The organism is Robinsoniella sp. RHS, assembly GCF_001029355.1.
Taxonomy (GTDB): domain Bacteria; phylum Bacillota; class Clostridia; order Lachnospirales; family Lachnospiraceae; genus Robinsoniella; species Robinsoniella peoriensis.
Map to the genome: position 1 here is coordinate 1 of NZ_JNGB01000033.1, position 52,235 is coordinate 52,235.

The window sequence follows — 52,235 nt, forward strand, 5'->3', positions numbered from 1 at the left end:
TGCGAATTCACAAACCCGCAGCATCTCCTCCACTGCACCTTTTGTTATCATCTGTGTCTTTCCATTTTTATCGGCTACTACTACACTCATCCTGCGTCTTTCGAAATCAAATGGTATTTCATCTACTTTTTCGTAGTTGGACTGTATACCCTGAAGCTGTACCTCCTGCTCCTGCAGTTCGTTCGTCCTGTCTATAATCGCAATATCCATTAGGTTTTTAAGCCCTGTCTGATAGTAGCTGTTTAAAAATCCATGACGCAATACTCTTGGATCTTCATTTCCTTCAATATCCAGATGATATTCCAATACTACCTTATCTCTTGTCAGGGTACCTGTCTTGTCGGTACACAGGATGTCAATTGATCCCAGATTCTGGATCGCATTCAGATTCTTAATAATTACTTTCTGCCTGGACATGGATACTGCACCTTTTGCCAGGCAGGTGGTTACGATCATTGGCAGCATTTCCGGCGTCAGACCTACCGCAACGGAAATGGCAAATAATGCTGCGTCCATCCAGTCATTTTTCGTATAGCCATTGATAAAAAATACAACTGGAACCATAATCAGCATAAAACGGATCAATACCCAGGATACCGAATTCACCCCTTTTTCAAAGGAAGTCTGATCCGGTTTTTCAGAAAGAGACTTCGCCATTTCACCAAGCATCGTATTGTTACCAACTGCAATTACAACTCCTGCCGCACTGCCGCTGATTACGTTACTGCCCATAAATGCCAGATTGGAATAATCGGTTACCGCATCTTTGCTGTCAATTAAAGCGCTGCACTTCTCAACCGGTTCACTTTCTCCGGTAAGTGCTGACTGGCTGATGAATAGATCCTTTGCCGAAATAATCCGGATATCAGCAGGTATCATGTCTCCTGCCGAAAGCAGCACAACATCCCCAACTGCCACATCTTCCAGTAGAATTTCCCTTGTTCCTTCTTCCATTCTCTTAACACAGGTAGTGGTCCGGATCATTGCTGACAATCTGGCAGCCGCATTACCACTTCTCGTTTCCTGTATGAACCGCAGCATACCGGATATCATTACCATAGTTGTGATAATAATAACCGTAACGGGATTTTGCTCGCCTGGATCCGCAAAAATAATATCTGTAAATACGGAAACTGCTGCCAAAACAAACAAAATTGCTGTAAATGGATTAATAAAAGCACCGCAGATTCTCTTGACAAGGGATTCCTTCTGTCCGTGAGTCACAATATTCTTTCCATATTCTTCTTCAGAAACTTCTAACTGTGCATTTGTCATTCCCTCTGATGATGTCTGAAATTCCTCATAAAATTTATTCCATTCAACAGTTGCTGCATATTTTAATTTTTCGTTCACCGTTTCACGGCGTACCATATTTCTCATTCTGTTTTTTTTCATTGTCTTATACCTCCTTTATTCATGTTCACAGTAACATTTCTTAAAAAAGGGCATAAAAATCCACCGCTATTGTTTTCATTTACATAGCAGGCATAAATGCCGGGAACACTTTATTCTCAGCAGATATATCAAATGTGTATAAAAACAGCAGCGATGGCATCCGATGAAATATTCCAGTACATCTGTCACAAAGCAATTTTAAAACATGCTCTAGAACCTGGAAATGGCATTATTATCGAAAAAGACCGATCACAAAAACCACCCCGGGAAGTCCAAGAATGGATAAATGATCCACTCCCGGCAAATCCGGAACTTCATCTATACCCTCTACGCTGATGTCATATCGCTCATGACTGCCTCCACTATCCATTCTTACCACCTCCTTTTCTTTTCACAAAAAAAATCCCGCACCAAAGGACAAACTATGGTATGGGAATTAAACATTCTACATTCAGCCATATTATAAAATAATATGGAACTGCCACCGTTTGAGCTTTAGTATCACAGGGCGATGAAATTGTATTATGCTGCACCTTGTTTTTCGATGCGGCCTGTTCAAACCAACTGATGATGTCTCCATCATTTCGCGGCAACAATCCGTATCCCTGTGGTAACCTTACCTACCGGAACTATTTAGTTTTCTTAAGTGTACACTCCCGCGAGTGGTTTGTCAAGGCTAACTTTAAATTAATCATGATAAACTTATCGGTAACTCCCAGCTTTATTCCATCTCCATGACATAAAAATGCAGATGAATACGAAATAACTTTTCGCATTCTCTGCATTTCCCATACGTTTTGTATATTTATTAGAAAGTCTCTTTCAGGCTTTCTCCATTCGTTTCAATTACTTTCTTATACCAATAAAACGATTTTTTCTTATAGCGTTCTAATGTTCCGGTTCCATCATCGTTACGGTCTACATAGATAAATCCGTAGCGCTTTTTTAATTCTGCCGTCGATGCACTGACCAGATCAATACATCCCCAGGTTGTGTAACCCATCACCTCAACGCCATCTTCTACTGCTTCCGCTACCTGCAGTAAATGGTCTCTCAGATACTCAATGCGGTAATCATCTTCTACTGTGGGGTTTCCATCGTTCCCAGTCACCAGTTTATCAACTGCACCAAGCCCATTTTCCACAATAAACAACGGCTTCTGATACCGGTCATAAATGGTATTCAGTACGTAACGCAGCCCCTTAGGATCTATCTGCCATCCCCATTCACTTTCCTTTAATAACGGATTTCTGACTCCTCCCAGAAGATTTCCTTTTCCCTGCACACCCAGGCTTTTATCTGCAGTCTCGCAAATGCTCATGTAATAGCTAAAAGAAACAAAATCTACGGTATTTTTCAGAATCTCACGCTCTTCCTCTGTGATCATCAGCTCAATGTCATGCTCTTTAAAATATCTTTTCACATAACCGGGATAAGTTCCACGTACATGCACATCTGCAAAGAACATATTCATATGGTCTTTTTCCATAACAGCAATCACATCATCGGGATTGGGCGTTAGTGGATAAACAGGCATGCTCAGTACCATACAGCCGATTTTAAAATCCGGATTTATGGCATGCCCGATCTTTACCGCTGATGCACTTGCTACAAATTCATGATGTACCGCCTGAAATAATTGTGTCTGAGACAATTTATCTTTGGGTGTATTAATTCCTCCGCTTAAGAACGGCTCATGCAGAATGGAATTAATTTCGTTAAATGTAAGCCAATACTTTACTTTATCTTTATAGCGCCGGAAAACACAAGTAACATAATTTTTATAAAATCCGATCATTTTGGGGTTGATCCAGCCATCATACTCCTCTGCCAGATGGAGAGGTGTCTCATAATGTGACAGGGTAACCAGCGGCTCTATGCCATATTTATGGCATTCGTCAAAAAGGTCATCATAGAATTTCAGTCCTGCTTCGTTTGGCATCTCTTCATCACCATTTGGAAAGATACGGCTCCAGGCGATAGAGGTACGAAATACTTTAAATCCCATTTCCGCAAAAAGTTTTATATCTTCTTTATATCTGTGATAAAAATCAATACCCACCAGCTTCATGTTATCTTCAGTTGGCTCCTTTGTTCTTGGACCTACGATACCATGTGGTGTTACATCCTGTATGCAAAGACCTTTTCCGGCTTCCTGATAAGCACCTTCACACTGGTTTGCCGCAACGGCACCGCCCCATAAAAAATTTTCTGGAAATCCCATTTATAATGCCCCTCCTTCTTTTTGTAAGAAATGATATAATGCTCCGATTAAATTCGCATCATTATAGAATTCACAATTTGTAACAACCGGCTTTGGTATATAAGGACTTAAAAACCTCATCGGATGATTCTCTAAATATTCATCAATACTTTTTTGCAGAAATTCATGCAGCAGCGGCTGCCGGCTGATACCACCGCCTACGGCTACCACATCCAGATCCAGCAGCATATTCAGATTACATACCTGCAAAGCAAGTGTGTCCGTAAAATCTTTCAGTCCTTTTAATACCATATCATCGCCTGCTGCAGCGCGTTCAAATAATTTCAGCCCGTCATAGCTTTCCCAGTCTTCCCTGGTGTAAAATGCCGTTCTTTTAGCTAGTCCCTGGAAGCCGCTCTTCATTCCCCAGTAACCGTCCAATTCATATTTCTGGTTTTCATCAACCATTACATAACTGAATTCTCCTGCTGTCTGCCGTCCGCCTTTATACAGCTTTTTATCAATAATAAGTCCGCCGCCTACTCCGGAACCGAGAATTAAAACCGCACCATTGGTACAGCCTTTCAGACTTCCTTTCCAGAATTCTGCCAGAGCAGCACATTTTCCGTCATTTTCTATTGTGACAGGAATTTTATGTTTCTCCGATAAAATTTGTGCCAGTGGGGTACCGCACAAATATGCCAGATATCCGGCAGTTACACAGTAACCGGCATCACTGTCCAGCATGCCCGGCATGCTGAAAGCAATCCCCTCACTTCTGTCCTTATAACGCTCAATCACCTCGCTGATCATGCTAATAAACTCTTCTTTTGTTCCTGATGTATAATCCGGTGTATTAAATTTCCCACGCTCCAGAATATCTGTTTTTTCATTCATCAATGCAAACTTCGTAAATGTTCCGCCTGCATCAAATACCAGATATGCCATGTATCACTCCTCCATTCCCTTATCTGACGATAAAACGTGTTTTAAAATGCCTGTGCATGGCTGATTGCTCTACTTAGTTGACTCAGACAGTCCGGCTGCCAAAATTAATTGCCAGTTTTGCATAGAAATCCTCCATTGTCATTCTTGCATCTAATGTATGGTAGACACGGATATCACGGTTATTTTGCTCATGAATATATGTCATGTCATCCGCAATTGCCGGAGCTGGTTTTAAATCATAATTCATTTTCTCCAATTCATCTAAAAGCAGAGTAACCGTAGCCTGATCTCCCAGTCCCCATGTCTCCCCATGAGGCCATGGCGCAAAATCTGCAAGCTTGTTGTTGAATTCCACCATTTGATCGAACAGGTATCTCCCAATTTCACCGCATGGTTTTACTCTGTATTGTAATTCAGCCAGTGAAACCGCTATTTGCTTATACACATCCATGGGAACCTGCCATAATGGAACCTTAGAGCAAAATACCAGGTTTGCTGCTTTGACATCCATCATCAGATTGAATTCAAATCCACCTTTTGGCCATACGCCGCCGCCAATCCAGATGACCGTCATACGCTCTGCAATTTCCGGTTTCAAAAACAAAGCACTTGCCAGATCTGTAATTGCGCCCTGACAAACTACGAACAGAGGGCGCGGGTCTTCCTTTAATGCTTCATCGATGATGAATCTGGCTCCCTCTGATTCTATGGGAGTCTCCCCATCTTCTAAGGAATGGGGTGCACCAAGCAAAACAGGATATTCATCTTCCACTCCCATTAGCCCAAGTACTTTTTTTACCTCATCAAAGCTGGCTTTTGCCGTATTTTCCTCCCCATATTCCTGAGGATTTTTGCAGAAATGACCTGCAATAATCCCCATTACATCGAATTTAGGCGTCATAAGATGGTGCGCAACGGCAAATTGGTCATCGGCTTCATTTTTACAGTCTGTGTGAACAATGACCCGATACTTTTTCTGATCCGGAACTTTAAAATCATACTTCCACATACGCATTCTCCTCATTCTCGTTTAATGCTCTTCTCTCATCCATTTCCCTCTTGATCTTTGGATATACTTTATCTAAATCATAGAAAAACAAGATAATAATACATGCTACATTACAAACAATCGGTATACCGATAAAAGCAATGGTAATCGCCGTATTGGCGCTGGCGCTCTGTACGGCAGCTGCCCCGTCATATGCTCCCCATGCAAGAAGTCCTGCCGCTATTGCACTGGCGGAAGCGCTTGCTACTTTATTAATAAATCCGGAAACAGCTGTCTGGGTACCTGCCAGATTTTTACCGTTTTTCCATTCTCCGTAATCCACTGTATCTGCAAGCATAGAGAAGAACATTGTCTGGCGGAATCCCATTCCAAAACCAATGACTCCAATACTGAGATAGATGATTGAGATGGATTCTTTTGCTATAAACAGCAATGCGAATCCTAAAATCTGAATTGCAGTACCAAGAATGGAAATATTTTTCTTGGATACTTTCTGGTTCATTACACCTGACAAAAGCATGGAGACAATCGGCACAATCGTTAACAGTGATACTGCAACAGAGGTAAGCATTTCATCTCCCACAATATATTTAAAATAATAAGCGATCGTTGCGAACATCCCCAGATAACCTACAAATAAGAAGAAAGTCTGAGCCAGCATTAACATATAAGGCTTGTTCTTAACAAGACTTCCAAGGTCATTAACGATGCTTGTTTTCTTTACAACCTTCGGTGCGGGGTTTATTTCTTTAATATTAAAAACACAAATAAATAAAATTATAACTACAATGATTCCAAAAATAATATTCGTATTACGATAACCGGTAGCTACATCTCCTCCGCCCAGTCTGGAAATTAAAAACAGTGCCATTGATGCAGATGTTAAGGAACCAAGATTGGAAAAAATCGTTCTTGAAGTAACAATTTTTGTACGTTCCGTTGGATCTGAACTTAAGGTTGGAAGAATGGATCCCATCGGAATATTTACCAGTGTATAACCAAATGAAAAGATAATGTAAGTTGCATAAGCCCAGATCATTTTACCTGACTGTGAAAAATCAGGACTGGTGAACACAAGCACCATACCAATTGCCAGAACAGGAGCACCTGCCAGCATCCATGGGCGGTTTCTTCCCATCTTGGTATTTGTTTTATCAATTAAAGTACCTACTACATAATCTGTAAATGCATCAAAAAATTTCGTTACTAAAAACATAAATCCCACGGCTGCTGCATTCAGGCCTGCTACATCCGTGTAATAAATCAAAAGATACGTATTTACCATCAGATACGCCAAATTACAAGCATAATCAGAGATTCCAAATCCAATTCTCTGCCGCCATAAAAATTTCTTGCTGTAGGTCTTCTTCATTCCAGTTTTCTGTTCCATTTTCAATTTCTCCTTTTGTAAAATCAAATTCTCTTGATCTGTTATTATGCTTATCATAACTTGTATTGTACAATTCTTATATCAAAATATTTTGATATTTATCATAATATTCAGGAAAAGATTATTAAATAAAGAATGTCTAAATATAAAGAGGTAGGTGTTCGATTTATAAATGCAATAGAATATGAAGATATGATTCGTGAAGAAGGGGAAGACCGATTTGGAAAACTGACATTAAAACTTTTAGAATCAGGCAGAATAAATGAGATTGAAAAATCGCTTAAGAACAAGAAACTTAGAGATCAAATACAGAGAGTCTGCATTTTAATAAGATCCACTAAACCTAAAAGGAACCTATACATTATCTGATTAAGACAGTGCATCGGTTCCTTTTTTATCATTGACTGCATGATATTTTATTAAAATATGATTTAGCTTTGCCAGTCTGCCGGATAAACGAAATATGCAAATCTTGCTTTATCCGGACTTTGGAAATGAATATGGCTGTTTTTTGGAATAAAAATGATATCACCGGCATGTCCGGTTACGACACGTCCATCAATTTCTATTTCCAGAGTTCCTTCTATTATGTAATCAAATTCATCATATGTCAGGGTCCACTCAAAACTGGTATGATCTACTTCCATGATTCCTGCTCCCATTCTCGGGCTTTCTTCCAGTGAAACGATATCCTTTAATGATACACCCTGGGCGCCTTTGAATGGTTCTGTCTGAACGGTATCGCAGGAGACAGACAGTATCCCCCTTGGATCTTTTACTTTTTTAAAGTCTGCTTTTTCCCTGGTAATCAAAGACTGCTTTACCACTTTTTCTACGATCTCACGGATGGTTGCTTCGCTGATACTCATTATATAACCTTCTTTCTGAAACTAATCTTTATTCGCTGCCTTTAACAGCATTTGGTCTGGCTGCTGTCTTTCCCGGCTATTTATCTGATATATTAATCTGTTTTTTCTTCTATTTCCTCTTTGCCTCCGCTTGCCTTAATTTTTGCCAGCAATTTTGGTGCCAGCGCATTTGCGAGGATTAAAGCTGTAATTCCGGCTATCAGTTTACCCACTACAACCGGGAAGATCATATCCGGATTTGCACCTGCGGTGAATCCGAGGTGATCTCCAAATACAAATGCTGCTGAAACGGCAAATGCTACATTTAACAGCTTCCCCTTAGCATTCATATTTTCCATAATATTGAACATTGCGATATTATTTGCAAGAGAAGCTACTAAACCGGCGGAGCCGTCTGCATTCATTTTCAGCTTTTCTCCTACTTTCATCAATGGTTTCTTAAATGTCTTGGTGATCCATTTTACCATTGGGAAAGCACCGATTAATACGCATGCAATCGTTCCTACAACCTTAATACCTTCTTCCAGAGGAATGGTACCGCCGTTTTTGTTCGGATCAACCATAATATCAAATAATGGAAGACGAATGCCGGTCTCATACTGGAAAACAGCTATTGCAGTAAAAATAGTAATTAATATGGTAACTCCATTTCCAAAATGATTAAATCCTTTCATCATCTGGGTTGGTTTAAACCAAAGTCCAATCGCGATCAATCCTGCTACAATAATAACCGGAATTAAATTCTGTAAAATTGTAATCATATCAATCTTATTTGGTGTCATATTCATTACCAGACCACCTGCGATACAACCGATTGGAATGGTAATTAAACCAGCCAGTACTCCTGCTGCAAGAAACGGTCTGTCTTTTGGTTTAATAATAGACAGCGCAACCGGAATGGTAAATACAATGGTTGGTCCCATCATGGAACCCAGGATTAATCCTGCAAAATTACCAATGGCAGTATTGTCTCCTGCCAGCTGCATTGCCAGGGGATATCCTCCCATGTCATTTGCCAGAAGTGTGGTTGCGAACATCGCCGGAGATGCTCCGAATAATTCATAGACCGGTGCAATAATGGGCTGCAGAATTACCCGGAGTACCGGAGCTGCTGCAACCACGCCCATCATGGCAATTGCCAGGGGGCCCATTGCATTAAAACCGGCTTCAAATTCTTCTCCGTACCCCAGTTTATTTCCCCGGATACGGTCAATAGCTCCAATGACCATGAAGATCATCATAATTGTAATAATTACGGAATTGATTGACAATCCGCTGATGTACTGTTTAATACTCTCTGTAAATACATCTAAGTTTGTTATGTTTTCAATTAATTCACTGAACATGTACTCTTTCCCTCCTCTTTCCTCTATAGCCTGTTTCAAAATCATGCTAAGTATTTTTTAACACGCTCCGGACCACAATTGGATTATTGTGACCGCACTAATTGTATTCTCCCGCAAGATATTTGCACATCATTATATGCAGCGCGCTGGAAAGCCTGTTGAATTCTTCCAGTATATCCTGGTGTGTGTAATCATTTCCTACCTGATATGCATTGACCGCACTGATCTCGCATTCCCGGATCGCTGTACGGATTTGATTCAGTATAGCATATTCCTCCCCCATGGTGTAGTGGGGCAGGATCATTTGCCGGATATTGTAAAATTTCATTGGATTGTGCGAGTGTTCCCGCAGCTCTGCGTGAGTCAGTCCGATAATGCGCTCTATGGTAAATGGCTCATCCAGCACATCACACCGCATAATATTCTGTAAGATCTTCATGATATCTTCCAGATCCTCCAGCAGCTTTGAGCGCCTGGGATTCTTTGCAATGGCAGTCTGGTTACGTATAATCAGTGACTGAAGTGAATCCAGTTTACCACGAAATATAATACGCAGATGATTCTTTGGAACCAGCTTATTACCGGTTAGCTGCGTCATATGCTCCGGTTTGGATGTAAAAAATGCTCCGGTGGCATAATCCACATATGCAGCTTTCATATCATCAGGACTTTCTGCCGCTGGTTTCTCTGCATTTTCTTTTTCTAAAGTGCCCGATTCCTGCTTTTCTATCTTTATTTTATATTGATTCAAATAATCACGGGCAGAAGGGGATAATAAACTTCCCTCCGGCACATAAAAGACCTCCGGGCGATTCTCTTTCATGATATCCCGTAAATACGCTTCTGTTATAACATTCAAATGATTGCCCCCTTAAGCCTGTCCCTGTATTGTTCCAAAGTATATGATTTTGGGACTCTCTCTATAAATGTGGCAGTATGGTTTCTACATCTCCGTGAGGTCTTGGTATTACATGCATGGAAATCAGCTCTCCAACCCGTTCTGCTGCTGCCGCACCAGCATCTGTAGCTGCTTTTACTGCACCTACGTCACCTCTGACTAAAACAGTAACCAGCCCGCTTCCGATACGTTCTTTTCCAATTAATTTCACATCTGCCGCTTTTGTCATTGCATCTGCTGCTTCGATTGCACCAATTAAACCTTTTGTCTCTATCATTCCTAATGCCTGCATAACCGCCATTTTATTGTCCTCCTGATTCTAATCTTATCTCAATTTCATCTTATCTAATTTAAACTTTAAGTTTAAATTCAAACTTTATGAACTACCTGTTTTTTTACTTACTCTGCTGTTTCAGCAATTACCGGAAGAATGCTCTCCACATCCTTATGCGGTCTTGGTATTACATGTACGGAAACCACTTCACCCACAGCTGCTCCTGCTGCTGCTCCTGATTCTGTTGCAGCCTTTACCGCTCCAACATCGCCTCTTACCATAATGGTAACAAGTCCGCTTCCAATATATTCTTTTCCTATTAAAGATACGTCAGCAGATTTCACCATTGCATCTGCTGCTTCGATTGCTGCGATCAACCCTCTTGTTTCGATCAATCCCAATGCCTGTAAATTAGCCATTGTAATTCCTCCTGCCTGTTATTTTATTTTTACCAGAGCTATAATTTTCAGATACGCTCTAATTCCTTCAAAATCTTCTCAACAATATAATCTACATTTATATGGCAGGGCTCAGCTGCCGGTATTGCCAGATCTGCCTCTTTCCGGATTTCATCCAGTTCCTTTGTACCATAAGCTGCCTTGCGAATATTCAGCAGGTTCATAGGACCAATATTATCTGAGGTTGCACTTCCGCCTACCGCTCCGCATCCCAATGTAAATGCAGGCATTAAAGAGGTTGCGGCACCTACACCACCCAGGGCTCCCGGTGCATTCACCAGAAAACGGGAAACCGGTATTCTCTTCGCAAAATAATTGATGATTTCCTGATTTTCAGAATGAATGATAAAGGTATGACCTGCTCCTTCATAATGAAGAATCTGCTGACATCTTTCACAAATCTTCTGATAATTATCTTCCACATAAAATCCCAGAATCGGCGCCAGTTTTTCATTAGAATAGGGATGCCCGTTTCCAACACCGTCTTCTTTTGCTACCAGAACCCTGGCATCTGCCGGAACCTTAAGACCAGCCAGATCTGCAATATGCTGAACATTTTTTCCTACAATCATCGGATTCATAGTTCCATTGGCGCGAAGAATGAATTTTCCCAGCTTTTCCGATTCTTCGTTACTTAAGAAATATGCTCCCTGTGCCTGCATTTCGGCTTTAACGGCTTCTTCCCGGTCACTCTCTGTAATGACGGACTGCTCAGATGCACAGATCGTGCCATTGTCAAATGTCTTACTGTCCATTATGCGTTTTACGGCTTTTTTAAGATCTGCAGACCGCTCAATATAAGCCGGTCCGTTTCCGGGTCCCACACCAATTGCAGGTGTTCCGGAAGAGTAAGCCGCACGTACCATGGCACTTCCTCCTGTTGCAAGGATCAGAGATATATCCGGATGGCGCATCAGAGTATCCGTAGACTGAATCGTCGGGATGGTGATTACCGATACCAGATCCTCCGGTCCTTCCGCTTCTGCAATTGCCTGTCGGATTACTTTGACTGTTTCCAGAATCGCTTCTTTTGCATTTGGATGCGGGGAAAAGATAATGGAATTTCCGGCCTTTATTGCAATTTCCGATTTATATAAGACTGTTGATGTAGGGTTCGTGGAAGGAATCAGCCCGGCAATTACACCTACCGGAACGGCAATATCTTTTGTTCCTGCTTTTTCATCTTCCGAAATTACTCCAATCGTCTTCATATCTTTGATGTATTCAAATACGCTCTTGCTGGCAAAGATATTTTTAATCACCTTATCTTCCATGATTCCGAATCCCGTCTCATCATGAGCCATCTGTGCAAGCCTTTTTGCATTTCTCACACCTGCATTAGCGATACTCTCCACAATTCTGTCAACCTGGCACTGGGACATCTCCAGTAATTTTTCCTGCGCTGCCTTTGAGCGCTCTACCAATTCTCTTACTTCCTGTACTGATAACAGGTCTTTATCATAAAGCTGCATAATTACCTCCCGTTTTGCATTTTCTGCGTATCATTATAATGCCAGCGGATTATCCGCTACAAACTCAACTGCAGCGGCAAATGCTTCACACGCTGCTTTGCATGCTGACTGGCTCCCGGTGAGCAGGGCCCCGCCAAAGTTTGTCTCAGAGGGCGGTGCATACAGTTCACACATGGTTACGTCTGCTGCTTTTAATGCAGCATCCAACGCATAAAGTGCTTCCAGAGGCGGTGCAATCAGATATGCCAGCGCCTGTCCTTCTTTAATTCCTGCTGATTTTGATAAATAGCTTCCTGTCCTTGCTATACAATGGGCATAGTAAGGTATGGAATCATCTTCGTTGGCGCTTACAAACCATGCACCATTTTCAATCGTACCGATGACAGCGTCCAGACCGCTTTTCACTTCTGCCGGATTGGTTCCTGCGATAATACCGATAACTTCACCAGCTAGCTTTGTACTTGCATTGCCTGCTCCGCCGTAAAAACTCTTCGCATAAACCACCTGCACATCAGCCGCTTTTGTCGCTTCATCCAGTGCCGTATAAGTTACATCATCGCAGTCCGCCGTTACCATTCCGATGGATTTTTGTCTCGGCGATAATCCCAGGCTTTTTGCCAGATCCGGCGATACATTGGGAATCATTTTTGTACTGAGTACCTTTGCTTTTAATGGATCTCTTTTCATGTTTCATTACACCTCTCTCTCAATTAGAGTTTCAAATCCGTTCCGCTTGCTTTTTTCTCTAACATAATCTTAATGATTTCTGCAATATGGGCACCTGCTTCTACCGGCACTGTTCCAGCTTTATGTATATTGGATAATACGGTTCTTCTGGCTTCCGGCATGTCCATCGTTGCTTTATAAGCGATATATGCACTCATAGATTCTGCTGTAATAAGTCCCGGGCGCTCTCCGATCAATACACAGGTTACATCTGCCCCGGTAATTTCTGATACCTGGTCCATAACTCCCACTCTGCCGTATTTTACGAAAAACGGCGTTCCCACATCGATCTGATAGCTTTCCAGCCCCTGCAGAATAGCCGGCAGCAAATCCCCCACATTTGCAGCAACTGCAGCGGAACTCAGCCCATCCGATACATAAACCTGAACAGTAGGATGCTTTTTGCATTTTTCCTGAACTGCTTTGACCCCTTCTTCATTCAGTCTTCTTCCAAGATCCGGACGGGTCAGATAAATGTCTTTATTGTCGCACTTGGTCTGAATGCTGAATAAGTTCATCTTTTCTACAAAAGCTTCATCCACATTAGAGAATACTGCATCCTGCGCTGCAGAATGGTCTGCCCGGAAACGCAGCCAGGTAGAAGTCATGTATCTTGCTCCGGCTTTCCAGATACCCAGGCGGCAGGGTGCATACTGCTTTAATTCATAATATGCCTCCCCGTTTACCGGATTTGGTACCAGATACTGCTTTTTAATATCTATCTCTGTAATATCTTCCAGACATCCGTCTTCAATTACCGGCGGTTCTTTAACATTTTCAGAGTATTCTGCCTGCTGAAATGTATTTACGGTCTTTGCCTCTGCCTTTGGTACTGTCTGGGCATCAGCTGCAGATATTGCCGGTGAAGTGCCCTGGCTTTCTAACGCTGCACCATTTGTACCTGATGTACTTTTTGTCACCTGCATTTCTACTAATACCTGCTCTATTATTCGTTTTAAATCCTTCTGGTCAATCATATATATCTCCTTTCTCTCTTAGAGCGTGTCTGAAAATTCATTTCATCAGGCTGTATGCCGATAGAAATATTTTTAGACAGGCTCTGGCAGCTTCCTGCATTCTTCACTTCTTATTTCATAAATACGGATGCATCACCTGCAAGAGAGGTCAGTTTTCCGTCTTTTGAAAATCCCATTTTTTCCAGCCACATATCAAACTCTTTAATCGGACGCAGTCCCAGAATTTCACGGAATGCCGCTGCATCATGATATCCGGTACACTGGTACATCAGCATACAGTCATCCCCGTGAGGAACTCCCATGATGTAATTACATCCCGCCGCTGATAAGAGCATACCCAGATTCTCAACGTCATTCTGATCCGTTTTCATATGGTTGGTGTAACAACAGTCACATCCCATCGGAATTCCCGTAAGTTTTCCCATGAAATGGTCTTCTAACCCGGCACGGATAACCTGTTTGCTGTCATAGAGATATTCCGGTCCGATAAATCCTACCACGGTATTGACAAGGAATGGATTATATTTCTTAGCAAGTCCGTAGCAGCGTGCTTCCATTACCACCTGATCACATCCATAATGTGCATCTGACGACAACTCGGAACCCTGACCAGTCTCGAAATACATGTAATTCGGTCCGGTGGAAGTTCCATGCTGAACCATCATCTGATGGCCTTCATCTAACATTGCCCCATTTAATCCAAAAGCTTCATTTCCCTTCTGAGAACCTGCGATGGACTGGAACATCAGATCAATCGGTGCATTGTGTTTGGTAATGGCCTCCATCTGGGTGCTGACATGGGCAAGTACGCAGATCTGTGTAGGGATATCCCATTTATTTTTAAACTCATCAAAACTTTTTAAGATTCTGGCAACACTTTCAGCCGTATCATCTACCGGATTTAATCCCAATACTGCATCACCGCAGCCTAAACTGAATCCTTCCATTGCCGATGCGATGATTCCCTTGGGGTTATCGGTGGTATGGTTTGGCTGTAATCTGGATGAAAATGTGCCCGGAAGTCCGATTGTAGTATTACAATGTGCCGTAACTACAATTTTTTTTGCTGCATAAATCAAATCCAGATTTCCCATTAATTTCGTAACTGCCGCAACAATTTCACTTGTGATTCCACGGCTGGCACGACGGATCATATCTCCTGTTGTGCTGGTATCCAAAAGCCATTCACGAAATTGGGCAACTGTCATATTCTTAAATTCATTGTAAATAGGTTCATTTACCGCATCCTGGATGATTCTAGTAACTTCATCGATTTCATAAGGAACTGCCGGTGAATTTCTTAATTCCCCCAGGGTTATCTGTGATAATACTACCTTTGCCGCAACTCGCTCTTCCGCTGATTCTGCCGCAATTCCGGCTAATTTATCACCGGACTTTTCTTCATTCGCCTTTGCCATAACCTCCTTCAATGATTTAAACTCATAAGTATGGCCGAATAATTTTGTTTTTAATATCATGACTTTCACCTCGTATCTTTTCTTTAAGAATTAAAAATTAGTGTCTTGATGACGACAGGAACTACCCGCCCTTCACCGATTGGTTCTCCGATATCAATGTAATCACCGCTTTGTGTCCTGATACCGTCGATGCAGATGACCTCCTTACTGTGCTTTAATTTTACATTCAGAGCATGTCCCAGTGCTTTTGCGATATCGTGTTCTGCCACGATCAGTAACGGATATCTGATTGATATCAGTTCCTTCGCCCCATTGATAATAGCCTGGGCCAGTTCCTGGATACCGGCAAAACCCGAATATCCTGTTCCCGCAAATGAAATAGCGATTTGTTCGGCTTCCCCCTCGGAAATATACAAAGGTATCTGCCGCCTGATGGATTCTTCGATTCCCTGACAGGTTTTTTCTTCCTCTTCGCTGATTTTCAAGATTGGTATATTTTTCATCGGAAGCTGATTTTTTTCATAGGAAATCGTACTTCCGCTGATTTCTGTGGTATGAGTCCCGGCACCGACTACGGTAGCCCGGATCGTCTCTACTGCCTGATACAGTTCTAAATTCTGTAAAAACCGGTTTCTTCTGATTTCCTGTCCCAGTATGATTCCTACATCTCCATACTGAAACAGATCGTTACCGGCTTCCTGATATATGTAATCAGCAACGCCTCCGGAAAAGGTAACGGCTTTTGGTATTACTTCCTCCTTCAGCCCATTGCCACCATTCGTAAATATTTCATTATAATAGTCTGACTTTGGCAGTGTATGAAGAGACTGACCAATCAGATCCGCCATTAAGGTACAGATACTTCTTATTTTAGCTGCATCTGCAATCTCTCCTACGGAGATTGGGATCCCCAGACGTTCTGCCAGCTTTTGTATTTTGGAATAAATGTAAGTAATACGCTTTGTTCCCCGGTCTACTTTAATCAGCCTTCCGCCAATATCCAGACAGGTAGTTCCAATTAGATTTCCGTGGTCAAAGACCGCTATATTACTGGTCCCACCGCCTACGTCAACATTTGCAACCACAGTTCTTTTTTCTTTTGAAAAATTATCTGCACCTGCACCTCTGCCGGATAGTACGGATTCCAGGTCCGGACCGGCCGTCGCAACTACAAAGTCTCCCGCCAGACCACTTAATCTATCCAGCACTACATTTGCATTTTCTTTTCTGGCTGTTTCTCCCGTTATAATAACTGCACCGGTTTTTATCTCCTCCGGTTTGATTCCCGCCTTATGGTACTGGCTCTCTAAGATCTGTTTTACCGCTTCCCCATCAATCTCCGTCTGGGACAATAAAGGAGTAAAAAAGATTTCACTGCGGAAAATAACTTTCTTATCTACAATGCTGATTCTGGGAACCGTATAGCTGGTTGCCTGGTTTTCAATGGTCAATTCACTGAATACCAGCTGTGTGGTGGAGGTTCCAATATCAATTCCCACACTTAAAATGACTTCATGCATGTTCTGCCTCCCTTATATTTGATAACCCGATAGGATGAATCGTGTCTGAAAAATGCTCTGGAGCACCCTCCAAACAAGAAAAAAAGCCCAGGTGCAGAATTTTCTGCTCCTAAGCTTCACCGCTTTTTTCAGACACCCCTGCATCGGACTGTCTTATTCAATTGTACATTTTAAAATCAAAACTTGCTCTGGTACCTTCCGGCCCTGATTTTATCTTAAACTTGCCGTGCAGTTTTTCTCTTACCACACTATCTACGATATATAATCCCAGGCTCTTTCTTTTTACTGCATCAACTGCAAACCCTTTTCCGTTATCTGTTATACTCACCTGGGAATACATCTTCCCATGGGTAATCTCGATAATAATATGCCCGGACGTTACATCCGTAAACGCATACTTAAATGAGTTTTGCAGTAATTCATTAATTACAAGGGTAACTGATGATGCCACTTCTGCATTCAGCTTAAATTCATCTCCAATGACATCAATTTTAACTTCCAGATCCGGATAGATATATGATCTTAACAGATCCCGTTTTATACTTTCCACAACTTCATAGATATTAACATTATCATCCTCACCCTGCAGGATCAATTCATGGGTTATGGAAATCGATAGAAGGCGGTTAATCGTATCCTCCAGCACTTCTTTTACCTCGTCGTTTTCACTTCTTCTGCTCTGCATACGCAGAATACTGGCAATCATCTGAAAATTATTTTTGATCCGATGATGCATTTCTTTTAAAGCAACTGATTTATTCACCAATTCCTTTTCTTTTTCTCTAAGGTGCGTAATATCACTTAAAACAATTGCGAACTGAATTCCGTTTTTCCCAAGGGGAATCTGCTTTACCCTCAGAAAATATTTTCCAACAGTGACTTCAACTCCGGTTTTTTCAAGTTCCCCGGGCTGATACTCACGCTCGGGCTGATATAAAAGAATATTATCATAAGGCATGTCCAGAATATCACCGCCATATCCAAGCTTGGCATACAGTTCCTTTGCCATCATATTGCGGAAACATACTTTTCCTTTATCATCCACCATCATTAATGCTTCATCTATATACTGCATCAGCCAGTCATATTCGTGTATTAAATTATCAAATACATTTACTTGTCTTGGCTTTTCATCTTCTATGGCCTCAATTTCTTCTACCGCACGTTTTTCCGTTATTAACACACCGATAATGCGGTTATCATTAAAAATAGGTTCTACATTCTGCATTACTTCTGTTCTCTCCTGGGTTACTGCCTTTACATATTTCGTCCCGATTCCCAGTCGGATCGTACGCTCTACTGCCGGTTCATCTTCTTTTCTGGCAAGCATTCCCACTACGCTTTTGGCATAAGCAGAGGGTACATTTTCCGGATTCGCCTCACAGATTACAATCGCGGTGGATTTATCTTCTGTAATGCAGTCAATAAACACATCACATCCTACCATGTTCGCAATGAGCTGAAGACTAGGCTGCATAGCTTCAATCACTTGAATATCCGAATCGGTAAGCGGAGTGCATTCTTTGCATAAATCATATACTTTAGAACTCACACATGCCCACCTGCTTTCAATAATATCATTTCTGCCACACGTTTCATAGACAGCTTTTTTGCCTGACTTAAGCTTCTGATATAATCATAAGCCTCCTGCTCAGAGATTTTTTTCTCCTGCATGATAAAGCCTTTTGCTTTTTCAATAATTTTCCTGCTTTCCAGCTGTTTCTTTGCCTGTGTTCCTTCCTGCTTTAACTGCTTCATCTGAGCACTCTGCGCAAGCGCCACCTCAATAGCCGGAATCATCGTCCTTACCGCTACCGGTTTGACTATATAACCGGAAACGCCGATCTCTTTTGCCTTTCGGATACAGTCTTTATCACTATAAGCTGTCAGCATCATAACCGTATCCACAATATCCTCTTCTTTTAATACCTTTGCCGCACAAAACCCATCTAAAAGCGGCATTTCAATGTCCATTAATACAAGATCCGGTCTTACCGCCTTACAAACTTCAATTGCATCGAAACCATCGGATGCTTCTCCGACAACTTCGTAATTCTGATCCTCCAGCAATTCTTTCAGGTCCATTCTGGTAATCGGCTCATCATCCGCAATTACCACCCTTACTTTTGATTCTTCCATTTGTACCTCCGCATTATACCTCACATTACTTCTGTCGATTATGCTTTATATCCGGATCACTTATGATCTGCTAGTGATCCTCCAGGTATTGAATAACGTCTTCCATACCTTTTCCCGCAACTGCACTTGTTAAAAAAATCTTTTTTGCTCCTGCATTTTCCAGATACTTTACTGCCAGAGCGGTCTGCTCCCGGGAAGCAGCATCGCATTTTGTTACAATTCCAATGACCGGCTTCGTAAACATCGATGTGAACATTGGCGCAAACATACTGCCGTCTGCAGTAGCATCCTGCACAAAGATGATCACATCCGCCTCAGCTGAAGTTACCTGCAGTGCACGGTATAACCCCCGTCTCTCCAGATATTCTCCCGGTGTATCGATCAGCTCTTTCCCCAGGATTTCAATCGCCTGGGTCTTCTTATATTTTATTGATTCACCCATAAGATACTGGCATAGCGTAGTCTTTCCTGCGTATGTCCTGCCTACAAACATTACTTTCTTCATGGTATGTCCACTCCCTTATAGTCAGGTTCTAGTGATTTTAGAAGGAGTGAAATCTAACATGTCGCCTAACACATTCATAATTTCATGCAAAGAAGCATCCACAGCAGCAATATCACCGGTAATAACCAACGACCCGCTGAAACGATCAACAAAACCAATCTTCACATCTGCCGCTTTCGTTGCTACATCTGCGCCTATAATGGCACCTTCACTGGGTGTTATAGTTAAAATACCAATTGCTCCGCGCCCATCAACCAGGCCCAGCTTAGTATACAGGTCTTCATCCGGGTTGGCAATCAAATGTGCCAAAGTAACCTGCTTCCCCGGAACAAATTCCTGAATAATTCTTTTTTTCTCATCTAATTCTATCATATTTTCACTCCTTATGCAGTAAAATATCCTGTAAAAGCGCAAAAAACCCCCAGAAATATAATTTCCGGAAGTTCCATCACTTCGTAAAAACACTGCAGGTCATTACGTCACAACCCGCTTATTCAGTTGAAAAGATCTCTCTTTTGTTATACTTTAATGCATACTTCATAGTTGGTAATATGTATACGTACTTTCACACTTATCGTAATCCCGCTTACGATACTGTCTGATACGCAGTGCGACTGCGAACTGCATTCACATTTTCACACTTACTTCTATAGCGACTATACACTATTTTATACAGTTTTGTCAACACTTTTCGTCAATTATATGTTATTTTTTACCATTGTTATCCCCGTTTTTCACCATTTGTTCCTACATCTTTAAATATTTACTTTTCCCATAATAAGCTTCCCGGAAAACAGTTTCGATTTCTTCCGGAAGACACTTTCTCGGATTTGTAGCCGTACACCTGTCCTCACAGGCAATTCGTGACATCTCTGATACCGATGCTTCAAATGCACTCTGATCCTCCCAGGCATCTTTGATTTGCAGCGGCATTTTAAACTCCCTGCACAGTTTTTCCATTCCGTGAATCAGGTTTACCACACCGGAACGGACACTGTAGGATTCATAACCTGCCAGTTTCGCCAGTCTTGCATATTTTTTTGCTGCCCCTGATTCTTTTTCACCGCCAACATCCTGAATTCCGGCATTGTAAGCAATTACGTAGGGAAGCAGCACTGCATTTGCACGTCCGTGGGGCAAAGAAGCACGAATACCCAGAATATGCGCCATTCCATGATTTACCCCAAGGGATACACTGTCAAATGCCATTCCTGCCAGACAGGACGCATGATGCATATTTTCTCTCGCTTCCAAATCATCACCCTGATGATATGCCCTTCGCAGACTGTCAAACGCCATTTTAAATGCCTTTTCCGCCAGTGCATCTGAAAAATCAGTTGCATTTGCAGAAACATAAGCTTCCATGGCATGGGTTAATACATCCATTCCGGTATCAGCCGTAATAGCCGGTGGTACGCTTACCGTAAGGTGTGCGTCTAACACTGCTATGTCCGGAAGCAGGCTGTCATCCACAAGCGGATATTTTATATTTTTCTCATGGTCTGATATTATGGAAAATCTCGTAACTTCAGATCCTGTACCGCTGGTAGTTGGAATCGCTATAGATAGACACCGGGGCAGTCCTGCCGTTCTGACTGCAAAGTACATAATTCCTTTCGCTGTATCAATTGCGGAACCGCCTCCAAAAGAAATCACCGTATCCGGTTTAAACTCATCAATGATAGAAATTCCTTTCATAACCAACTCAATATCGGGATTGGGCACCACATCGGAAAATACATAATATGGAATTCCTGCTGCCTCCAGTTTCTCTGTCACATAAGTAATCCTGCCGCTTTCCACCAAAAATTTGTCTGTTACAATAAACACACTCTTCGTGTCAGGACAAACACTGGAAATGTCCAGTTCACCCATAAAAATTTCTGTACCCAGTTGAAATGTTTTCATCTTCAATTCCTTATCCTCCATATTCTTCATACCCGCATATTGAATGCTCTCTTTGCTGCACCGCCAATCAAGAAACAATTCAAACCCGGCAATCAAACAAAACGCCTAAACAACATAAAAAGTGCCTCGGATAAAATTCATCCAAGACACTTCAACGTACCTTTAAGCTCCATGTACTGCGCCGCACATAGAATATTCTGAAATTAATTATACGCACCTGCTCTGGAAAAGTCAAGAAATATATAGTCATCCCCTATTTTTTCAAAAACTCTCTGGATCTGTACCGATCCCGGTACTGCTGGGGAGTTACCCCATTACATTTCTTAAACACGCTGCCAAAATGGCTCTGGGAATTAAAGCAGACATAACTGCTGATTTCCGTCAGGGTTGCATCGGAATATTTCAGCAGGTTCTCCGCCCTTTTTACACGAACGCGGTTAATGTATTCATTCATGGATATTCCTTCTTCTTTTTTAAATAGATGGGACAGGTAATTTTTATTGATCCCAATTGCATCTGCCGCTTCCTCCAGCCGGATTTTATATTGATAATGATTTATAATATAGTCCTTACACTGTTCAATATAATTAGACCGGACTTTTTCTTTTCTGGCTTCCATCACCTGTCTTGTAAATTCCATAGTGCTGAGCCTTCGCAATTCAATCAGCTGCCCCACATCACTGCATTTATCAATCTTATCAATATAAACATCGCTTAATATATAAGCCTCCGCCGGAGTAACTCCGCTCTCAATTGCGGCTCTGGTTGCTAGCGTAACCGCACAGATCGCCAGATTTCTCTGGTGGTTCATTTCCTTTCTTGACAGTTTACCTGCATTTTCAGCCAAAGAATCGCTCATTTCTTTTGCTTTTACTTCATCGCCATTCTTTATGCAGTTAATCCATTGGAGTTCTTCCATGTAGGTATGGTGATAAGCTTCTTCCTCAACCTTGCCAATGCGAAAGGTTGCTTTATCCCGTTCCAGCTCTTCCGGATCTACATAGGCCAGATTATTTTCCTTAAGCAGCATTTCTTCGTTACATATTTCACCGGTTATGGTGGTATATATCATACTGATCAGAGAGATCATCTGCAAAAACCCCAGTCTGGCAGGTGCTTTTTGCTCCATCTTCTCCATGTTATGCAGCTTATAAAAACGGTGTACTTCCACATTTGAAAGAAATTCCGAACACATCGGTCCCGCCAGGACATATTGATTTTCATCAGCCTTTATTGCACTGAAATAAATTGCTTTGTTTTCCACTATCACTGCCGGACAAGCAATGCCGTTGCACCTCTCAATCAGCTTGTTGGTAAAGTGGGAATCAGCCCCAAGGGGGTTTTCCTCTTTCTCAAAATTACCATAGCATTCCGTGATCCCGGCTCCTGATTCATATAAAAACAGGGCAATATTTGATAGCAGGCACAGCTTTTGCATACTGTACTTTTTCTTCTTATCTATGACAAACACCCCTTTTTATCTTTTATAACCGGTAACTGCAATTCGGTCAGCCACTCCCCGGGATCTTCTGCATTCCAGATGCCATCTATATAACTCTCCCTTGGATTCCCGGCTGCAATATATCCATTTTCCTCCACCCACTTAAATAAATAGGCATAAGCATTTGGAAGCTTTTCATAAGATCCTTTATGCATGACAGAGGCAACCACCACAGGTTCCATTTTCTTAAAAACAACTCCTTCAACTTCATTGCCAAAACGGGTGACCGCTTCGCAGAACTCTATATTTATATCTTTCTCCCGGTATTCACCATCCAGATATACACAAAAGCAGTATTCCGGTATGGCACATTTCAAATCGGGATTCGCTTCCTGCACCGCAGCACCGATCCCCGGAATGATTTGAAAATAAGAACTGTAACCCGGAATAGTAAGCCGTTTGGAATAAACTATGCATTCCGGTATTTCTTTAATTATACCCTGGTACTGTCTCATGCTTTCCGCTTCGCTGCCGGACAGCATAAAATTAATCCTGGAGATCTGATCCCTGCCCTCTCTTAATTCTTCCTCAAGCTCTCTTTTTCGATTATGAAGTATCTCCTCCATATTATGTCCATCCTGAATTAATTTGATTTCCATAATAGACAGTCCAATTTGACGCAACGCCTGAATGTGGTGCAGTTCCAGAATCTGCCGGGTTGAATAAAATCGGTAGTTTGTTTCATCATCAATATACTCCGGTTTCAGAAGTCCCACCTCATTATAATAGCGCAGTGTTTTAATGGTTGTCTTGCAAAGCTTGGAAAATTCTCCAATCCGGAACATATCTTTTCCTCCTCGTATTTGTCAGATGTATTTGCATTTATTATACATCCTCCCTTAAGGGGAGAGTCAAGTATTTTTCCAAAAAGAATGATCCGCTGCTTTATTCCTTTTTTTCATCGCAATCTCTCCTCTACTCTGCGCCTTTTAACGCACTTACCATGTCAATATCTTTTACTTTCCTGGAAAATAATATATTCACTCCCACGGAAACAATCATCGTTATGGCAACACTGATTCCTATACTGAGCATACTGATCTTCGTCATCATATCAAAATTGTCTCCCAGCATCCCGCACATCAAATCAATAATCCATTTTCCCAATAAATATCCCGGGACTAATCCCAATGCACTAAGCCATATATTCTGACGCAGCATTAGTAGACGTATTTTCTCAGATTTAAATCCAAGTACCCGCAAGGTCGCAAATTCCCTCAGCTTCTCCGTAAATGAAAGTACTCCCAGATTGTAAAGTACTACAACCGCCATTAAAACTGCCGCCGCAACCATAATGTCGATAATCGAATACATGGTATCCATCATTTCTGTAACAGAGGACTTCAGCCTTTCAATATTCCAGACCGTGTAAGAAACAGCATCCGGATCTATATTAGCTTTTGTTAAAAATGAAGTGGGCTGGTAATTGCCGCCCTGTTCTTCGAAGTAATCCCGGTATAACGTAATTCCCTGCGCCACCGGATCCCGGTATATTGCTTTGATTTTCGATTCCACCCATTTGCTTTCCCCATAGAGATGCCATGAGACCTCATCTCCCACATCCACATTTAAGATATCCGCCATATGGAAGCTGATAGAAACTCCATTAACCGGAAGCTTTTGTTCATTCCTTCTGCTGTCCGTAAAAACAGTAAGACTGGATTCCGGTTCTAAAACCGTAATTCCCGTTGTTTTTTTAATTCCATTAGCGCGCAGTTCAATACTGCCCTCCTGGATGGTCTCTCCCGGATAGGGCATATCCGAAGCCGTCAAATCTTCTGTCAGTAAAACCTTGTTCCGGTACTGGGTGAGCTGCCCATACTTCCAATCATTAATATTGTTCAGCGAATCAATCATTCCTAGTGCACAGGTAAGCAGGCTCATACATCCTGTAATACCCACAATTGCCATAATACTTCTCACCTTACTTCTCAGCGTATCCCGTAAATTCCACTGGAAGTCAAATCCGGTCCGCTTCCACCACGCGGTTTGTTCAAACCACATATGCTTCGAAATCTTCGGTGGATTCGTCCGCAGTGCATCCGCCGGCTTTTCCTTTAAGATTTTATTACAGGCAAGCCAGGTTACGAGGGAACACGCAGCCACTGCTGCTGCCGCCATAAGAACTGCCTGGGGCAGTAAGATAACCGTAAGCGGAGGAAGGGAATACATGCCAGACTGCATTTGAAAAAACAAAGGTGTCAGGGTAACCGGTCCCAGAATTAAGCCAAGCAAAGCCCCCGCCAGTGAAGGAATTGTCCCGTAACAGATAAAGTGCCTCATGATTTTCCTGTCTTTAAATCCCAGCGCTTTTAAAGTTCCAATCTGTGTTCTCTGATTATTAATCATTCTGCTCATAGTGGTAAGTATCGTAAGCAATGCCACTGCAATAAATACAAATGGAAACAAATCCCCCATTGCCTTATTCTGCAATATTTCTTCCCGGAACTGCTGATAGCTTCCCTGTCCATCTCTGGATAAAAATACATTGTATGTACCATCCAGCTGCTTCTCAATCTGTTCTTCTGCTTTCTGATAGTCCGTTGTGCTAAGAAGCGCCGCAATCTGATTGTAAACTTTGGGAAATCCCTGAGGCAGTAAATCCATTCCGCCATACACAACCCCTATATTCTCCGGATTTGCCATGCTGTCAAAAGACGCAGAAGCATAGACATATTCCGGGCTTATCATAATTCCCAGGATTTTTTTACTGATCACAATACCTTCCACCTGCATATCCAGGGTATCGCCTGCCGCAAGTCCTCTTGTCTCTGCAAATTTATCACTCAGCCATATCCCGTCGGCGGCAGGATCAAAGCTTTCCCCGCGAATCACTTTACAGGAAGAAATCTTATCCTCATCCATAAGCAAAATCTCCAGCTCCGGTTCTCCGCTTAAATCAGCTGTACCTTTCAGATAAAGACGCTTTGAGGCATCTGTTACAACATCCGTTTTCCGCAAGTTGGAGATATCACTTTCCGTAAATGACTTTCCGTAAAGCCAGATATCCGCCAGATGCGTTTCCGAATAGTAACTGTCTATTCCCTTTTGGAAAGTGTACCATTCGCTTCCAATTCCCGCATAAACAAAAATTGCCAAAAATGTCATTAACCCAATGGAAATAAACTGCATTTTATTATTTTTCATATCCCGCAGCATTTTTCGAAACAGCATTACAACTCCACCTCACTTACGGACTTTGGATTCTCATTGACCGTGACACTGCGGATCTTCCCATTTTTAATCCGAATCACTTTATCAGCCGCCTCAGCCAGGGCACTGTTATGGGTTACAATAATAACTGTTCTGTTATGTTCCCGGCTCATATTCTGGAGAAGGGACAAAATCAAAATGCCTGTTTCAGAATCCAACGCTCCGGTAGGTTCATCACAGAGCAGCATCTTTGGATTTTTACACACTGCCCTGGCAATGGAAACCCTCTGCTGCTCTCCTCCTGACAGCTGTGCGGGAAACTTATCCTGATGTTCCAAAAGCCCCACCGACTGCAGCATCTCACCGGGATCCAGGCTTTCCTTTGCAATTTCTTTTACAAGGGCAACATTTTCATAAACAGTCAATGCAGGAATTAAATTATAAAACTGAAATACAAATCCAACATCTTCTGCACGGTACTCCGATAATTCCTCTGCTTTCAGTTCTGATATTTCCCGCTCACCTACTACGATCTTTCCGCTGGTCACATGATCCATACCTCCCAGAAGGTTTAACAGGGTAGATTTTCCCGCCCCGCTGGGTCCCAGAATAATAACGAATTCACCTTCGTCAATGGTAAAATTCAAATGATTGGCAGCAAACAGCACTTTCTCTCCAATGGGATAACTTTTCACTACCTCTTCAAATGCAATTAACCGGCTCATAAATTCCTCCTCTCCATGGATTTTCCATATCCATATTCAAAACCTGAAATATATTTCATGTTTTGAATTCTATCACTCCGGCAACCGTTTGTCAATAAAACCTGAAACTTTTTTCACCTTATTTGACAACCTGTTCTTAAGCGGTTATACTATACAGAAGTACCATATTATCTTGTAAAGAGAGGCTTTGTTAAATGAGTGATGTAATTAAAACCCCTGTCCAGCAACGTTCTATTGATAAAAAAAATCGTTTAATGAAAGCCGGGCTGGATCTGATGCGTGAACGTGGATACTATCATGTAAATGCTGTTGACATAGCCAAAGAGGCTGGCGTATCCACCGGCATCTTTTACCGTTATTTTGAAAATAAAATGGATCTTGTGTTGGAAATAATGAACCAGATTGTAGATCAAAGCTTTAAACCGCTGGTTCGGGAATTTGTAGAAAAAAATATAGATCAGACAAACTTCATTTCTTTTCTCGATAAATTACTAGATGAACTCAGTGAAATTCATGAAGGTCTCGGTATTCTTCATAATGACCTGAATACGCTGCTTAGTTCTGATGAGGAAAAAGCCAGCCTTTGGATGTCATTAGAGGATCAGATCATGCAGCTCTTTGTTGCCGCAGCGAAAAAAAGTAACCTGAATCTGAAAGATCCGGATGAAAAGATCCATATTGCCTATAACCTGGTAGAAGCATACTGCCATGAAAAAGCATTTCATAAGCATTCCTATATCGACTACGATGTATTGAAGCAGGAAATCATAAAAACACTGGTTTTTGTTATAATAACTTAAATACTCTAAAAAACATTTATTGAGAACTAAAATATGAAAAACAGTATATCCTATACTAAAGATGTTAGAAAATTCATTCTACAATGGAAAGAGGAGGGATGACTGCTATGAAAAAAGAACTGCTCTATTTTAATATTGGAGACTCTTTTGGCGGTAACCAGGACTGGTTCCACAATTTTCTCATGCACATGGGCGGATGTGCTGCTGCTACAGCCTGTGACAGCTGCATTTATTTCGCACTGCACCGGGATGTCAGGGATCTCTATCCCTTTGATGTGAGCCATATAACCAAAGAAGATTATGAAACTTTTGCCATGAAGATGAAACCTTATCTTCGTCCAAGAGCCGGAGGTATAAAAAAACTGACAATTTATATGGACGGTCTTTGTAAATACCTGCAAAATCTGGGAAAAGGAGATTTTATCTCCATGGAAGGATTTTCCGGAGATCATTCTTATGACGAAGCAGCTTCTTTTATTATTGCCCTTATAGATCAGGGATACCCTATTCCCTATCTTATGCTGAAGCATACAGACTGTAAATTTAAAGATTTTTCCTGGCACTGGTTTTTGCTTGTTGGATATGAACAGTCGGAATCCGATGTACTGGTAACAGCTGCTTCCTATGGTAAAGCAACTGTTTTTTCCCTCCGTGAGTTATGGCATACCGGCTATGAAGAAAAGGGCGGAATGATCCGGTACCAACTGAATAATCCGGTATAACTACTTTCCCTGATATCAAAATCGCAGCATCGTCACAGTTTGTGGGATATTTATCCCGGATGAAGGCGCGTAGAGGTCTACGTAACCTGAATCCGGGGCAAATATGCCGTAAAGTGGTTCGTGCAGATGGCGGGAATGAACTTTCAGACACGCTGTAGTGCTAGCATCCAGACTCCGTCTGTAACAAATGTCCTTTCACCACAGGCTGAATGGTCCGTCCGATCAGATAATAAAACAATTCCGGATTTACCATCCCTCTCAGATTATTAATTATCAGATTATCTGCAGGCATTGCTGCAAATGAATCCAGGCCTTTTAAAATGACATCTTTACCCGGCGCTTCATCCCAGCGAATTTCCACTTCTTCGTCCTGAAAGTAAAATTTCACTTCCCGCCTTACTGCTTCTTCTAAAAAGGTAATCCAGATCCGCAATACCCTGCGGTTTTCTTCATCTGTTGTAAATCTGCCTTCTGCCCCAACCAGATACTCTTCTTCATGGAACTTTACCGCCGTGGTTCTGGCCCCATGAAACCCGATTTCAATCTTATGGCTGTCAGAACCCTCTTGTATTTCCAAATAAAATTTCCCATTATCCTGGGAAAATCCCATCTGCGTAATGCCCTCAGAATAGTTATTATGCATCACCTGAATGATTAACGGCGCCAGTCCCACATGTTTTTGTTCCATCCCGTAAACTCTGCCGGCTGCCCATTGTCTGTCATCCGGTACAAGCTTCTGCCTTGGCAGTCTTCTCTGCTTCTGTATACGGCGGTGTTTCCATCCACCTTTTTCAATCAGCGGAAGATCCGTTCCTGCTCCTCCCAGTGACTTGCGGATACTTAAAAGTCTGGAATAATTGGCATTTTCTTCTGCAGTGACGCTCACCTTATTCTCAGCCGGGGTAAAATCATTTTCAAAATACCTGCCAATCACATCCATTAGGGTAGATTTCTGGAAGAGTTCCCTGCTTCCCGCATGGACTACAATCACCATTTGAAGATCCGGATAAACTATCACATTCTGTCCCAGCATCCCATTAAAGAGAAAACTTCCCGGTCTCCCTCCCATCCATATCTGATAACCATATCCATAACCACCTTTTTCCGGCGGCGTATCTACCTGTTTCGTTGTAGATTCCTCCACCCAGGCAGCCGGAATTATCTGGCGGTCATTCCATTTGCCCTCCTGAAGGTACAACTGTCCAAGCTTGGCAGCATCCTCCGGCATGAGGAAAAGTCCCCAGCCCCCCTTCGTTATCCCTTTCGGACAGGTTTCCCAGAAAAACTTTGTAATTCCCAGTGGTTCAAAAAGTCGCGGCGTCAGATATTCCGTCAGTGTCTCCCCCGTTATTTCCGTCACAATGGCGGACAGCATATAAGTATTCATACTGTTATAGTCAAACACTGTACCCGGTGTTCCTTTTACGGAAGACTCCAGAAAACTTTTCGCCCATTCATTTCCAGCCAGTGCCCCAGCCTCATTGTAGACAACACCGCTGGACATAGTGAGCAGATTGCGAACCGTAATATTTTTCTGACGGAATAATCCCAGTATATTTTTCTTCTCGAAAATATCGTGAACCCGGTCATCCAATTCCAGCCTGCCTTCTGCAATCAGCATTCCCACTGCCATTCCGGTAATGCTCTTGCACATGGAGTGAGTGATATGCCACATCCCCTGAATGTAGGGTGCAAAACTGGCCTCTCCTATGACATAACCATTTCGCAGTATCATAATATGATGCATATTGATCCCGTCATTTCCTGCCAGTTCCTCCAGCAGATCCCCAATCATTGCAGATGAAATTCCCTGTGTTTCCGGAATTGCCCTCTGAAATGCCTGTTCATAGGGTGCTTCCCCTGAAAAAGGTATCTTCTGCGGAGCAAATTCAACTTTACTACGATCAGTTTTTCCATTTATTAAATTCCAGATTAGTTCAAATACAGCCATCTGTTCTTTCGTCATTATGTATCCCTCCGTTTCAGAGTGTGTCTGAAAATCCCGGTTATAAAATTCCGTTTCAATTCGGGCAATTTTTCAAACAGACTCTATCTCTTAAATGCTGCTAAGTAAGCATTGCACAACAATTCACTAAGTTACCTACTCTATGATTATAGTATGGATAAACCTTATATACCACCTTCAAAAATAATATTTTCCAAAAGAAACTATAAAATTTTTATATGCATATTCTAAAAAATATTTTCCAAACACCATAACTGATGTTATAATCTTCCTTATGACATTTATAGAAGCTGGAGGATTACTTTCATGTTTGGTACCGGTACACTAATCAACACCATCGCCGTCATTGCCGGAAGCGGAATCGGCATTTTCCTGCACAAGGGTATAAAAAAAGAACTGCAGGCTTCTCTCATGTGTGCCTGCGGAGTTGCTACCATATTCATAGGTATCAGCGGCACATTACAGGGAATGCTGCAGTTTCAAAACGGCATGATCGAAACCAAAGGCAGCATGTTGCTGATCTTTTCCCTGGTTCTTGGCAGCCTGTTCGGGGAAATCATTAATTTGTTCTGCACTTGCCATTTTGGTATATGAAGGATGCATCACACTGGTGGCGCACTTCGCGGGATATTTTGTAGCAGAAGAACTGATTGCCAATCTTTCGTATATTGGATCCGCACTGATATTCTGCGTAGGAATTAATATTGCATTTGGCAAGAAATTCCGGGTGGGCAATATGCTGCCCGCCTTAATTATCCCAGTCCTTTATGCAGTCATTTCCTAATTCCAAACCCGAGAAAAACTTATGCCATGATACCTAAAAGCGCAGCGGCATTCCGGTAAAAAACTTTATCCGCAGCATCTTCTTTACCGGAAAACGCTTCCTTGCAAAGTGCAATCGAGGATTCTGCTTCACCAAACGGATAATCCGTCCCAAACAGAATCTTGTCCTCTCCCATCAATTCAACTAATTCTTTTATAACCTCAGTTCCCTTAAACGAGGTGTCGGTATATACATGCTTCCATTTATGTTTTCTAACTGCATCCGCCAGTTCCAGATACTCTTTTCCACATTCTCCACCCGCATGAGCCGGAATTAAAATATACTGGGGATACCGTTCAATCAGCGCAAGCATATAATGAAGGGCTCCATACTCCTTTGGTGCAATATTCTGATAGGGACTGCCCGGTTTATAATAATCATTTACCCCGCAATGTGCAGTTACCGGAAGCTTTAAATCTCCAAAAACCTCAACCGCAGCATAAGTCCGCTTATCCGTTAATTTTACGTTTTGCAGAATCGGATGAAGTTTTAATCCCCTTGCTCCCATCCTGATATCCTCTCTTAGTTTTTCCTGCATTTCATTCACTGGAAGAGAGAAATCCGGGCTGGTAAATGGAAGAATTTTGGGCTCTAGTTTTGATGCTGCAAGCGTTTCTTCAAAACTGGTATTGGGAAGAACCGGCAGAGATACCATATAATCCATTCGATTACGTTCTATCTCCTCCCGGACAGACTGTAAACTCCCTTTTTCCCAGATACGGAATTGTCCTGCATCAATTAAAGTATTTAAGGCATCCGGATCATCTGCGATAAGCGGTGCCCGGTAACCTCCTTCTCCCAGTTCTTTGAAAGGGTCCTTATATTTTGGTAAATGCTGTGGTGCTTTAAAGCTTATATTCTTATTCTCATGAAAAATGTCACCTAAATGTGTATGGAAATCTATAATTCTTGTTCTCATCAATCCTAAGGATACCGGCAGATAAATTTATCAGACAGTATCATCCTTTCATAATACATAATATACTTACTGTATATCTTGTACTGCCACCATCCGATTTATACATTTATGCTCTTCCCACTAACTTTTTTACATACATATTTTTCCTTCCATCAACTTTTTCATATATTTTTCTTTCCATCAACTTTTTCGCTTAACAATCTTGCAAAAACAGAGACAGAAAAAACTGCTGCTTATCCTTATAATAACGCCCATAACGAACAGTGAGGCAGCTTCTGCCACCTCACTGTTCATTATATTTGACCTTGTATTTTACTGATTCAATCTGCCGAATCTTTTCAGAAACATTGTTTTTTCTATAGCTTTATAAGCTTTTGCCCAATTTTCACTGACTGCAAATTCTTTTGGGTATTTTTCATAGTTTTCAAACCAGGACCAGGATATTGGCCATACATCATTCTGCGGCAGTGTATCTACCAGAAAATCCAGTTCTGTTTCCACAATATCCTTATTATCTAAATAAAATATACTATCTTTGGATTTTATATAATCTGATGGTCGATAACCATAAGAGGGCCACTGCGCAGGATCTCTCTGAATAGATTTATTCACTACTTCTTTCAGCCTGTTTTCTAATCTGTCATAATCATATCCATCTAATTGCACATTTTTCATTGCACTTACTAAGGATATATATCCATTGGGGCCCATGTCTCCCAGATTTTCATCAGTCAATCCATCGATCAATCTTTTTGCCATTTCCAAAACCTGTGCATAAATGGACGATTCCGGATAGTGTTCAATGATAAATGCACAAAACCTTAAAACAATCCCTCTGCTTTCTATTTTGTTATATGCATCATCATAATTATAGAAACTGGCATGTGGATATTCCTCGTTGGAAGGAACTGTAAAAATCCATCCATCCGGAAAATTACTGTGGCATTCCAGATACTTTATAATACCTGCATAAATTGGATGCTGGATATCATCAAACTCGATTTCCTTCAGTATCTCCAAAACATAATATGTCCCATAAGGTAAGGAGTTGGTATTCCAGTTGTCCGGGTCAATCCCATTCCCAAAACCGCCATCCTCATTTTGAAAATACATAATTGCATTTACTATCTCTTCCTTACTTCCGTTTGCAAAATAATAATTCCATCTTGTCATTTCCAGTTCCCTTGCATTTCTATGCATCCATACTTCTATGTGATTCTTATCTGCTTTCTTCATATTTATACCTCCTGCATATCACAGGCCTGCCTGCGGTGATGCCTGTCCCAATTCAACCAGGGCTGTACATCTGTTATATAGTTACAAAGTTACATCTGGTTCTCAGACATTTGCTGATGTGCCTCTTACCTCTATATATTATATTTTATTCCATTCTCATTTTCTTGTAAAAAAGCGACATCCTTTAATGCGAGATTTTTGGCCTCCTGAATTGACATAGAGTGAAAACGTTTAAAATCATGCAGTAAATGAGACTGATCCGTATAATGATATTTAGAAAGGGCATGTAATACATCAAATTTTCTGTATTTCACTATATCATTCCACAAATATTGATACCGGATTATAGAAGATAATTGTTTTGGGGATATTCCGATATTCTCTTTGAATAACCGTTCTAACTGTCTGCTGCTGATATGAACTTCTCTGGCAAGCTGCAAGGTCTTTATATTTCCTTTATTCAGGAAAATTTCAAATAATGCATCTGTGACGATATGATTTATGCGTTCCGGATGATAATTTTCCAGCAGATAATTTTCTGCAATCGCTTTGCGCTGCGTCAGGCTGTCTGTGTCAAACAATCTGTTTTCCAGTAATTTCTTTAATTTAGAAAAGTAGTATCCTACATCACAAAACATATTTTTAGCATCAACCATAGACTCTTCGGAAAATAAAATTACTGCCCAGGCATAAAAACGAATTGCAAATTTAGATATTCGTTTTTCAGTACCAGGCTGTGAACATATTTGAAAAGAACTGTTATTTATCCCGGAAAAGTTATTTTTAAGTTTATTATCTGTATAATCTATGTCAAACATAATATCCATACATGTATCGGGTGTCACGATGCTGCTGACAGCCCTATCGCTTTTTGGCTGTATAATCGGTCTCTCTGTCCCCCAAAAGCACCTGATATAGGGTTTTAAAGCATCACAAGGCTCTATTTCAATATATGTTTCATCCTTTTTGAAAGGGGTGGCTGTTAATGGTTTATATATTTGATAAAATTCCATTTTTCTCCTTGTCTCATACGCAAATATATTGGAACATGTTATGTCCAGAATCTTATGACGATAATGAACATACCTGGTATATATATTACCACATTAGCCACACCTGATAAACTAAAAAGTGTTTTACTTGAAGGTAAATAAAAGAGCTGATTACTGCTTATGAAAATAACTCTGCATTGCTTTAACAATAAAATCGGATGCACCTGCTCCATATTTATCATCTGTAATTTTTCTTATGGCATCCTGTGAATAACTTTCTATCACCATATCCCAATATCCTTCGCCCATATCTACCTCAAAACCAGTCACCTTGAACATATCCATGATTTCACAAAGTATGTCCTGTATTTCATTACAAGCCGGATCTTTGGTTAAGTCTGCGGTCAATTTTTCATATAAATCATTATTTGTTTTCAGAATGTCATCTTTCTTTTCCTCAAGTACTTTCATTTGCTCCATTATTTCTGAAAAATGCTCCAGGTTGTATTTCATCGCTTCCGTATATTTTTCAACACTTCCAAATTGTTTAATTGCTATTGGGGCTAAGGTTGTCTGGTCGTCTTTCACTTTTTGAATGAACTCATTAAACTTTTCCAAACTGCCCCAATATTTAATAACCTCCTCTGTCTTTTCTTTTTTAAACTGCTCCAAGGCATCTATATATTCACTCAAATCAAATTCTTTAAAACTCATACACTGTTCCCCTTTCTCCAGTTTACCCAGAAGTTCTATCAGTTTGTCCAGCCGATTACGTTTTAAACTTAGTAATTTCTTTTGTTTTTTATACGCTTCGATTTTGTCAAACCCGGGATCTTCTACAAATTCTTTGATTTCCCTTAACTTAAAATCCATTTCTTTAAAAAATAAAATTTGTTGCAATCGCTCTAAAGCATCATTATTATATAACCGATAACCGGATGATGTTACTTCGCTTGGCTTTAAAAGTCCAATTTCATCATAGTACTGCAATGTGCGTATACTTACTCCTGTCAATTTAGCAATCTGGCTTATCGTTCTCATAGTTATATCAACTCCTGGAAATAATTAAGAAATAGTATAGAAATAATTTGCCGGCGAATATTTCTCTCTATTCTTATCTTAATATTACACTATCACGTTGCGTGAAAGTCAATACTATTTTTGAATTAATCAGGATAACCGGACGCTTATCTTCCTCCTTCAGTAAAAGCAGAACTTTCCGCCTGACCCAAATGGACAATGGTACTTGCATGCAGTGAGATGCCATGCTCCTCAATCAGCTTCTTAACTGTTTCCAGTATGAAATCCACTTCCAGTGAATCACTGAGCACAAAATCAAAAAGATGCCTTAGAAACGTCACAAAATACGCAGCGCCTCAAAGACATCTCTGTTCAGTTCTTTGGTGTGCGGGGACCTCCCTTATAGGTAATGGTCACTGCAACATTTGCTATTTTAATATATCCGTTTTCATTGGGACTTCCTGAAGTTTCAAATTCCAGATTGCTGGGTGTGCCTACCAGTCTCAGATAACCGCTCACGGCAGGTGCCGGTTCCGACTCCGCCGGTACTCTGGATAGCAGCAGCGCCGTGGCCGGTGTACTTTGAACTGCATTTTCCCGGTTGAGCAGTATATCAACCCCAGGTAACTCATAGGGCAGCGTCACTATATCAACCATAACATCCGCATTGGAATGATTGTAGACCGTAACTCTGTTATTACTGCCATCAAATCCGTGGGGCAGCCAGTCATACACAATGCTGGAATAGCGGTGTTCATCCGGATCCCACATCTTCCCGATCGAGTATTCAAATTCCATGCCGCCCCAGGTAATATCAACTTTATAAACGGCACCGTCACCGCCTTCCAGTACTCTGGTCTGTACATCCAACTCGGCGGTTCCTCCCGATGTCAGCTGTGTGGTCTGATCCGGTAATATCTTACTGTTCCCCACAACGGCATAAGTAGACAGACGTCTCGTATGTATGGTAAGAATGGTTTCCCCGCTTTGACTGTCTTTTGCATACTCAAAGTATTCGGTCTGGTCGGTAGGATCAGCCACCGGCCCGTCTGGAATCAACTCGGCTGCACCGTTGTGATAGCGGTATACTCTGTATCCGCTCCTTTGGCCAATCTCCGGAGAAAGCGTAATCTGTACTTGCACGGTATTTGGTATCTGATTCAGCCCGGTTACGATTGCCTTACTGTCCGACTGTTTTTTTACCGATTTCGTCACACTGAAATCATAAAACTTAATCACTTCTCCCTGAGCCAGTTGAATAATATCAGAAGCCCCCTCATCCAATTCTCCGGCATCACGGGCTGACATGGTCAGAATTATTTCATCACTATCCATATCGTCTGCCGTAACACCGTTTCTGGCATCCTCCACCTGCTGCTCATAGACCCTTCGCAAATCATTGCTGTCCATTACAACCGTTTCTGTGGCATTATCCACAACCGTAACCTGTTTCGACCGGTTCCACGTAGCTGACAAAACGAGAGCTGTATCGTATGATACAGCACCTATAACCAGACCTTTTGATGCAGTCAGACTGTTGTTGATTCTCCATCCAAAGAACTCGTAACCTTCTCTGGCAGGATCTGATACTGCAGTGGTCTTTCCATAAGTATGCGTTACAGGATTGTCTGTTCCAGAGGATGCCTGTTCCATATTTTCATATATTATCTTATAGGTTCTGACCTGCCACGCTGCATAGACAGCAGACGTCTCTAAAAAAATCACAGGAATTTAGAGCCTTACCCGACTCATCATAATATCTTTTCCCCTGACCATTCGCCTTTTCATAATATCCCTGGAACGAATATCCTCGTCTGACCGGGATTTCTATTTGGGGCATGTTCTCTCCATATGGTACATAGATTTCTGATGTACCGGCTCCACCGCCCATAGGTCTTAGATAAATGTGCACACGATTGTCACCTGCTGCCAATACAGTAACAGAGGTAAAAAAACACCCTGCTAAAATCAAAGCCAACGACAGCCGCCTGAAGTAGACTTTCATAGGATTCCCCTTTCTTGCTGTTTACCATGGCTGCAGTGTATTACCCAGAGAAATCACTCCCTTACTATAATAAGTTTCTGGTTCATAAGCATATACTTTTACATCCACTTCAATCGCTTCATTTTTTATTTTCTTTATAGGATCCAGCCGTTCCAGATAATAGCCCGGCTGAATCAGTCCGCTTTTATAAAGCACCTCACCATTTTTATCTACAATTTCACACAGCAGATTGACCCCGCTGTCTTCCGGATTGGTCAGATACTGCAGCACCGTTCCGTCTTCCTGCTGAAACAGGGTTCCCGCTATATAAAATTTGAATGCCTGTGGAGCTTCGATTCCTCCGTAACTCATGTTTTCCGGAGGTGCCGGCACCCCTGCCTGAGCCGCCGGATCAAAATCCGGCGGAACAAAAACGGGCTTGTAGTTTCGGTTATAAACAACCACTCCTATGCATAAAAGAACCAGCACAATAAGGCTGATTTTAATTATTTTGTTTTGAATATGTCTTGTTTTTGGTCGTAAAGCCTGTTCACGCATTTTCATCCCGTCCCCCCTCTCTTATGCTGCTTTGCTCTATTCGCTTTTATAAAAGCACTGCTGCCACCGACAATGCTCTTATAAAAACGGGCCCCGACTCTTGCCGGAGCCATGCCCTTATTGCAGCTAATATCCCTATACTTTGTCACGCCTTCCCTGTCACAGGCAGCGTATGCCGCTTTCGTTCTCACGCCGTCCAATACGCAAGAGGGAAAGCAGTGCTAAAGCACGTTTAAAATATGATCATATTAAAGGCAAACGTTCTTTTATCCATACTATATCGTTTGTTTACGGAACCTGTGCTGGTGTGGGAGCGATGGTAACCGTGATCACGCCAACCTTTTTGAAATTATCAAGTTCTGCACCTTTGCCCTCATCCGGTGTTCCGCTGAATGCAAAATATGCTTCGGCCTTTGTCTCTGTACCTGCTGCACTGGATCCACTGTTGTCAGCAGTTGGAAGCTGAACCTTATCAATGCTGTTTGTTACTGCAGACACTGCTCCTGCACTATAGGTGCCAGTCAATTTTTGGGAAGCGGTAACTGCATTTGCATTTGTAGCAAAGAAATTACCTACAACTGCATTATCACTTGTAGAGCTAGCATTAAATGGTGTTCCTGCAAGTGAAAAAGCAAGTCCTGCATCAATACCTCCATTAGAGTGATTGGTTATATCCAGTTTATTGTTCGTACCATCAAGATATCCTGTCTCAGTCCACTCAGCCTGACCTGCTCCGCCGTTATATGTATGAGTGTCTGGATTCCAAACTCCGTTTCCGCTGGTGTACTCAAACTTCATAGCTCCCCAAGCCAAATCAACTTTGTAAACAATGGTTCCTTTATCCGTTACTTTAGCCCATACATTAATGTCGGTATTGTCAGCTGCTTCACCGTCAAAACCGTCATCCGTCGTAAAGTCAGCAGCACCTGATGTTTTAGAAATTGTGCCTGCACCTGTACTTGCCCCTGCCTCACCAGAACCTGCCGGAGCGGTGGCCTCGCCTCCTGTAGCTGCAAATGCAGTAATGCTCATTGAAGCTGTTAAACATGTAATAATTGCAATTTTTGCTAATTTTTTTAACATAATGATTCCTCCTAAATAAATTTAATTTTAGTGGACGGATATGACAACTGGAAGCTGCGATTCCAGCATTGCCCGTTCGTTGGTTTCGATGTCATAAAACATCAGATACACTATCGCGTTATATTCTCCTGGCGGGATAGCTGCGCCGTTTGGTTGTTCTACAAGCCTGAGGTTTTCAAGCTGATACCCGATCTGGATGGCACCCGATTCCGCAATAATCATGCGGTTAACTGCCGGGTCATAGTCAGGATTATCATCTAATTTCTTTTGGTCTTCCTCAGACCTGCCGGTACTGCCCATAATACGAATCGCCTGCTCATCGGTAAACTGCAGTTGGATCACAATATTGTGATTGGAGTTACCCGGATTCTTGAATCCAAATTTACATAGCCCCGTAGCAAGGTCTACATCTATATGTTCTTCAAACTGGAAAGACGCAAAATTTCCATCTGCATTAGGCTCAATGGTTTCTCCCGGTATGGGATCCTGGTCTGGATCATATGGTACCGGAGCAAAACTTGGTAAAATAATTGGATTCTTAATGAAGAATAATAGGAAAAGCAGAAGCAGTAAAACTGGCAATCCGAAAATCCATGGAATCACAAGAAAGGTAATCTTTCCCGCTGCATAGCTGTGGAAAATTCTGCCGCTGTTTCTTCCTGCGAGACCACCGTAGCTTCCCTTTTTGCCGCTGAGCTCTATGATTGCGGCACAACAGCCGATAACAGCATCAGCCTCACATATTGCGGCGATACCGCCTGCCACATTCCCACCCTTGATATGGCAGTCCACTGTGAGGTTATACACCTCTCCATTTAGAAATCCAAAAAATCCTTTATTTTCTGTCTCTTTGCTTTTTATTACAAAGTTTTTGACGGTATATCCGGCACCGTCAAACACCCCATGGAATGGTAAAGTTCGTTCTCTGCCTATGGGTGTCCATTCCCTGCCACCCAGATCAATATCGTTGACCAGTTGGATATAGGCCGAAGCCAGCGCTCTATCTCCCTCATTGATTTTTTTTGTCCAAATCAAAAAGTTCTTCCGGTGTGGATATTTTTACAATATCTTCAGCCGTCGTTGTTGACTGGGCTACCTCATAGAACCAATGCTCTGCCTGGAAGCGAAGGAGCGGTTCCGCTCCTGTATACTCCCATACAACTTCGGTATCAAATCCAAGCTCCTGTGCTTCTTTTTCACTTTGTACGGTTTTCAGCCGCTGACCGTGGTGAGGATCACATAACTTTTGCAGCTTTTTGCTGCCCTCTTTTTCACTGTGAAAAAAATAGCAGGAATCCTCAGCATTGTTGTTGCCTGAAAAACCACCTGTCATGGTTTTATTGATTTTACACATAGCCAGGCTTTTTCGAATTATACCTGCATTTTCCCCTGCAAAACCTGCACTCATCTGCTTTTTTGCATTGAGTTTTATATAACTGTAAGAATTTTCAATCGTCCCGTTGTTAAACGCAGCAAACCCACCAACGTAACCGGTGTTTTTTTGCATTTTTTCACCTCTCCCTCATATTATAGTAAATCCCTTTAGCTCTTGGGAGTCAAACCGCCGCTTTCATCCGGTGTAACTGTCATAGTGATTACACCCACTTTAGTAATCGTTGTTTCCTGCCCGGTTGCCGGTGTTCCTCCCGGAAGATTTTGTGGCGTACCTGACAACCAAAGATATGTATCAACACTGGATGGCGTTGCATTTTCTGCCGCAACTTTGGGAATATAATACGGGTTTACTGCATCACTGGTGTCAGCATTAACAGCTTTAAACTTTACATCCACTCCCTCTAGCTGCCCTGTCTCCTTCACTATGGTAAAGTTTGCAAAAACATCTGCGTTAGAGTGATTTGTGGTTGTGATTTTGTTGTTTCCATTCAGAAAACTCTCATCCGACCATTTGTAGGAAGCTCCGGTATACATATGGTTATAAGGATCCCACTCTTTTGCTATGGTAAAATCAAACACCATACTTCCCCATGAAATATCCATTTTGTAGACTGCCTCCAGACCTTTTTGTGAAATACGTCCCTGGACATCAATGTCAGAAGTGGCATCAGCCATATTACCGTTGTAGGAAGGAGACAGAGTCATAACCTTTTCTCCTGCAGCGATGGCAAATGTGGAAAACATCCGGGTATAAACAATCAGATTTCCATTTTCTATGGTATAGTACTCACTGTCTCTTGGATCACTGCTGATTTGATGAATCTCCTCAACCGGATTGTTTTTATCCATGAAAGTGTGATAACGGAAAACCGAATAACTGGCCTTATCTGCCAACTCTCCGGTAAGCGGAATGGAAACTGCAATCCGCACCGGTATTTCTTTCAGGGTCGTTGTTGTCGGTGTCCCACTCAGAGATGTAATGGTTTTTTCCACTTTTGCATCGAAAAACTTCACGATCTCTCCCTGGGCTGCCTCTTTGATTTGTGTCTCTCCCGCAGGACTGCCAACGGTATTTGTTACCTTGAGGGTCAGTTTCACAGATGCATTGTTTGACATTTCATCTGAAGTCACTCCCGCAGCAGCATCGGTAACAGGATTTTCAAAGACTTTGTTTAGATCTGCTTTATTTTCCTGGGTATTGGCCTGCAAATCCACTGTATCCTCAATTGATACATCCGTTTGTTTTTTCCAGTTTGCTGTCAGTGTAATATTATTTGTGTAGGAAGTTGCACCCAACACCAGATTTCGGTTCAGCGTATTTTGTCCGTTAACGGACCAGCCCATAAAGGTGTGCTCAGTTTTAGTTGGATCTGAAACAGTGGTTGCCTGCCCATAAGTATGCGTGCCAGGCTTACTGGAACCATAAGCCGCTCCACTCATTCCCTCATAAGTAATGTTGAACTGTTTTGGTATCCAGCGGGCATACAAGGTAAGATTTCCTGACATGGCCGTGGCTGTGTTTCGTGCACCTGTGCTGGTATAATACTGGTTTCCCCCTGAGGACGCAGTGTAATATCCAGTAAAGTCATAACCGTCTCTTTTAGACGGGGTAACTGAACCCGGAAGAGAAGCTCCGCTGGTTACCGTAGCCGTGGTATTTGCAACTCCCTGATTGTTAAAGGTAAGTGTATACACATTTTGCTGCCACTGGGCATACAAGGTTCCATTGTAATTGCCGCTTCGGATGTAGCCGTTGCTGTCAATCATCCGGGTTCCGCCAGATGTTTGATTATAAAATCCGGTAAAAGTGTAACCGGACCTGGTGGGCGGGGTAATATAATTGGTGGAAGATGAGGAATTTGTATACAGCCAGTATGCAACATTGTTGTAATAGTAGTTCGATCCTCCTGATCCTCCATTTTTATTTAATGTTACCGTATTATAACTAGGGCCATCAATAAGAAAATTGTATGTAGTTTGAGCGGAACTGTATTTTGTTGCAAAGCAATAGTAAGTCTGTCCTGCATAACATAAATATGACAGAGTAAAATCCCTTCCACCGCCACCATCATCATTATATGCGAGGCTGTTCTCCCTGGCGGTATCATTCCTATACCCGGTACTCGCAAGAGCATTGTACACTGCATTGTAACCGCTGGAATTCGTCAGATAAAAATATGGATCACCTTCCGTATTGCTGTAGGAGAAAAAACGATAATATCCTGTTACACTGGGGGTAAAGGTAAACACATCCCCCGCCCAGTGAGAAGGAAAATTACAGTTCTTTACACTTCCGGCACTGATTGAATAAGAAGATAATCCCGCAGCGAATGCTGTTAACGGGAAAATAGCCACCATCATAATAACTGCCGTCAGAAATGCAATGCTCCTTTTTCTATTTTTTTTAATCATTTCACCATCTCCTTTTTTTTATTTGCAAAATCACCATTCGAATAGCAGATATATCAGATATATATCTTTTTCCAATCTGATTGCATCTCATTTTTTATATCCTCCAATTGCGCGATTTTAAAATGCCTTTGCTAAATCTATTATATAACTGCTTCCGCAAGCAAACCGCAAGCAAAACCCCCGAATTATGATCCATTCGGGGGTTTTACTTTAAATAAACTAATATGCAATTTTACAAAGATTTACATTATCTTTTATATCCGGTTCTCCAGATATCCAACGGTTGTTTCTGCCCATGAATACTGGGTCATATATTGTCCCATATACAGCTTAAATGCTGCTTCTTTATGGTTGAGCAAATGGTAAAAATCACAATCAATTTTCTCAGTATCCACAGCAAAACTATTTCTGGTCTTTATAACGATATCACCGGCATTGATATTCCCCAGCGTCTTCATAAGATCTGAAATCAGATTGCGGAACTGGCTGCGCATAGCAGGGGTATCTTCTTTATCTTCCCACAATATCGCACACAGTTCTCCTGTATTTGCACTGGCACCTTTGCGATCCACCAGATATGCAAAAAGTTCTTTTGTTTTTGTATAGCGGAATTTCAGCGGTTTTTCCCCGGCAAAAACTTCAAAACTGCCAAATGTCTGTACCCGTATCAGGGGCGCTGTTTTATTTGAGACGGGATGCCGCAGATTATTCAGTTCTACCCGCAGTTCTTCTGCCCGGACAGGTTTCATCAAATAACCGCTGGCATGAAGTCTAAGAGCCTCCATCGTGTATTTGGAATAGCCGGTTACAAAAATAATGTTAACCTGCGGGCAGAGGGCTTTACATTTTTCAGCCAGCGCCAATCCACTGTAACCATCCAATTCAATATCCAAAAAGGCAATATCTACTTTGTTGTCTGCAAGAAACGCAAAGGCCGCATCCGCTTCTGTAAACGGCGTAACATCTGCGTCCGGCTCTGTCTCCCGCAGCACCTTGATAAAGCTATTTAATGCCCGGCGTTCATCATCAACGGCAATTATTTTCATATGCCTCTGTCTCCTTCTGTGGTAAAATAATTTTCGCTTTGGTACCGGCTCCACGCTCACTTTCAATCAAGAGTAAGCCTTCACACTGCATGGCCAGGCGATCCCGTACATTATCGATGCCGACATGGGTTCGTCCGTCTGTCTTTGTTTCATACACATCAAATCCCACACCGTCATCCGTAATATCAATAACCACATCATTTCCAATTTTGCGGCTTTGTATCACCAAGGTGCCTCCTCCTTTCTTTTTGGTAATGCCATAACGCACGGCATTCTCAACAATCGGCTGCAAAGTCAGGGGCGGCAGTCGGAAATCCATATATTCCAATGCCCATTCTACATTTAGTTTTTCTTCAAAACGTATTTTTTCCAAATATAAATAATCTTTCACATGCTCGATTTCTTTTCTGAAAGGAATTAGTCTGGTGTCTGCCAGCGAGTCCAGATTCCCCCGTAAAAAATAAGCAAAATGTTCCAGTGCTTTAGATGCCATCTCCGGTTCCGTATCACACAAATCTTTGATTCCGGTCAATGAATTATACAAAAAATGTGGCTGTATCTGGGAAAGCATAATGGAAATGCGGCTCTTTTGCAATTCCAGTTCTTTCTCCATAATAGCGGTGTGAATTCTTTCGATCTCCAATTCCTTTTCACTAAGCTGATTGGCCTGCTCTGCCTGAATCAAGATATAAATACTGACTGCAACCAGAGTGTTAACCACGTGCAGAGATACTGCACCGTAAATAAAAATATGGCTGCCAGCAGCTGCCAGAGGCAAAACATAATATGCAGAAAAAGCGATTTTTTCCTTAATGTTCAGAATATGCCTAAACTTTATCACCATCCAAATGCCGGGAAGCATAGCCGCCATGCCTATGGCATTGGAAAGCCAGTAGAAATTTCCCCGATGATAAACATTAATCCCATCGATGAAGTAATACAGCGGCACAAACTGGGATATGAGCAATAAAACAATTCCTACGCCAATAATTAACCAGCATGTCTGGGCTTCTCTGGTTGCTGCTCCGCCCCGTTCACCGATATATGCCGTAAAATAATTGATAAACGTACCAATCAGCAGGAAAGAAAACAAGAACATAAACAGATTGGAAGAACGGACCAGCAATTCTCCCCCTATCCCCTGCCATCCGTCAAACAGCCAGGAAGATATATTTGCAATCTGCAGGAAAATGTTACACAGCAGCATCTCTATATACAATTTGTCCAGTCGGCTTTGCTTTTCACGATAAACAACCAGACATAGTATTATGATTAAAGAAATCAGCCCTCCAAAAGTCTGCAGCGCGGTATTCACAACTACTTGTATGTTCATAGAAATACTCCTTTACTATAAACTCTCCTAATATGATATTAATTTTCTCAATAAATCAATGAAGTTATTTTAGCATCTGTTAAAAAAAATGTAAAGAAATTGATATGTATGATCTTTGCAAAAATTGATATGTATGATCTTTAATCAGAATGACCGGATGGTATTCTGATTCAGAAAGTTCTGTAAAAATAAATAGTGTCTCCGGCACTTCAACTCCCCTGGGCTCAGTCATGAGGAGTTAGGGGGGTGGACCATTATGAAGAGATATAATATCTATTACATCCGCGTCACGACCTTGATGACGATGAATTCAACGCAAGTCAAACTTTCTTATTACATGAAAATAAAGGGTACATTGCTTTCACAACATACCCTTTCCTTCATTCACGTTTTCCCTACTATTTTAAACAACAAGTAATCTTTGCATTAAGAGGTTGGGTAAATCTCTCTACCCAATCGCCCACCTGATTTTTACCCAAAATACTATGATATTTTGTGATATCCTGCAATCGTTTATATCACTTGCAAAATCAGGAAAAAATGTGAAAATACGCTATTTTTATAGTCTTATATCACTCTAAAAAATGATTTAGTTACCCATCTGCTTTGCAACTTCAGCAGCAAAATCTTCCTGTTTCTTTTCGATACCTTCGCCAGTTTCGAAACGAACAAAGCTCTTGATTGTAATTTTAGCATTGTTAGCTTTTGCAACAGAATCAACATATGCTTTTACGTTCTGTTTTCCGTCTTCTGCTTTTACATAGATCTGATCTAATAAGCAGATTTCTTTTAATTCTTTGTTGATACGTCCCATTACCATTCCGCTGATGATCTTGTCATTCGCATCCGGTTTTTCATTTTTAGCCTGAACAGTTAAAATTTCTTTTTCTTTTTCGATGTATTCCTGGTCTACTTCATCTCTGCATGTATATACAGGTTTTAAAGCTGCAGCCTGCATAGCTACGTTTTTAGCCATTTCTTTAATATCATCGTTAACAACATCTGTTTCAACATCTACTAAAACGCCGATCTTTCCACCCATATGTGTGTAAGATGCCACGAATCCGTTTTCTTCTGTAACCTGTTTAAATCTTCTGATGTTCATGTTTTCGCCGATTACTGCGATCTGTCCTGCTAATTCTTCTTTAACAGTCTTTGTAGTATCAGCTTTCCAAGGTTCTTCCATGAATGCTTCGATATCTGCTGCATCTGTAACCATAGCCTGTGCTGCTACTTCTGCAACGTATGCCTGGAATTTTTCATTCTTTGCTACGAAGTCTGTCTCAGCATTAACTTCAACTACAACTGCTTTCTTATCATCATCAGATACAAGAACTTTACAAAGACCTTCTGCTGCGATTCTTCCTGCTTTTTTCTGAGCAGTAGCAAGTCCTTTTTCTCTTAAGAACTCAACAGCTTTGTCCATATCGCCTTCAGTTGCTGTAAGCGCTTTTTTACAATCCATCATACCAGCGCCTGTCGTTTCTCTTAATTCTTTTACCATTCCTGCGGTAATAGCCATTTTATTCTTCCTCCTGAATTTGTATTTATTATTGTAACTATCATTTGCGTTAATATTCAATTCAATTGAAAATAACTGCATAATTACATTAGTTTCTATTTTAAAATTCTACTTTACTTAAGAAAGTGCGCACTAAATTAGTGCGCATTCTCCGTTTTCTATGATTATCGCTTATGCTTCTACTTCTGTTTCAGCTTCTGCATCCATGAATTCTTCAGCAACATCTGCTTCTGCACCCTGGTTTGCTTCAATAACAGCATCTGCCATTTTAGAAACGATTAATTTTACAGCTCTGATTGCATCGTCATTACCCGGGATAACGAAATCAAGTTCTTCAGGATCACAGTTTGTATCTGCAATACCGATTAACGGAATTCCCAGTGTATGAGCTTCCTGCACACAGATTCTTTCTTTCTTAGGATCTACTACGAAGATTGCATCCGGGATCTTCTTCATATCTTTGATGCCGCCCAGATTCTTCTGTAATTTATCTAATTCTTTCTTTAATGCGATAACTTCTTTTTTCGGAAGAACATCAAATGTTCCATCTTCCTGCATTGTTTCAATTTCTTTTAAACGGTTAATTCTGCTCTGGATGGTTTTGAAGTTTGTAAGCATACCGCCTAACCATCTTTCATTTACAAAGTACATGTTACAACGTTCAGCTTCGCTTTTAACAGCGTCCTGAGCCTGTTTCTTTGTTCCTACGAACAAGATTGTGCCGCCTTCTGCTGCGATGTCAGAAACTGCCTTGTAAGCTGTGTCTACCATACCTACAGATTTCTGTAAGTCGATGATGTAGATACCGTTTCTTTCTGTGTAAATGTACGGAGCCATTTTAGGGTTCCATCTTCTTGTCTGATGTCCAAAGTGAACACCTGCTTCGAGTAACTGTTTCATTGAAATTACGCTCATGTTTTTTTCTCCTTTTTGGTTAAAATCCTCCGTGCATTTCACTCTTCCTCCAAAACCGGACATTCGGCACCGTCTTCGGAATCCATGCACGTGTGTTATTTTTTGCCTATGTAGTATAGCATATTATGGCAGCGAAAAGCAAGGACTTTTTCGAATAATTCGAAATATTTTGTAATATGTTCTGGGATTTTGCATATAACGAAAAAAATCCCTCCAAAGCAGCAGTGCTTTTTATTTTACACATACTGCTTTAAAGAGATCTGCTTTAATAAAACTTATTCATGACGCAGCGCATCGATGGGATTCAGCTTCGCCGCTTTTACAGATGGCAGCAGACCAAAGATGATTCCGATCAGCATCGAGAAAATAACTGAGCCAATTATTGCCGGAACACTGATTGCCACTGGAATCTGCGATATCTTGGAAATCGCCTGGGCAAGTATAATTCCTGCAATAACACCTATAATTCCTCCAAGACTGGTCAACACCGCTGCTTCCGTTAAGAACTGTCCTAAAATACTCTTTTTCTTGGCACCGATTGCTTTCTTTAATCCAATTTCACTGGTACGTTCCGTAACAGATACCAGCATAATATTCATTACACCGATACCACCAACCAGAAGTGAAATACTTGCAATCCACAGGAGCTGGTTATTTGTTGCGGCACTCAGCTCTTCTTTTTCCTTTGCAATCTGCAAAACATCGGAAGCTTTGTATTTAATATTATCTGTATTGGTAACGGACGCATTTACAATGTCGGCACACTTCTTACCAATACTGCTCATGTCATCCGTATTTTCTGCCTTCATTACTATATTCTGAGGCTCGTCATACTGATATGGAATACACCATGATGAAGTCGTAAGGTAAACAATACCACTTGCTTCATTTCCTTTATAGTTGCTATAGTCCTCCATAGAATTAATAACAGGTTCAAATTGATCACTCTTAACCACCACACCAACTACGGTGAATGGCTCACCTTTTATTTCTATGGTTTTTCCAAGCGGATCTTCATCCTGAAACAGGCTTGTAGCCGCCGACTCATCCAGGATTGCTACTTTACGAAAATTTTTGTAATCTTCTTCTAAGAATGGGCGTCCCGTTTTCATTATGTAACCGCAGGTGGCGAAGTAATCCAAATCAACTCCGTAGACTCCGCCTCCGTCCAAACTGGTATTCTGATGGTAGATTCCATCTGCATACGCTCTTCTTGTATATAATGATACTTTTTCAACGCCGCTTATATCACTTATTTCTTTTTTCGTCTCTTCCGAAATTACTGGCACACCCTTAGGAAGGGCGTCGTAATCGGAAAGGGAATAATCATCCCAGTCACCCTGGCTTAAGCTTACCGTAACGGTATTATTACCCCCGCCAATCAGGTTCTTTTTAATCTGCTCATTGGTTCCCTGGATTGTGGAAACAATGGATATAATAGATGCGATACCAATGATGATACCCAGCATGGTTAAAAATGACCTCATCTTATGTGACCAGATGCCCTGAAAGGACAATCGTATATTCTCTAACACTGTTCCACCTCCTAGTACATCATTTCACTGGTGTCATCAGCATCTTTTACTTTTGCACCGTTCTTAACATTTTTACCATATGGGAATGAGATCTTATCTTCGTTGGTTAAACCTTCTTTAATTTCAATGTACTGTGAAAATAATGTTTTACCTGTCTTTACAAACTGCTGCTTCAAACGGTTATTCTCGTCTACCTTGTAAACGTAGCTCTGCCCGTTTTCTGTTCTTACATAAGCCTTATATAAATAAATGGTATTTGCATTTCCCGAACCGCCGCTGATTGTGATCTGGGCGGATTCATTATTGCTCAAACCATCTGCTGATTCAATATAAGCCGTAAATGGATAGTATGAGGAATTAGAGTTTCCTTCGCCAAAACCATAGCTGTTGGAATCCTCAGGATAAGGAGATATTTCTGTAATCGTAGCTGCAAAACTAATCCCGCTTTCATTACCCATTCCCTGGACAATATCGCCTTTTTTAATTGTATCCAGGTTCAGTTCACTGATTGCCCCTTTTACATACAGTCCTTCATCACTGGTGATTACAACGAAAGCTTTTCCGTCAACTTCTCCAACATTTGGATCACCAACGCTTTTTACAACGCCGTTGATTGTAGATGATATGGTTGCCTCATTTACTTCTCTTCTGGACTTTTCAATCTTCAGACTGGATTCTCTTTTATCCAGTTCCAGTTTCCGGATCTCTGCTTCTTTTTCCTTAATTGCCTGTTTTAATTCGTCTTCGGTATAGCCTTCATCAAAATCTCCCGGATCACTCCAGTCAACATCTCCCGGATCTCCCCAATTGCCGTTTTTATCATCGTCTTTAGGAGGATCATTGATATCGGTTTCCTGCTTTTTGATTCCATCACTGGTAAATACCCAGGAAGTTCCCGGCGCATAACCATGGGTGACCTTGATCGTTCCGTCAAAGCCAATGGATTTAATAAATCCTCCTGTCAGAGAATCTGCCTCACGTATTTCTAATTTCGCGTGATATCCGCTTCGGATGGATTTTTCACCCTTTTCATCAAATCCCAGCATTTTATTAATAAAGGAACCTTTGACTACCGTACCGTCCTTACAGAAGAATACATAGGGATTTTTCTTTGTTCCTTCTCCCTTATATGGCTCTGATTTGTAATCCAGAATATCATAAGGTTTAATTGTTGCTGCGGGTGAATCTGCCGGTTCATTGTAATGATAATTCAAGGTAAATGTTCCAGCCGGCTTTTCTTTCATAATCAACGAATACTCAGCTACCTCTTCTCCTTTAACCGAATAAGTTCCGGATGGATCTAAGTTTGTAAACGTTGCACTCCATTTATTATCAGCCGTTAATGTTTTTACATCTGCTTGTTTATCACCATTCATCAAAGTAACTTTTACCCCGGAAGGGTAATCAGCCAATGCATTGGTACCATGATCCCAGCCGATATTCACAATAATGCTGTTTAACTCAGCCGGAGCATCTGTCGATGGTGTCTCCGGTTGCTGATTTGTCTCTGTTGCCGGCTCCTGGCTGTCTGTTGGTTTTGTTTCCGGAGCATCCGTACTGTCTCCGCTTTCACTTGATTTGGTATCCGGCGTACTGGTATCGCCAGTGTTCCCGGTACTGTCTGTATCATTTGTGCTGCCCTGCATCTGACTCATAGATGCTGTAACAAAATTTTCTGTCAGGATTGCCCTTGCTTCATCTCCCGGTCCGTCATCGTCATCGTCATCGGAATCATCACTGGGACCCTGATTTGGTATATTGTGATTTGCCTTAGCTGAATTCGGAAGAGGTGTCACCTTTTTCAATTTTTCCAGGTCATTTTTCGATCCCTGTATTTTTAAATCCAGTGTCTTTCCATCCAGTTCATACATCTCCAGATTCAGTTCCATAAGGGTTGTATCATAAGACAAAAGCTTATCCCCTACCTTGACTTTATCGCCTTCTTTTACATATACCTCATTTACAATCTGATCGGAAGCCAGATGTACTTCCTGACTAATATCAGATACTATATTGGCATATAGCGTGCTTCCGTCTCCCATCATACCCATTCCCTGAAACTGAGAAACCGGAATGACCTCTACCGGATCACCACCTGATTTTACTACTTTAAACACACCAAACCCGGCGGCACCAACTACAAGGACAGAAGCAATACAGATACCTGCTATGGTAATTTTTTTCACTTGGTAACCTCCTTTGGATTGCTTTCAGAGAGTTCTCCGTCAAATATATATACCGTCCTTTTTGCACACTGTGCAATCCCCGGGTCATGGGTAATCATAACAACTGTTACCCCTTCCTCATTTAGCTTTTCAAATAACTCCATTACCTGTTTGCTGGATCTGGAGTCCAAAGCGCCTGTAGGCTCATCTGCCAGGATTATCTTCGGATTATTTACCAAAGCTCTGGCGATTGCCACCCTCTGCTTCTGTCCGCCGGAGAGCTGCGTGGGTTTGAACTCTATACGATCTTCCAGCCCAACTCTTTCCAGTGCCTGTGCCGCTCTCTTCAAACGTTCTTTCTTATGCACGCCTGCGTAAATCAACGGTAATGCTACATTTTCAAGAGCACTCTGCCTTGGAAGCAGCTGAAAGGTCTGAAATACAAATCCTACGCTCTTTAAACGCACATCCGATACAGATTCCTCTTTTAGTCCCAGTACATCCTGTCCATCCAGCAAAAATGTTCCTTTTGTCGGCTTGTCAAGACAGCCCACAATATTCATAAGCGTTGATTTTCCGGAACCGGAAGGACCCATAATTGCAACATATTCACCTTTTTCTACATGAAGGCAAACATCCTTTAATACCGGGACAACCATTTTGCCCTGAATATAATCTTTATAGATATGATCTAACTCAAGAATCACTTTGTTGCCTCCATTTCTTAATTGCCTGCTGAAGCCGGCGCAGAACCATCACCTTCAATCGTTACAGGTCCCGGCGATACTACACTTCCTTCAACGTCATTTTCATCCATTGCATCATCAGCTCCATCATCATCACCTGGCGCAATCTCTGCTTCGCCGCCTTCGTCGCTGCCATTAATCTCCTGAACATCCATGCTGCCGGATACGCCATTTCCTGCATCCATTCCGCCATCCATGCTTCCTCCCGGCATTACACCTTCACCGCCCT

Annotated in this window: 50 protein-coding genes and 1 riboswitch; of the genes, 4 read left to right on the forward strand and 46 right to left on the reverse strand. The window is 41.6% G+C overall.

Features of this window, described 5'->3' with window-relative positions; genetic code table 11:
* From RHS_RS15690 to RHS_RS15810, 25 genes are all read right to left on the reverse strand, one after another.
* Positions 1-1,395, reverse strand: a 1,395-nt coding sequence (locus RHS_RS15690) for an HAD-IC family P-type ATPase (protein WP_047833720.1), incomplete at its 3' end; no start/stop codon positions are given.
* A 232-nt stretch (positions 1,396-1,627) separates the two neighbouring features.
* Complete coding sequence (locus RHS_RS31135) at positions 1,628-1,765, reverse strand: hypothetical protein (RefSeq protein WP_156042859.1); 138 nt, start codon at positions 1,763-1,765, stop codon at positions 1,628-1,630.
* A 102-nt stretch (positions 1,766-1,867) separates the two neighbouring features.
* Positions 1,868-2,030: riboswitch (M-box (ykoK) riboswitch) on the reverse strand.
* A 173-nt stretch (positions 2,031-2,203) separates the two neighbouring features.
* On the reverse strand, positions 2,204-3,619 hold the full coding sequence (locus tag RHS_RS15695) for a glycoside hydrolase family 1 protein (RefSeq protein WP_047833721.1): 1,416 nt from the start codon (positions 3,617-3,619) through the stop codon (positions 2,204-2,206).
* Complete coding sequence (locus RHS_RS15700; RefSeq protein ID WP_047833722.1) at positions 3,620-4,546, reverse strand: ROK family protein; 927 nt, start codon at positions 4,544-4,546, stop codon at positions 3,620-3,622.
* Between the two features lie 82 nt (positions 4,547-4,628).
* Positions 4,629-5,555, reverse strand: a complete 927-nt coding sequence (locus tag RHS_RS15705; RefSeq protein WP_047833723.1) for a nucleoside hydrolase — start codon at positions 5,553-5,555, stop codon at positions 4,629-4,631.
* Positions 5,542-6,945, reverse strand: a complete 1,404-nt coding sequence (locus tag RHS_RS15710; RefSeq protein ID WP_047833724.1) for an MFS transporter — start codon at positions 6,943-6,945, stop codon at positions 5,542-5,544. The genes RHS_RS15705 and RHS_RS15710 overlap by 14 nt, the downstream gene beginning before the upstream one ends.
* A 431-nt stretch (positions 6,946-7,376) precedes the next feature.
* Positions 7,377-7,814 (reverse strand): cupin domain-containing protein, encoded by a 438-nt coding sequence (locus RHS_RS15720; protein ID WP_047833726.1) that lies wholly within the window; start codon positions 7,812-7,814, stop codon positions 7,377-7,379.
* Between the two features lie 92 nt (positions 7,815-7,906).
* On the reverse strand, positions 7,907-9,160 hold the full coding sequence (locus RHS_RS15725; protein ID WP_044289299.1) for an ethanolamine utilization protein EutH: 1,254 nt from the start codon (positions 9,158-9,160) through the stop codon (positions 7,907-7,909).
* A 97-nt stretch (positions 9,161-9,257) separates the two neighbouring features.
* The gene (locus tag RHS_RS15730; RefSeq protein WP_138002431.1) at positions 9,258-10,019 is read right to left on the reverse strand and encodes an ATP-binding protein; all 762 of its coding nucleotides are present in this window, start codon (positions 10,017-10,019) and stop codon (positions 9,258-9,260) included.
* A gap of 61 nt (positions 10,020-10,080) precedes the next feature.
* A complete protein-coding gene (gene eutM / locus RHS_RS15735; RefSeq protein WP_027293630.1) occupies positions 10,081-10,359 on the reverse strand; it encodes an ethanolamine utilization microcompartment protein EutM in 279 nt (92 codons plus the stop codon).
* 98 nt (positions 10,360-10,457) lie between these two features.
* Positions 10,458-10,751: a BMC domain-containing protein gene (locus RHS_RS15740; RefSeq protein WP_047833727.1), complete on the reverse strand. Its 294-nt coding sequence runs from the start codon at positions 10,749-10,751 to the stop codon at positions 10,458-10,460.
* Between the two features lie 47 nt (positions 10,752-10,798).
* Positions 10,799-12,262 (reverse strand): acetaldehyde dehydrogenase (acetylating), encoded by a 1,464-nt coding sequence (locus RHS_RS15745; protein ID WP_047833728.1) that lies wholly within the window; start codon positions 12,260-12,262, stop codon positions 10,799-10,801.
* A 33-nt stretch (positions 12,263-12,295) separates the two neighbouring features.
* Positions 12,296-12,949 (reverse strand): ethanolamine utilization microcompartment protein EutL, encoded by a 654-nt coding sequence (gene eutL / locus RHS_RS15750; protein WP_027293628.1) that lies wholly within the window; start codon positions 12,947-12,949, stop codon positions 12,296-12,298.
* A gap of 23 nt (positions 12,950-12,972) precedes the next feature.
* Positions 12,973-13,965: an ethanolamine ammonia-lyase subunit EutC gene (gene eutC, locus RHS_RS15755; RefSeq protein WP_027293627.1), complete on the reverse strand. Its 993-nt coding sequence runs from the start codon at positions 13,963-13,965 to the stop codon at positions 12,973-12,975.
* Between the two features lie 110 nt (positions 13,966-14,075).
* A complete protein-coding gene (locus RHS_RS15760; RefSeq protein WP_027293626.1) occupies positions 14,076-15,443 on the reverse strand; it encodes an ethanolamine ammonia-lyase subunit EutB in 1,368 nt (455 codons plus the stop codon).
* Positions 15,444-15,466: 23 nt separating this feature from the next.
* The gene (gene eutA / locus RHS_RS15765; protein ID WP_027293625.1) at positions 15,467-16,903 is read right to left on the reverse strand and encodes an ethanolamine ammonia-lyase reactivating factor EutA; all 1,437 of its coding nucleotides are present in this window, start codon (positions 16,901-16,903) and stop codon (positions 15,467-15,469) included.
* 157 nt (positions 16,904-17,060) lie between these two features.
* A complete protein-coding gene (locus RHS_RS15770) occupies positions 17,061-18,455 on the reverse strand; it encodes a sensor histidine kinase (RefSeq protein ID WP_044293041.1) in 1,395 nt (464 codons plus the stop codon).
* The gene (locus RHS_RS15775) at positions 18,452-19,042 is read right to left on the reverse strand and encodes an ANTAR domain-containing response regulator (RefSeq protein ID WP_027293623.1); all 591 of its coding nucleotides are present in this window, start codon (positions 19,040-19,042) and stop codon (positions 18,452-18,454) included. The genes RHS_RS15770 and RHS_RS15775 overlap by 4 nt, the downstream gene beginning before the upstream one ends.
* A gap of 70 nt (positions 19,043-19,112) precedes the next feature.
* Positions 19,113-19,547 (reverse strand): EutP/PduV family microcompartment system protein, encoded by a 435-nt coding sequence (locus tag RHS_RS15780; RefSeq protein WP_027293622.1) that lies wholly within the window; start codon positions 19,545-19,547, stop codon positions 19,113-19,115.
* Between the two features lie 21 nt (positions 19,548-19,568).
* Positions 19,569-19,919 carry an ethanolamine utilization microcompartment protein EutS gene (gene eutS, locus RHS_RS15785; protein WP_027293621.1) on the reverse strand — a complete coding sequence of 117 codons (351 nt, stop codon included), beginning with the start codon at positions 19,917-19,919 and terminating at the stop codon, positions 19,569-19,571.
* A gap of 375 nt (positions 19,920-20,294) precedes the next feature.
* A complete protein-coding gene (locus tag RHS_RS15790; protein ID WP_047833749.1) occupies positions 20,295-21,455 on the reverse strand; it encodes a 1-propanol dehydrogenase PduQ in 1,161 nt (386 codons plus the stop codon).
* A gap of 253 nt (positions 21,456-21,708) precedes the next feature.
* Positions 21,709-22,893 carry an AraC family transcriptional regulator gene (locus RHS_RS15795; protein ID WP_138002428.1) on the reverse strand — a complete coding sequence of 395 codons (1,185 nt, stop codon included), beginning with the start codon at positions 22,891-22,893 and terminating at the stop codon, positions 21,709-21,711.
* 20 nt (positions 22,894-22,913) lie between these two features.
* On the reverse strand, positions 22,914-23,741 hold the full coding sequence (locus RHS_RS15800) for a MerR family transcriptional regulator (RefSeq protein WP_044293042.1): 828 nt from the start codon (positions 23,739-23,741) through the stop codon (positions 22,914-22,916).
* Positions 23,742-23,871: 130 nt separating this feature from the next.
* Positions 23,872-26,130 (reverse strand): FtsX-like permease family protein, encoded by a 2,259-nt coding sequence (locus RHS_RS15805; protein ID WP_047833729.1) that lies wholly within the window; start codon positions 26,128-26,130, stop codon positions 23,872-23,874.
* Positions 26,130-26,834 carry an ABC transporter ATP-binding protein gene (locus RHS_RS15810; RefSeq protein WP_047833730.1) on the reverse strand — a complete coding sequence of 235 codons (705 nt, stop codon included), beginning with the start codon at positions 26,832-26,834 and terminating at the stop codon, positions 26,130-26,132. The genes RHS_RS15805 and RHS_RS15810 overlap by 1 nt, the downstream gene beginning before the upstream one ends.
* 194 nt (positions 26,835-27,028) lie before the next feature.
* On the opposite strand from RHS_RS15810, the gene RHS_RS31140 reads away from it, so the two are divergent.
* Positions 27,029-27,634, forward strand: coding sequence for a TetR/AcrR family transcriptional regulator (locus RHS_RS31140; protein WP_052377756.1), 606 nt, complete (start codon positions 27,029-27,031; stop codon positions 27,632-27,634).
* A 107-nt stretch (positions 27,635-27,741) separates the two neighbouring features.
* Entirely contained in the window at positions 27,742-28,356 is a 615-nt protein-coding gene (locus RHS_RS15820; protein ID WP_047833731.1) for a hypothetical protein, read from the forward strand.
* A 160-nt stretch (positions 28,357-28,516) separates the two neighbouring features.
* Here the strand turns inward: RHS_RS15820 and RHS_RS15825 are convergent, their stop codons facing one another.
* Complete coding sequence (locus RHS_RS15825) at positions 28,517-30,322, reverse strand: serine hydrolase (protein ID WP_047833732.1); 1,806 nt, start codon at positions 30,320-30,322, stop codon at positions 28,517-28,519.
* Positions 30,323-30,628: 306 nt separating this feature from the next.
* Between RHS_RS15825 and RHS_RS15830 the strand changes: the two genes are divergently transcribed.
* The gene (locus tag RHS_RS15830; protein WP_047833733.1) at positions 30,629-30,916 is read left to right on the forward strand and encodes a DUF554 family protein; all 288 of its coding nucleotides are present in this window, start codon (positions 30,629-30,631) and stop codon (positions 30,914-30,916) included.
* Positions 30,906-31,106, forward strand: a complete 201-nt coding sequence (locus RHS_RS15835) for a DUF554 family protein (RefSeq protein WP_044293050.1) — start codon at positions 30,906-30,908, stop codon at positions 31,104-31,106. Before RHS_RS15830 ends, RHS_RS15835 begins: the two co-directional genes overlap by 11 nt.
* Positions 31,107-31,125: 19 nt before the next feature.
* Here the strand turns inward: RHS_RS15835 and RHS_RS15840 are convergent, their stop codons facing one another.
* The 20 genes from RHS_RS15840 to RHS_RS15930 all read right to left on the reverse strand — a co-directional run.
* A complete protein-coding gene (locus RHS_RS15840) occupies positions 31,126-32,064 on the reverse strand; it encodes an amidohydrolase family protein (protein ID WP_047833734.1) in 939 nt (312 codons plus the stop codon).
* 312 nt (positions 32,065-32,376) lie between these two features.
* On the reverse strand, positions 32,377-33,300 hold the full coding sequence (locus tag RHS_RS15845) for a hypothetical protein (RefSeq protein WP_047833735.1): 924 nt from the start codon (positions 33,298-33,300) through the stop codon (positions 32,377-32,379).
* Positions 33,301-33,431: 131 nt separating this feature from the next.
* Entirely contained in the window at positions 33,432-34,313 is an 882-nt protein-coding gene (locus tag RHS_RS15850; protein ID WP_047833736.1) for a helix-turn-helix domain-containing protein, read from the reverse strand.
* A gap of 150 nt (positions 34,314-34,463) precedes the next feature.
* Entirely contained in the window at positions 34,464-35,333 is an 870-nt protein-coding gene (locus RHS_RS15855) for a MerR family transcriptional regulator (protein WP_047833737.1), read from the reverse strand.
* A gap of 146 nt (positions 35,334-35,479) precedes the next feature.
* Complete coding sequence (locus tag RHS_RS31145; RefSeq protein ID WP_395014113.1) at positions 35,480-35,653, reverse strand: hypothetical protein; 174 nt, start codon at positions 35,651-35,653, stop codon at positions 35,480-35,482.
* A gap of 31 nt (positions 35,654-35,684) precedes the next feature.
* Positions 35,685-37,037 (reverse strand): hypothetical protein, encoded by a 1,353-nt coding sequence (locus RHS_RS15860; protein ID WP_395022620.1) that lies wholly within the window; start codon positions 37,035-37,037, stop codon positions 35,685-35,687.
* Positions 36,982-37,317: a hypothetical protein gene (locus tag RHS_RS15865; protein WP_047833739.1), complete on the reverse strand. Its 336-nt coding sequence runs from the start codon at positions 37,315-37,317 to the stop codon at positions 36,982-36,984. The genes RHS_RS15860 and RHS_RS15865 overlap by 56 nt, the downstream gene beginning before the upstream one ends.
* A gap of 21 nt (positions 37,318-37,338) precedes the next feature.
* A complete protein-coding gene (locus RHS_RS15870; protein WP_047833740.1) occupies positions 37,339-37,860 on the reverse strand; it encodes a hypothetical protein in 522 nt (173 codons plus the stop codon).
* Positions 37,861-38,142: 282 nt separating this feature from the next.
* On the reverse strand, positions 38,143-38,937 hold the full coding sequence (locus RHS_RS31150) for a hypothetical protein (RefSeq protein ID WP_395014116.1): 795 nt from the start codon (positions 38,935-38,937) through the stop codon (positions 38,143-38,145).
* A gap of 27 nt (positions 38,938-38,964) precedes the next feature.
* Positions 38,965-39,972: a hypothetical protein gene (locus RHS_RS15880; protein WP_047833741.1), complete on the reverse strand. Its 1,008-nt coding sequence runs from the start codon at positions 39,970-39,972 to the stop codon at positions 38,965-38,967.
* A complete protein-coding gene (locus RHS_RS15885) occupies positions 39,947-40,444 on the reverse strand; it encodes a hypothetical protein (RefSeq protein ID WP_047833742.1) in 498 nt (165 codons plus the stop codon). Before RHS_RS15885 ends, RHS_RS15880 begins: the two co-directional genes overlap by 26 nt.
* Before the next feature lie 35 nt (positions 40,445-40,479).
* Complete coding sequence (locus RHS_RS15890) at positions 40,480-42,744, reverse strand: InlB B-repeat-containing protein (protein ID WP_047833743.1); 2,265 nt, start codon at positions 42,742-42,744, stop codon at positions 40,480-40,482.
* Between the two features lie 254 nt (positions 42,745-42,998).
* Positions 42,999-43,790, reverse strand: a complete 792-nt coding sequence (locus RHS_RS15895) for a response regulator (RefSeq protein ID WP_047833744.1) — start codon at positions 43,788-43,790, stop codon at positions 42,999-43,001.
* The gene (locus RHS_RS15900) at positions 43,771-45,123 is read right to left on the reverse strand and encodes a sensor histidine kinase (protein WP_047833745.1); all 1,353 of its coding nucleotides are present in this window, start codon (positions 45,121-45,123) and stop codon (positions 43,771-43,773) included. Before RHS_RS15900 ends, RHS_RS15895 begins: the two co-directional genes overlap by 20 nt.
* Before the next feature lie 589 nt (positions 45,124-45,712).
* A complete protein-coding gene (gene tsf / locus RHS_RS15905; protein WP_027293603.1) occupies positions 45,713-46,645 on the reverse strand; it encodes a translation elongation factor Ts in 933 nt (310 codons plus the stop codon).
* Between the two features lie 171 nt (positions 46,646-46,816).
* On the reverse strand, positions 46,817-47,560 hold the full coding sequence (gene rpsB, locus RHS_RS15910; protein ID WP_027293602.1) for a 30S ribosomal protein S2: 744 nt from the start codon (positions 47,558-47,560) through the stop codon (positions 46,817-46,819).
* Between the two features lie 275 nt (positions 47,561-47,835).
* Positions 47,836-49,095 (reverse strand): ABC transporter permease, encoded by a 1,260-nt coding sequence (locus RHS_RS15915; protein ID WP_027293601.1) that lies wholly within the window; start codon positions 49,093-49,095, stop codon positions 47,836-47,838.
* 11 nt (positions 49,096-49,106) lie between these two features.
* Positions 49,107-51,281, reverse strand: coding sequence for a Cna B-type domain-containing protein (locus RHS_RS15920; RefSeq protein WP_047833746.1), 2,175 nt, complete (start codon positions 51,279-51,281; stop codon positions 49,107-49,109).
* Positions 51,278-51,967, reverse strand: a complete 690-nt coding sequence (locus RHS_RS15925; protein WP_044293067.1) for an ABC transporter ATP-binding protein — start codon at positions 51,965-51,967, stop codon at positions 51,278-51,280. The genes RHS_RS15920 and RHS_RS15925 overlap by 4 nt, the downstream gene beginning before the upstream one ends.
* A gap of 17 nt (positions 51,968-51,984) precedes the next feature.
* The coding region (locus tag RHS_RS15930; RefSeq protein ID WP_047833747.1) for a hypothetical protein at positions 51,985-52,235 on the reverse strand (251 nt) is incomplete at its 5' end.

Coding starts and splice junctions, on each gene's coding strand:
- RHS_RS31135 (WP_156042859.1), bottom strand. CDS start 1,765: ATGGATAGTGGAGGCAGTCATGAGCGATATGACATCAGCGTAGAGGGT.
- RHS_RS15695 (WP_047833721.1), bottom strand. CDS start 3,619: ATGGGATTTCCAGAAAATTTTTTATGGGGCGGTGCCGTTGCGGCAAAC.
- RHS_RS15700 (WP_047833722.1), bottom strand. CDS start 4,546: ATGGCATATCTGGTATTTGATGCAGGCGGAACATTTACGAAGTTTGCA.
- RHS_RS15705 (WP_047833723.1), bottom strand. CDS start 5,555: ATGTGGAAGTATGATTTTAAAGTTCCGGATCAGAAAAAGTATCGGGTC.
- RHS_RS15710 (WP_047833724.1), bottom strand. CDS start 6,945: ATGGAACAGAAAACTGGAATGAAGAAGACCTACAGCAAGAAATTTTTA.
- RHS_RS15720 (WP_047833726.1), bottom strand. CDS start 7,814: ATGAGTATCAGCGAAGCAACCATCCGTGAGATCGTAGAAAAAGTGGTA.
- RHS_RS15725 (WP_044289299.1), bottom strand. CDS start 9,160: ATGTTCAGTGAATTAATTGAAAACATAACAAACTTAGATGTATTTACA.
- eutM (WP_027293630.1), bottom strand. CDS start 10,359: ATGGCGGTTATGCAGGCATTAGGAATGATAGAGACAAAAGGTTTAATT.
- RHS_RS15740 (WP_047833727.1), bottom strand. CDS start 10,751: ATGGCTAATTTACAGGCATTGGGATTGATCGAAACAAGAGGGTTGATC.
- RHS_RS15745 (WP_047833728.1), bottom strand. CDS start 12,262: ATGCAGCTTTATGATAAAGACCTGTTATCAGTACAGGAAGTAAGAGAA.
- eutL (WP_027293628.1), bottom strand. CDS start 12,949: ATGAAAAGAGATCCATTAAAAGCAAAGGTACTCAGTACAAAAATGATT.
- eutC (WP_027293627.1), bottom strand. CDS start 13,965: ATGATTGACCAGAAGGATTTAAAACGAATAATAGAGCAGGTATTAGTA.
- RHS_RS15760 (WP_027293626.1), bottom strand. CDS start 15,443: ATGATATTAAAAACAAAATTATTCGGCCATACTTATGAGTTTAAATCA.
- eutA (WP_027293625.1), bottom strand. CDS start 16,903: ATGCATGAAGTCATTTTAAGTGTGGGAATTGATATTGGAACCTCCACC.
- RHS_RS15775 (WP_027293623.1), bottom strand. CDS start 19,042: ATGGAAGAATCAAAAGTAAGGGTGGTAATTGCGGATGATGAGCCGATT.
- RHS_RS15780 (WP_027293622.1), bottom strand. CDS start 19,547: ATGAAGAAAGTAATGTTTGTAGGCAGGACATACGCAGGAAAGACTACG.
- eutS (WP_027293621.1), bottom strand. CDS start 19,919: ATGATAGAATTAGATGAGAAAAAAAGAATTATTCAGGAATTTGTTCCG.
- RHS_RS15790 (WP_047833749.1), bottom strand. CDS start 21,455: ATGAAAACATTTCAACTGGGTACAGAAATTTTTATGGGTGAACTGGAC.
- RHS_RS15795 (WP_138002428.1), bottom strand. CDS start 22,893: ATGCAAAAGCTGTGCCTGCTATCAAATATTGCCCTGTTTTTATATGAA.
- RHS_RS15800 (WP_044293042.1), bottom strand. CDS start 23,741: ATGTTCCGGATTGGAGAATTTTCCAAGCTTTGCAAGACAACCATTAAA.
- RHS_RS15805 (WP_047833729.1), bottom strand. CDS start 26,130: ATGCTGTTTCGAAAAATGCTGCGGGATATGAAAAATAATAAAATGCAG.
- RHS_RS15810 (WP_047833730.1), bottom strand. CDS start 26,834: ATGAGCCGGTTAATTGCATTTGAAGAGGTAGTGAAAAGTTATCCCATT.
- RHS_RS31140 (WP_052377756.1), top strand. CDS start 27,029: ATGAGTGATGTAATTAAAACCCCTGTCCAGCAACGTTCTATTGATAAA.
- RHS_RS15820 (WP_047833731.1), top strand. CDS start 27,742: ATGAAAAAAGAACTGCTCTATTTTAATATTGGAGACTCTTTTGGCGGT.
- RHS_RS15825 (WP_047833732.1), bottom strand. CDS start 30,322: ATGACGAAAGAACAGATGGCTGTATTTGAACTAATCTGGAATTTAATA.
- RHS_RS15830 (WP_047833733.1), top strand. CDS start 30,629: ATGTTTGGTACCGGTACACTAATCAACACCATCGCCGTCATTGCCGGA.
- RHS_RS15840 (WP_047833734.1), bottom strand. CDS start 32,064: ATGAGAACAAGAATTATAGATTTCCATACACATTTAGGTGACATTTTT.
- RHS_RS15845 (WP_047833735.1), bottom strand. CDS start 33,300: ATGAAGAAAGCAGATAAGAATCACATAGAAGTATGGATGCATAGAAAT.
- RHS_RS15850 (WP_047833736.1), bottom strand. CDS start 34,313: ATGGAATTTTATCAAATATATAAACCATTAACAGCCACCCCTTTCAAA.
- RHS_RS15855 (WP_047833737.1), bottom strand. CDS start 35,333: ATGAGAACGATAAGCCAGATTGCTAAATTGACAGGAGTAAGTATACGC.
- RHS_RS15865 (WP_047833739.1), bottom strand. CDS start 37,317: ATGAAAGTCTACTTCAGGCGGCTGTCGTTGGCTTTGATTTTAGCAGGG.
- RHS_RS15870 (WP_047833740.1), bottom strand. CDS start 37,860: ATGAAAATGCGTGAACAGGCTTTACGACCAAAAACAAGACATATTCAA.
- RHS_RS31150 (WP_395014116.1), bottom strand. CDS start 38,937: ATGTTAAAAAAATTAGCAAAAATTGCAATTATTACATGTTTAACAGCT.
- RHS_RS15885 (WP_047833742.1), bottom strand. CDS start 40,444: ATGCAAAAAAACACCGGTTACGTTGGTGGGTTTGCTGCGTTTAACAAC.
- RHS_RS15890 (WP_047833743.1), bottom strand. CDS start 42,744: ATGATTAAAAAAAATAGAAAAAGGAGCATTGCATTTCTGACGGCAGTT.
- RHS_RS15895 (WP_047833744.1), bottom strand. CDS start 43,790: ATGAAAATAATTGCCGTTGATGATGAACGCCGGGCATTAAATAGCTTT.
- RHS_RS15900 (WP_047833745.1), bottom strand. CDS start 45,123: ATGAACATACAAGTAGTTGTGAATACCGCGCTGCAGACTTTTGGAGGG.
- tsf (WP_027293603.1), bottom strand. CDS start 46,645: ATGGCTATTACCGCAGGAATGGTAAAAGAATTAAGAGAAACGACAGGC.
- rpsB (WP_027293602.1), bottom strand. CDS start 47,560: ATGAGCGTAATTTCAATGAAACAGTTACTCGAAGCAGGTGTTCACTTT.